We start from the raw sequence: 47,746 nt of genomic DNA on the forward strand, positions 1-47,746 counted from the left end.
CCCTCTGCTAAGAGCCTTCGGAGAACGCACACACCCTTTAGGGTGTATAAGTGCGCCCTTGTAAACAAGGGACTATTCTTCGATGTCCGTTTCTTCATCTTCTTTTCCTGTATTTTCTACTTCCATCTGTTCTCTTTGCTCTATGATTTTTAAGATTTTTTGATTGACTGCTTCTTTGATATTTGGGAATGTGATTAACTGATAAAATTCATCTTTGGTGAAATCCTTGCTTTCTGTAAAGATACTTTCAAAGACTGCTCCTTTTTCATATATTCTTTTATCTCTCTTTTTTCTTTCTTCTTGTTTCTGTTGACTGATGAGCTTTTTTCTTTTGTTTTGTAACTGCTTAATTTCTTCTTCTGCCATTAAGATTTTTTCATCTATGTTTTTCATTTTCTGTGTTCCTTTCTTTTTAATTTTGAGCAATAAAAAAACAGTAAACCATTTTTTTGATTTACTGTTTCTGAGTTAGTCTTTTTCTAAACTTTGAGTGTTTATTTCATTTATAATTGTATGATTTTATTGGCTATATCCTCTACAAATCGCTTATCGTGTTCTACAAATATGAGTGTAGGCTTTGCTTCTTTTATAATTTCCTCAATCTGTATTCTTGATATTACATCTATATAATTCAGTGGTTCGTCCCAAACAAATATATGAGCTGGCTTTGATAAACTTACAGCAATTAAAACTTTCTTTTTTTGTCCATCGCTATAGTTCTTCATATCCATTTCAAATAATTCTCTTACAAAATCTAATTTCCTAAGAATTGTTTTGCACAATGTTTCATCAACACCTTGCTTATGAATATACTCATTTAGGCTACCTGTTAAATTAGATGTATCTTGAGGAATATACGATATTTTTAAATTACTTGCCGATTTTATTTCACCAATATACTCATGATGTAACTCTAATAAAATTTTAATCAAGGTTGATTTTCCACTACCATTTTGACCATATATAGCCACTATATCGCCTTGTTTTATCTCGAAACTTACATTGCTTAATATCTGTCTCTCTCCATAGCATGATGATAAATTGCTAACCGATATTAGAGGATTTTTATGATGATGTAATGGATGCAATAATAAACTTTCCTTTGTTTCAATATCTTTTAGTAAACTCTGTTTTTCTTCTATTGCCTTGTTTTGTCTATTCTCCAAATTCTTAGATTTTTTCATCATCTTGGCTGATTGATGACCTATATGTCCTTTGTCTGGTTTTACACCTGATACTTTCACACCATTTTTAGTATTTTCAATTTTATCAGACCAAATTTGACTTTGTCTTGCAGCCTCTTTTAATCGTTTAATATCTTTTCTTAATCTCTCATTTTGACTAATTTCAAATTGGTCTTTCATCACTTTGTTTTCATACCATGATGTAAAATTTCCCGATTGGACATCAATAGAATTCCTGTTAATAGAAATAACATGATTGATACAACCATCTAAAAAATCTCTATCATGAGATATAAGCAAAAATCCTTTTTTACTTTTCAGATATTCACTTACAATTTTTCTTCCGTCCATATCTAAATGGTTTGTTGGTTCATCAATAAGTAAAAAGCCATCTTCTCTTGTAAACAAAATAGCTAAAAGGATTTTTGTTTGTTCTCCTTTAGAAAGCGTTTCAAACTCTCTGTAAACAAGGTTCTCATCTACATTTAGCAAATTAAGTTCTCTAAATAATTTCCATTCTTCCTCATCTGATATTAGTTCTTTATATAACTCAATTCCTAATTTTGAAGTATCAATTATATCTGGTGGAAATTTAATAAATTCAACATCCTTGCTTATTTTACCTTGATAAGTTTCTTGATTTAAAAGTAACTTAAATAGAGTTGATTTACCAATTCCATTTCTTCCTATCAATCCTATTTTCCAGTTTGTATCAAAGGAAAACGATACATTTTCAAATATAGGTTTTACATATCCATAATATGAGAAAGTGAGGTTTTCAATTTTAATTGCCGACATAAAAACACCCCCCTCACAATCCTATTTTGTTTAATATTATACCATTTTTAAGCCATTTTTTCTATATCAGCTTTCTGTGGTACTTGACAGTTGCCTATAAAGTTAAAGTAAACATCAACTTGTTGTTTTCTGTCTTTTCCTTTTCTTCCCCCTGTTGCTTCATGGACTACTACTTTTTCTATATATTCATTTATCATCGGTACTGTAAGTTCCTCAATGTCTGTATACTTCTCTATCATCTTTAGGAATTTATCGGTATCAACTTTTCTCTGATGGTAGCTTTCTATTTCTTGCTCAAAATGCTGTATTTGTTTTTCTAAGTCTTGTTGCTCCGTATCATATATATTAAATAATCTATCAAAGTGTTTTACAGGAATTTTCCCAAGTGCGTGGTCTTCATACAGCTTTGTAATAAGTGTTGTCAATTCTCCATTTCTTGAGGACAGTTTTTCTAATTTCTCTTTATCCTCTTGATACTTTTCTTCTCTTTTTTCGTCGGATAACTTGTTCATCACTTTTAGAAATTCTTGCTTTTCTTCTTTTGCAAAATCTGTTATTTCCTTTATTGATTTTAAGAGAATTTCATTCACTGTTTTTACTTTAATGTAGTGCATACTGCAACTGCCTTTTCTGTGTCTGTAATGTTGACATACAAAAGAGTAATCACTATCATATTTCTTTTCTTTATGTTCTGCCGGCTCTCTGTAACTTAATTTTCCTCCACAATCTGCACAGATTAAAAGTCCTGTAAGTGGATTTGATGTTGTACCGTACTTCGGACTTCTTCTTACTGTCTTTCTTAGCCTTTGAGCATTATTCCATGTTTCTTCGTCAATGATAGCTTCATGGGTGTTTTTGAAGATAATGAGTTCCTCTTCTTTTGCCTTTCTGCGTTTCTTAGTTTTGTAATCAAGGCATATTGTTTTACCAAGTACAGTGTGTCCCATATATTCTCTTTTTTCTAAGATATAGCCTACTGTGGTCGGTGTCCAAAAATACGGGTCTTCTATTCCTCTTTTCTTGGAGCTATGGTTATTTTCAGGGTAATGTATTTCTGCATAGGCTGATGGGATAAGGACTTTATCTTTGGTTAGTATATCTGCTATCTGTGTTACTCCATATCCCTCTATTACAAGATGGTAAATGCGTTTTACGACCTTTGCACTCTCTTTATCGACAAGTAGCTCCTGTTTGTTCTTAGGGTTTCTAAAATAGCCGTATGGCACACTTGGGGATACTCTTTTACCCTCTTCCATTCTTGCTCTGAAGATAGATTGTATTTTTCTTGATGTATCTCTTGCGTACCATTCGTTCATAATGTTTAGAAATGGGGTAAAGTCGCTTTCTGCTTGTTTCTCACTGTCTATTCCGTTATTGATAGCAATAAACCTTACTCCCTTTTCTTTGAACAGTATTTCGGTGTAAAAGCCTACTTTGAGGTAATCTCTGCCAAACCTACTCATATCTTTTACTATCACAGTAGATACTTTGTTTTCTTCTACTGCTTTTATCATCTTTTGAAATCCCTCTCTATCAAAGGTTGTTCCGCTTACTCCATCGTCTGTATAGTGATAAATATTTACAAAGCCGTTTCTTTTGGCATAGCTTTCAAGTAGCTGCTTTTGATTGGTGATGGAATTGCTCTCTCCTTGCATTTCATCATCACGACTTAAACGCTCATAAAGGGCTGTTTGTCCTGTTCTTTTCATATTTGACATGAGAATTACCTCCTTTCCAAGTTTTTATTATTTTCTCTGTCCTTATAAGGTTAATCCTTTAGGGTCTGTTACTACATAGGAAGAGTGCATTTGCATTAGGTTTGGCTTTACATAAAATCTTGTTTTACCTGATCCAGAACCACCTATTACTAGTACATTTTTATTTCTAGCGTACTTAGGATTTTTAGGTCTTGAATTCATTGTTAGTCTTTCGGTATTAGTTATAAGAACATTGTTTTCAAACTTCGGATCAATGTATGGAGCAATATCCTTGCTTTCTCCCCATCTTGCAGATCCATATTCTTTACCTTGCCTATATTTCTTTTTATTTTTACCTTTACTATAAACAATTAGCTTAACAAGACCAGCAACTGAAATACCTATTAACAAGTCCCTTGGATTAATACTTGGTATATAAGATAAAGTTCCTATATCAGAAATTCCCACCATTATTCTATCAATAATATCTCCTCCAACATAAGAATTGATGTGATTAGAAAAGATATTTCCAATGTAGAAAAAGGATAGATAAGGAATGTTTGATAATATAAATTTCTTTGGGTTGTCTATTTTAATTAAGTTTTTAATATCAGAAAGAATGGCTTCTAATACCTTATTCATCGTAGAAACCTTCGCTATCTAATAAAATTAGTAGGTAGTGTCTTCCCTTTGGTGTTATAAATGTTTGTATGCCTACAAGTGTACCAAGTGGATCAACCCATTCTTTTACTTCAAAATATCCCTTGTTCTTATCTGCATAAGGTAAGAGTTTCTTTTTCTTATCTCTATAAATTAATCCCTTATCCATTAGAAAACTTATAAATTGATTTTGTGGTATTCCTAACTCTTTGGCAGTATTTCTAAAGTTTGTAAGTAGATTATAATCTACTAATTTGTCATAATAATCTGCCTTTGGTCTTAATTCTTCAATTTCTTCTTCTCTTTCGGAAATAATTCTATTGGCTACCAGAATTGCATTTGCTAGTAGCTCTTCGTTAGTTTTCTTTTCTTGACCAGCTATATATCCTCCATTTTTTCTAATACTTGGTAAGACTTCTCTAGTTACCCAAGCTTTGAATATTTTTGCTTGTGGTAGTTTTGATGAGAGGATAAGTGAATACAATCCTGACTCATTAATTATTGAAATATTCTGTATTCCTCCAGGGGTGTTCCATTTCGTTACACCCTTATCTTCTTCATCTACATGATCATAAACAGCTTTTCTTGGATTGACATATCCTAACATAGCTGCTACTTCTTTAGCTATAAAGAAAAACTCACCGTCTTTTTCTATAACAGTGAGTTTCCCAAAATTCTTATTTTCAAATGTTTCTAAATTACTTATCATAAGCTTTGCTCCTTATGTTTATTTTTAACTTTATCTTTACTAATTGTGTCCTTAGCCATATCTTTAAACTTATTTATTGTCTTCGTTATTGAATCTTTCCTATCGGCTTTTCTTTCAGAAGCCTTAACCGCTTTTTTAAAGGCATGTTCCATTACCTTTATATCCTTAGATTGAAAAAACACAGAGTGGTTACCAGTTTCCTTATCTTTCATAACAGAAAACTTCACTCCGTGTTTATTTAAAATTTTCTTTAATTCTTTTAACTCAGGATCTTTTAGGTTGATTTCTTCTAACTGTCCTTTTTTAACCATATCTTTTAGCTTTACTTCTTCTCCGTTATTTTTTATTACATTTTTCAAGCCTCCTTGTTCCTCTATTTGCTTGTGAACTTTCTTTAAGGCATCAAGAATTGCTTTACTTGTTGCTTTTGCAAGTCTTACTTCAAGATTAAGACTTGACCTAGATACTTCTTCATTAATCATCTATTCCACCTCCATATAAAAGTAACTCTTTGTATTTTCTTAACTTCTCTTGATGGATTTTTCTTCTAAAATCTTCTCCCGTAACTTTAACTGGTATTGTCATTTCAAGTATTCTTGAATATATCCTCTGATACTCAAGGTCTATATTAGGATTTTGAATAATTTCCAATGATAAGTTTGTAGTAAAAATTGTCGGCCTGCCTTTTAAGTATCTTGAGTTTATAATGTTATATACCTGTTCTCTTGCATAAGATGTATCCCTTTCAATTCCAAGATCATCTAAAATTAACAACGGAATGTTTGATAGGTTATCTATAATTTCATTTGAATCTAGCTTAAATGCTGATTTTTGTATTTGGTTTATAACCTGAGATAAATTCATAATCTTAACTTTAACTTGTTCTCTTTCAATTAATTCATTTGCAATAGAACAAGCAAGATAAGTCTTTCCACTGCCAACATCTCCATAAAATAAAAGTCCAACATTGTCCTCCTTCATTTGCTCAAAACTTTTGGCATAATTGTAAGCAACCTTGTAATCTTGTCCCTTTTCATTTAGGAATTTCTCAAAAGTATATTGGTGTTGGAGCGGCGATGAGAAGCAATCTCTTTTCAATGACGATATTTTCATCAGTCTTTCTCTTTCTTCATTTTCCTTATCTCTCTTTATTTCACATTCACATTTAATTCTGGGAATAAACTTTGTAAAGCCAAAGTCAAGTAATTCTCCATCGACTCTTTTACCACATACCTTGCAATAGATATGTCCATTTCTTTCAATATCATTTTCTCTTAATACAAAATCTTTTAAGTTCTTCATAAACTCTCTCCTATATCGTAATTCATTTTCCTTGTTGTATTATCATTAATGTTTTTTGCCTGATCATTAAGATACCAATTAATTATCGTTGCCTTGTGATCTTGATACACTCTGTTATTTGCTTTCATATATGACGACAACCTATCAATATACTCACTAATCCTGCTTCCTAACTCATTTGTTAAGTCCTTATATTCTTCATCAGTCAAAAATATGTTTTTATATATTCCATAAGGTTTTTGCCCTTTGCTAAAATCATTCTTTCTTAACTCATTATTATTAATATTGTTATAGTTACCTTCCGATTTTCGAAAATCTTGACTTTCGATATTCGAATCTCTTGAATTTCGATTATCGAACTTCTGGAATTTTGTTTTTCGAACTTCTTGATTTTTTAATTCCATATTATTAAATATGCTCATAAAGTCTTTAACATAAATTCTGTTAGGCTTTCCAAGTCCTTGTCTTTTCTTTTCAATCAGTCCTATTCCTGATTTAATATCAAGTTCAGATATTAATTTATTTGCTTTTTCACTTGCACAATTAAATTGATCTTTTATACTTTCTATTGTGTAGTAAATAAAGACTTTTCCATCTTCATCTATCCAGCCATTTTTATATGAAAGCCCCATTCGATTAAGCATATATGAATACAAAACTTTAGCTTCAATAGAAATGCTCTCAAAAATCTCATCTTCCATTAATACCATAGGTAACCTAATGAAGTTATACATCTCAGATTGCCTATTATAAAAATAATCAAAATTCATTCTTACCTCCTTTCTTTGAAATAACAAAAAGACGACAGAATTATTGCTTTCTATCGTCTACGGTTGTCTTATATTTATTTTTCTTCAAATTGATTTTATTGTATAGTTTAATAATTCTAATAATCCAATAACATATATACCTAATTTAGGTAATCCAAATGGACTAAATAAAAATGCTAATATTAGTGCTTCAATTACAATTTGCTTGTCTCCTTGAAAAATGCTAGCTATTCCAATTATAAAAATCAAAGTAGAAACTACGCTTAACAACGCAGTACTCAAACTTAATATGAAGGTTAAAAAAGCTATGAGCAAACTCAACACTAATCTTATCGGTAATAAAATTATTCTAATTATCCATCTCATACATACTCCTAAAAATTAAACTGGGATTCATAACAAACCCCAGTTTCATAATTAGCGTGTCCTTTAATATAATTTTGATCCTGCTGGAATATTATCATCCAGCATTATTAAGTTAAGTTTTTCTTCACCGTCATACTCACAAATTGCAGATATAATCATACCTTCTGAGTCGATTCCCATCATCTTACGAGGAGGAAGATTACAAATTGCAAGTAGTGTCTTTCCAATTAAGCTCTCTGCGCTGTAATATTCCTTAATACCAGATAAAATAACTCTTTCTTTTTCAGAACCATCATCTAATGTAAATTTCAAAAGTTTTTTTGACTTAGGAACTTCTTCGCAGTTTTTAACCTTTACAACTCTAAAATCAGATTTTGAGAAAGTTTCAAAGTCTACCATATCTTCAAATAATGGTTCAACTTTCACTTTTGAAAGGTCAATTTCTTCTGTCGTAAGTTTGTCGTAAGTTTCGTAAGTTTCTTTTGACAAACCCCCATTTTCTGCCTTTTCTAAGCCTATTGGCTTCATTGTTGGGAATATAAAACTTTAGATTTTTGCAAAGTTTTTAAGAAAATATAAGCTACACTTCCTCCAATAATTGTTGCAATTGTAAAAGAAGGCAGGTAAAAATACCAAGTTATATCGCCTGTTCCATAAAATAATTTCATAACTGGATAAGAAACAATAGCTCCAATTATTCCTGTTCCAATTATTTCCCCAACTACAGCTGCAAATAAATTTCCTTTCGATTTTCTATAAAAAATTCCAGAAAGCATAGCTCCAAAAATTTGTCCAGTTATGGCAAGAGGAGGAATTCCTAGAAAACTCATTCTCAAAAATGCAGTTATTAATCCATTTAATAGTGAATACCAAGGGCCCAAAAAAACTGAGCAAACAATATTTACAAAATGAGCCGTTGGAGCAAAACCTTCAAATCTTAAAATTGGAGAAATAACAACTCCAATAGTTACAAACATACAAAGAGTTAGCATAATAAGCAAAGAATTATTTTTTTTCATAATCTCTCCTAAACATTTATATAATCAGTAAAAACTGGAGTCATGTCAATTGCTTTTAAATCTTTTATTGCATCATCACATGACCTATTATCTGCAATTTCAAATTGCTCATCTCCCGTATCTTGAGAATTTTTTGATCTATGACCAATTGACGTATCAACTGATGCAGAAATTTTTGTTGCTGCATATTTTACTGCCAAATTTCTAAAATCACGGTCTTCTCTTGTTGAAAGAGTTATTGATGCAAATGGCAAAAATATTCTAAGAGCAAGCATGATTTGGAAAAATTTCTTATCATTTACTTCAAAAAATTTAAGCTTATCTGCCCCGTGGGTTGGTCTTATTCTTGGAAGAGAAATTGCAATTTCTGCGTGAGGATATTTTTTTTGAATTTTTTGAGCGTGAAGACCTAATTTAAATGCTTCTTCAATTGGATCATTAAGTCCAAAAAGCGTTCCAAAACCTACTCCCCTAAAGCCTGCCATCATTGCTCTTTCTTGAGTATCAATCCTATAAACCCAAGATCTTTTGTGACCGTAAGGATGGTAAAAATCATAAGTTTTTGGATTGTAAGATTCTTGAAAAACTGTAACAAAATCTGCCCCTGCTTCTTTTAATTTTTTATAATCATCTACATTTGCAGGGTAGACTTCAATTCCTATTGTTTTAAAATATTTTTTGGCTATCTCGCATGCTTTTGCAATATATTCTACTGATGAAAATTTTTGACTTTCTCCTGTTAAAATCAAAACATCTTCAATTCCAGTATCTGAAAGAGCCTTCATTTCTTCTTCAATTTCTTCAAAATTTAATTTTGCCCTTTTTATATCAGACTTTGCCCTAAAACCACAATACCTGCAAGAATTTTCACAATAATTTGCTATATAAATCGGAGAAAAAAGACAAACATTATTTCCAAAATATCTCACTCTCTTATCTTTTGCAAGCTCTCCCATTTTTTCCAAATGATTTAAAGCTTTGTCTGATAAAAGATTGTAGAAATCTTCTTCATCAAGTCTTTCTTTTTCTAAACTTCTTAGAATATCAGAATCACTTACATTTTTATTTTTTATTTTTTCGTAATTATCTAAAACTTCGGTTTTTATATGAGAATCGATTATATCCATTTCTGGAAAATAATCTGTAACTTTTTTAATATTCATCTTAATCAAAAAAATCTCTTAGTGGAGATGATGGATCAGCTCCAGATTCTAAAACTCTGCCCGGCTTTGAAAGATAAGCAAGACGACCTGCTTCAATTCCAAGTTTAAAAGCTCTTGCCATCATTGTAATATCAGAAGCACTTGCGATTCCTGTATTTGCCATAATTGCACAAGTTCCCATTTCCATTGCCTCTGCGGCTTGACTTGGAAGACCAATTCCTGCATCAACAATTACTGGAAGGTCAACTTCATCAATAATTATTTTTATAAATTCTTTTGTGACAAGTCCCTTGTTAGATCCAATTGGAGCAGCAAGTGGCATTATAGCAGTGGCTCCCGCATCTTTTAAATCTCTTGCATAATTTAAATCTGGATACATATAAGGTAGAACAACAAAACCTTCATAAGCCAAAACTTTTGTAGCCTTCAAAGTCTCTTCGTTATCTGGCAAAAGATATTTTGTATCTCTCATAATTTCAATTTTTACAAAATTTCCACAACCCATTTCCCTTGCAAGTCTTGCAATTCTAATTGCCTCATCAGCATTTCTTGCTCCAGAAGTATTTGGAATAATTGTAACGTGTTTTGGTATATAATTTAAAATATTTGCCACATCTTTTGTATTAGCTCGCCTTAGAGCGACTGTAATCATTTCACATTCTGCATTTTTTACAGCAGCATCAATTAGTTCCACAGAATATTTCCCGCTACCAAGAATAAATCTTGAATTAAATTCCTTGCCACCTAGTATAAATTTATCTTCCATAATAATCCTTCCTTATTTTTTTCAAACACTCAAGAGCCTCAAGGCTTGCCATGATTGATACATAGGCAAGATAAAGCCCATCTTTTTTTGCGTCTGATTTGAAATCACCAACCATAGTGATGTTATTTATTTTTTTTACCTTAATATCTGAAATATCTCCAAGTCCTGCCATGCCCGATGCGGTAAAAAGAAATTTATTTTCTTTTTTTGAAAAATAATCAAAGACCATAACCTTGGACTCTTTCTTGTCAAAAGCTTCAATAAAATAATCGGTTTTTTCAATAATTTCATCCATATTTTTTTCATCCAAGAACATATTTTTTGCATGAATTTTTGTAAAGGGAATAGTTTCTTCGATTATTTTTTTTGTTGCAAGGACTTTTTCTTTGTCAATATCAGAAATTTTATAATTTTGCCTGTTTAAATTCGAATATTCAACCTTATCAAAATCATACAAAAAAATTTCTCCAATGCCCGCTCTTGCCAAAATCATTGCAACATTTGAGCCAAGTCCTCCACAACCTAAAATCGAAACTTTTGCTTTTTCAAATATTTCATTGTCATTTTTATTTTGTCTTTTTAAAATTTTATCTCTTAAATCCATCAACCCCCTCCAACAAAGGAAAAAACTTCCACCTTATAGCCATCTTTTACAAGAAAATTTTTGAAATTTTCTCTTTTTACAAGTTCTTGATTGACTTCAACAGCCACAAAGTGAGGATCAAATTTATTTTCTTTTAAAAATTCATACAAAGAAATTTCATTTTCAATTTTCACTTCCTTGTAATTTATTAAAACCATATTCACCTCCTAAAAAAAGAACACAAATAGAAACCATACCCGAGGTGGTATGCCCCATTTGTGTTTTGCACATAGATTATTTGACTAACTACTATAAATTAATTTTTTATTAGGATCAAAAAAAAGACCCTAACTAGGGTCTTTAAACTTTTTTATAATCATCGCTTTCTTACGCAGGTTTTAACCTAATCAAGTTTAAAGGGTTGATGAAAATTCATCTCTCAGCTAAAAGCACCCCTAGCTATTTTTATTATAGGACAAATTTATTTAATTTGCAAAATTTTTTAACTTTCCTTATTTTTTTGAATAGCCTTACAGTATTTGAATAAATAAATAGGCGAAATTAAAGTTGCAAGACTATTATAAAATCCAAAATTTGGAATCCATGAACTTAGCTTATTTTCATTTTCTCTCATTTGAATAGTTTTACAAGGTAGGGTTGTAAAAAAAGCAAGACTTGCATAAATTAAGATTAGGTATTTTACAAAAATATTAAGATTGTACCTATCTAATAAATAATAAAGTCCCCAAGAAAAAAATCCTGCAATTAAAAAAGATAATATTCTAACAAGGATAAAAGCCTTGGAAGAATTTTTAGAATCAACATCTTGTTTTAATATAAATTTAAAATAATTTTTTAAAATATTCATCTTCCCTCCCCTTTTAGAATATCATCTTTCAAGATTTGGGACAAATCACCTTTCATCCATTGATAAATATTTTTTTGTTTGACTTAAAGACTTGTAGGCTGGTCTTATTATTTTTGAATCTTCGATTTGTTCAAGTCTGTGAGCAGCCCATCCAACTGTTCTTGCTATGGCAAAGATTGGTATATATAAATCTTTTGGAATATCTAGCATTTCATAGCAAAATCCTGAATATAAATCTACATTTGCACAAATCGGATATGGTTTTTTTAATTTTTCCATCAAAAGCCTTCCACCAATTTTTTCGATTTTTTCTATAAATTCAAAATCTTTTTGTCTATTTTTAATTTTTGAAAGCTCTCTTGCCTTTTCTTTTAATAAAACTGCCCTTGGATCTGAGATGGTATAAACCGCATGTCCCAAACCATAAATTAAACCTTTTTTATCAAAGGCCTTTTTGTCCAAAATTTTTTCCAAATATTTTTCTATTTCTTTTTCATCTTCTATATTTTTTAAATTTTCCCTAATATTTTCAAGCATTTGACTTACTTTTAAATTTGCTCCCCCATGCCTTGGCCCTTTGAGCGAACCAAGTCCTGTGGCAATGGCTGAATAGGTGTCTGTTCCTGATGATGAAACCACGTGAGTTGCAAAGGCTGAATTGTTACCTCCTCCGTGTTCTGCATGAATTATTAGCAATAAATCCAAAATTTCTGCTTCTTCTTTTTTATATTTTTGGTCGATTCTAAGCATAGAAAGTATATTTTCTGCAATTGATTTGTTTTCATCTTGATTGTGAATTACCAAAGATTTTCCATCAAAATTGTGAATTTTAACTTGGTAGGAATAAATTGCAATTATTGGCATTTTTGAAATTAAAGAAAGTGATTGTGATAGTACGTTCAAAGTATCTGTATCATCAGCCATTTCGTCATAAGAATAAAGGGCAAGCACTGACCTCATCATTATATTTACGATATTATTGCCTGGAAGATTTAGGATTGTATCTTCAAAAAATTTATTTGGCAAATTTCTTTCTTCTACTAGAATTTTTTTGAAACTTTCTAGGTCATTTTTATTTGCTAATTTATTAAAAAGCAAAAGATAAATAATTTCTTCAAAGCCAAGTCTTTTTGTATTTTTAAAATCATTTACCATACTTGTGAGGGGATAACCCCTATAATATAGTTCGCCTTTGCTTAGAATTTTTTCCCCATTTTCGATTTTATAACCGCAAACATCGCCGACTTTTGTTACTCCAACCAAAACTCCAGTCCCATTTTGATTTCTAAGTCCTCTTTTTATGGAAAATTTATCGTAGAGATTTTTATCTATTGTATTTTCTATTTTTATTTTTTTGAAAGGTCTACAAGTTTATCTTTATTCATTTTCTCCTCCCAAATTTTTGATTATTTCTTGGGTGATTTTTTCCAAACTTGCATCTCCTCCCAAATCTTTTGTATGATTTTTCTTATCTTCCATTGTTTTTTCAATAGACTTTCTTAATTTTTCGGACAAATTTCCTTCCCCAATGTCATCAAGCATAAGAGATGCTGTAAGTAAAATTGCAATTGGATTTGCCAAATTTTTTCCAGCAATATCAGGAGCAGAACCATGAACTGATTCATAAATTGCAATATTCTCTCCCTTGTTTACTCCAGGAATTAAGCCAAGTCCACCAACAAGGCCTGCTGCCAAGTCTGATAAAATATCCCCGTACAAATTTTCAGTTACTATAACGTCAAATTTGTTTGGATTTAAAACCATTTGCATGGCAGTATTATCAACCAAAAGCTCTTCAAATTCTATATCTGGGAAAGAATTTGCAATTTCACGCCCAACATTTAAAAACAAACCATCAGTAAATTTCATTATATTTGCCTTGGTAACTATGGTAACTTTTTTCCTATTAAATTTTTTTGCATATTCAAAGGCTGCCCTTATAATTCTTTCAGATTTTTTTCGTGTTATCACCTTTATTGAATGAAATTTATCATCAGAAATTTTTTCCTCAAGTCCCATATACAAATCTTCAGTATTTTCCCTAAAAATTACCATATCGACATTTTCATATTTTGTTTTTATATTTTTAATTGATTTTATTGGCCTAATATTTGCAAAAAGATCGTATTTTTTTCTAAGCTCAACATTAATTGACCTAAAACCATGTCCAATTGGGGTTGTGATTGGACCCTTAATAGCAATTTTGTTTTTTTCAATTGATTTAAAAACTTCATCTGGAATAAAGGTATTTTCTTTTTCAAAAACGCTCGCTCCAGCATTCACTTCTTCAAATTCAACCTTTGATCCCAAGGCCTTTAAAACTTTTTTCATAGAATCACAAATTTCTGGACCGATTCCATCTCCCTTTATCAAAGTTACTTTCATAATTACTCCAATTCTAAATTTTTGGCATAATTTAAATAGCCACCCATTTTTAATATTTCAATTTCTCTTTTTGAAAATTCTCCCCTAACTTTTATTTCTATATCCTTATCCAAATCTTTTAAAATAAATTCCCCGCTTTCTAAGGAATTTTCTATATTTTTTATTTGAATATTATCAAATTCAGATAATTTTTCATAGTCACTTTCACTTTCAAATTCTAATGGAAAGATTGCATTATTTATCAAATTTGACCTGTGGATTCTTGCAAAAGATTTGGCAATAACCGCTTTTACATTAAGATGCAAAGGAATTAAAGCAGCGTGCTCTCTTGATGATCCTTGACCATAATTTACACCAGCAACAATAAGACCACCAGAGTTTTTTTCGGCTCTTTTTTTGAAATCATCGATTTTTGTTGTAAAGGCAAATTCTGATAAATATTCTATATTTGACCTAAATGGCAAAAGTCTAGCGTTTGATGGACAAATATCATCAGTTGTAATTCCATCGCCCGCCTTATAAATTATTTTTGAATTTATTTCAGAAACAGGACTTGCCTTTGGAAAAGGCTTGATATTTTTTCCCTTTACAGTTTCTTTAATTCTTTTTGCTAAATCTTCTTCTCTTTTTATAAAATAAGCATCAGTATGGTCAAAAATAATATTTTCGTCAAAATCTTTTTTAAATTCAGCATCTTTTGGATTGGATATATAACCATTAAGAGCAGAAATCGCACAAGTTTCTGGACTTGCAAGATAAATTTTAGCATCAATTGTCCCAGATCTTCCCTTAAAATTTCTATTAAAAGACCTTAGAGAAATTCCACCAGCTTTTGGTGCTTGGCCCATGCCTATACAAGGCCCACAACCCGATTCCAAAATCCTCGCCCCAGCCTTAATCATTTTTGCAAGGGCCCCGTTTTCTGATAATTTTTCCAAAATTGTGGCAGAACCTGGAGAAATTACAAGAGAAACATCAGGATGAACTTTTTTTCCATCAAGAATTGATGCAACTTTCATCATATCCATATAAGATGAATTTGTACAAGATCCGATTGCAACTTGGTCGATTTTTATTTTCTCCATTTCAGAAATTTTTTGGTATTGGTCTGGAAAATGAGGTCTTGCTACAGCAGATTCAATTTCACTTAAATCAATTTCCATAACCTCATCATAAAAAGCGTCCTCGTCTGCCTCTAATTTTTTGTAATCTTCTTTCCTATTTTGGCTTTTTAAATATTTTAAAGTATTTTCATCAGATGGAAAAATTGAAGTCGTCGCCCCAAGTTCTGCTCCCATATTACAAATTGTCGCCCTGTCAGTCACTGACAAAGATTTTACACCTTCTCCAGAATATTCCATAATATATCCCGTTCCGCCTTTGACAGACAATTTTCCCAAAATATATAAAATTAAATCCTTGGCATTTACATAATCTTTCAAAGAATTTTTGAGTTTTATATTGAAAATTTTTGGCACTTTTATAAAATAAAAACCTCTTGCCATAGCAACAGCAACATCAAGTCCCCCTGCCCCAATTGCAATTTGTGCCAAAGCACCGCCCGTTGGAGTATGAGAATCAGAACCTAAAAGAGTATTGCCAACTTTTCCAAATTGTTCCAATTGAACTTGGTGGCAAATTCCACAACCAGCTTTTGAAAAAGTTATACCAAATTTATTGGCAGCAGATTTTATAAATTCATGATCGTCAGCATTTTCAAATCCTTGTTGGAGAATATTATGATCAATATATGCAAGAGAATTTTCAGTTTTTACATCCTCAATGTCCATAGCCTCAAGTTGCAAATAAGCCATAGTCCCAGTAGAATCTTGAGTTAAAGTTTGATCGATTTTAATACAAATCTCCTCGCCAGTTTTAATCTCTCCTTGTAAAAGATGGTTTTCTAAAATTTTTATAGCTAATGATTTTTTCATTTTTTACCTCTTTACTTTAATATATTATTGTAATAATTATACGCCGAAGTAAAATAATTTCCAAAAAAATATCCCCACCTAAAGTGAGGACAGACTGTTGACAAAGTATACAAATCCTCATGCTAAGAATATCATACGGAAAAAATTGATTTGATTTCAAATTTTAAAATTCGTCAAAAAACGTACTGTTTGAGCGTTAGCGAGTTTGCGTTTTTAGAATTTTGGAATTTAGAAATCAACAATTTTTGAAGTCCGATATTCGTGCTTGAGGGTTTGTCTACGCTTTGTCCCCACCTAAAGTGAGGATTTATTTATTTTATTAAATCAAAAAATTTTTTATTCGTGCTTTAGCAATTAATTCAATAAAAAATTTAACACATCTATAGCGTGGCAAAAAACTCTAAGTTTAATTTTTCTTTTATACTTGCTTTTACCTTGAGATCTCTTGTATTATTATTGCTAATAAAAAAATAAATTCATAGGAAATTTTATTTAAAAAATCCCCCATGAATTTAACTACATATTCTTAGTCTTATTAAAAGAGGCCTCAACTGCCTTTATCAATCCTGCCCTAAAATTATTTTCTTCCAAGGCCTTCACTCCTTCGATTGTAGTTCCTTTTGGGCTTGTCACCTTATCTTTTAAAAGTCCTGGATGCTCTCCTGACTCTTCCATTAATTTTGCTGATCCTATTATTGTTTGGGCGATTAATTTATAGGAAATATCTCTTTTAAGTCCACAAAGGACTGCCCCATCAGACAAGCTTTCCATAAATAAATCCACAAAAGCAGGCAGACAACCATTTACAACACTTGCTGCATCAAATTGATTTTCGTCAATTTTTATAGCCTTGCCAAAAGATGAAAAAATTTCTAAAATATTTGAAAATTCCTCATCACTAACATTTGAATTTGGACAAAGAATTGACATCCCTTCCCCAACAGATGCAGGAGTATTTGGCATAGTCATAACAATTTTTTTGTCAGATCCCAATAAATTTTCAAGTTTTTCAAGAGTAAAACCTGCAGCAATTGAAATAAATACTTTATTTTCCAACAAATCTTTTATTTCATCAATCACTTCTTTATAATAATTTGGTTTTACAGCCAAAATTACATAATCAGAATTTTCCACCACTTTTCTGTTTTCCATAATAGAAACTTCTTTATCCTTAAAAAATTCTAAATTAGATCCCCTATTAGATAAAAAAAGTTCATTTTTACCCAAAAGACCTTTGGCAATTGAAGAACCCATATTCCCAATGCCGATAACACCAATTTTCATATTTCCTCCTTATAGAAAAATATATTTTTCCTATATTTTTGTTTTATGTTTGTTTTAAATTTTTTTAATGTATTAATATAATTCTTCGTATACTTAGGGCGGAAGGAACAGGGGACTTCCGATTGTCCCCTTTTTCCTTCCCCCTAAGAACTCCCATCTTTATAACCCCTTAACCGGCCCTTGCAGGGAGCAAAATCAGAAAGAAACTTGCGTTTCTTTCGTTTTTTTAATTTCTATCTAAAATTAAATAAGAAAATAAGCCCAAAATAAATAAATTCTAAGTTCATTAAAAGAGAAAAAATAACTCACTAACGTTCAAACAATTTTTTCTCTAATAATTCACTTGAATTTATAGTTATTTTTAAATGGCAATCAATCTTCAAAAATTTGAAAGAAGCGTTAGCTTCTTACAAAACCAGCTCCATGCAATGGTCGGTTGCAGGGGGGCAAAAAAGTGGGGGTCGTTAGGGGGAGGAAAAAGGGGGAGAATCGAAACTCCCCCATTTCCTCCGCCCTAACATAACGAAGTATTAAATATATATAACAATTTATTACAAGAAAAAACCTAAATTTCTAAAATAATCTTTAAAAAGATTATTCCCTAATTTGCCCTTGCCCCAAAATCACATATTTATATGTTGTAAGCTCATTCAATCCAACTGGTCCTCTGGCGTGAAGTCTTTGGGTTGATATTCCTATTTCTGCTCCAAATCCAAATTCTGATCCGTCTGTAAATCTTGTTGAAGCATTTACATAAACGCAGGCTGAGTCCACTTCTTCTACAAATTTATTTGCTTCTTCTATTTTTTCTGTAATTATTGCATCTGAATGGCCTGTGGAATATTTGTAAATGTGATCAATTGCACAATCTATATTTTCTACTTCTTTTACTGAAAATTCATAGTCCAAATATTCTTTGCCATAATCTTTCTCACTTGCAGGACTTGCCCCCTTTATTTTTCCTATTGTATTTTTACAAGCGTGAACTTTTAATTTATATTTTTCTACAATTTTATTTAGTCCATCATAAAAACTTTGGTCGATGTCCTTGTGAACGACTAAACTTTCAATGGCATTGCACACGCCTATTCTTTGAGTTTTGCCGTTTTCAAAAATTTTTATCGCCTTTTCAATATCAGCGTACTTATCAACATACAAATGGCAATTTCCCACTCCAGTTTCAAGGGTTGGCACACTTGCATTTTTTACAACTGCATTTATAAGAGATGCTGATCCTCTTGGAATTAACAAGTCTACATATCCATTTAATTTCATAAGCTCAGTTGATGAATCCCTGCTTGTATCGTCAATTATTTGGACAATATTTTCATCAAAACCTGTGTTTTTTATTCCTTCTCTGATTGCACTTGCAATGGCAAGGGAAGAATTTATGGCTTCTTTTCCACTTCTTAAGATTATAGAATTTGAAGATTTTATGGCAAGAATTGACGCATCCAAGGTTACATTTGGCCTTGCTTCATAAATCATTGCCAAAACTCCGATTGCAACAGATTTTTTCCCAATCAAAAGTCCATTTTCAAGAGTTCTCACATCAGTCATTTTTCCAATTGGGTCAGGAAGTTTTATCATTTGATCGATTGATAAAATCATTGAGTCAATTCTACTATCATCAAGTTTTAGCCTATCAAGAAGACCTTCTGCCATATTATTAGAAAGGCCCTTGTCGTAGTCTTTTTTGTTGGCATCAAGAATATTTTTCCTGTTTTTTTCCATGGAAATTTTTATATTTTCTAAAATTTTATTTTTATCTTTTGTTGAAAGCTTTACAAAATCTTTTTTTGCTTTTTTGGAAAGCTCGCCCATTTTAGTCAATTTTTCTTTTAAAGATTGTTCCAATTTCCTCTCCTTTCACTATTCTTCTTATATTTTTCAAATCTTTCGAATTTGCAATTACCGTATCAATTCCCTTTTCCATACAAAGGTTAGCTGCATTAATTTTTGTAGCCATCCCACCAGTTCCAAGATTTGAATAAGAATCCTTGCCCATTGACCTTAATTTTTCGTCAATTTCATTAACTTCTTTGATTAATTTTGCCTCCTTATTAATTCTTGGATCATCTGTATAAAGTCCATCAATATCTGACAAAAGCATAAGCAAATCAGCATCAACCAATTTTGCAACTACAGATGATAGGGTATCATTATCCCCAAAATCAATTTCGTAAGTAGAAATCGTGTCATTTTCATTTACAATTGGAACAACTCCCATTTCCAACAAATCATTTATAGTATTTTTGGCATTAAAATTCATAACTTCGTTGGTTTCAACCATTCTTGTAAGAAGAATCTGCCCAATAGAATACCCATATTCCGCAAAAGCTTTGAGGAAAGTATTCATCAAAGTAACCTGCCCAACTGCAGCTGTGGCTTGTTTTTTGCTAATATCATTTCTAGGCCTTTTAATAGAAAGCCTGTTTGCCCCAGTTGCAATCGCACCAGATGAAACCAAAATCACCTTAATGCCCTTGTTTTCCAAATTTACAATTTCCTTAGCAAGTTCTTCGATTCTTTCAATATCAACCCCACCATTTTCGTGGCTTACAGAAGAAGAACCTACTTTTATAACTATTTTTCTCAATTCATTACTAAATTCTCTCATATTTTTCACCTCTTATATTTTATAAGAAAACACAAAAATAAGCAATTTAAAACACCCTTTGGCAGGGTGGTTTAAATAAATAAATCAGAATGTGTTCCTAATCTTAGTAAAGATAGAACCATTACATCATTAAATTTTTCATATATCAGCAAAAAATCTGGCTCTATATGACATTCTCTTGTAGAATAATATTTTCCTTTTAATGGATGGTCCTTATATTTTTCATCCAATTTTTCATCATTAGCAAGTTTTTCAATTACATCCATTAACTTTTCAATATCTCTATTTTGTTTTTTTGCAAGTTTTAAATCTTTTTTAAATTTACTTGTAAATTTAATTTTATAAATCATAATTCCAAAGCCTTTTTCAAATCATCCATATTGCTGTATGAAGGATAATTTTTATCATAGGCTATTTTTCTTCCTTCTTCGATTGCATTTTGACTTTGTTTATTAAGATTATCAAGTTTTAAATCAAAGGGAATTCCATTTTCCCTTATGCTTGCCCTCAAAAACATATTAATAGCAGTTGACATATTTAAGCCAAGCTCAGCATACAATTTTTCTGCTTTTTCCTTAATATCTTTTTCTGTTCTAATATTTAGATTTGCATTTGCCATACTATCACCTCTTACTAAGATTTTAGCATTTTTATATCACTTGTCAACACAAATCTTTACACTACCTAGACAATATCATATTTTTTATTTCAAAATAAAATTAATCCTCAAGGCACATTTGGTAAATTTTTTTCACATCTTCAGGTTTAAGTTCTACAAAACCATTTATTTTGCCGTTTTTGCCACAGGCTTTTTTGCTCATTTTGTCAAAATATTCATCGTCTATATTTATTTTTCTTAAATTTGAATCAAGTCCAAGGGTATCAAAGAAAAATTCTTTTGTTTTTTCTATAGCTTTTTTTGCAACTTCCATTTTGTCAAGATTTTTATCAATATCAAAAACATTTACTCCCAAATCATAGAATTTATGAACAGTTTTTTCACTCAAAACATATTCCATCCATCTTGGTGTCAAAATTGCAAGCCCAAGACCGTGAGTTATGTCATAGAAGGCTGAAAGTTCGTGTTCTATTGGATGAACTGTCCAAGCAGCCTTTGCAGAATTTGCAATAAAATCATTGATTGCCCAAGATGATGCCCACATAAGATTTGCCCTTGCCTCATAATTTTTTGGATCTTTCATGGCAATTGGACCATATTTTATTACAGTTTTCATCAAAGATTCCATAATTCTATCAAGCATAAACATTGAATCATCAACATTAAAATATGATTCAAAAATGTGAGATAAAATATCACTAGATCCACAAGCTGTTTGGAATTTACTTACAGAATATGTGATTTCTGGATTTAAAAATGAAACTTTTGGTCTGGTATCTTCGTGACCTGATGAAAGTTTTTCTTTTGTTTCAGGGTTTGTAATAACCCCACCATTATCCATTTCAGATCCTGTTGCAGCCATGGTAAGAACTGACAAAAGTGGAATTGCAGGGCTCATTGGTTTTCCTTTTGAAATAAATTCCCAAGGATCAAAATCTGCACAAGCACCAGCTGCCATAAATTTTGATGCATCAATTGTAGATCCACCACCAACAGCAAGAATTGCACCGATATTATTTTCCTTTATAATTTTTATACCTTCTCTTACAGAATCAATCCTAGGATTTGGTTCAATTCCAGAAAGTTCAAAAATTTCAACTCCAGAATCTTTAAGCTCTTTTATAACCTTATCATAAACTCCATTTTTCTTGATAGATCCACCACCATAAGTTATAAGCACCTTATCAGAAAATTTCTTAACTTCCTCGCCCACAAAATCAAGAGCATCTTTTCCAAAATGTATTTTTGTTGGAATATTATAAGTAAAATCTAACATAAATCCTCCTTTTTTCTCTAATAAATACTTACCCAAAACTAACCAATATAAATTTAAATTTTATACAAAAAAACTGACTCTAATTTGAGAAAAACTCAAAATAAAGTCAGTTAAAACTTTTAAAATTTACAAATTAAATTTTAATTTTTATTAATTTTTTTCAATTTCTAGCGCCTTGTTTTTCTTTTTGTTGTAATAATAAGCTGCAAGAATCATAAGGATAAGACCGATAATTGTAAATCCTATCCAAGCTCTAATACCTCTTGTAAATGGAAGAGATAATTTTCTATTTTCAATCTCAATAGGTTTTGTGCTATCAATTTCTGCCATATTATTAAATTTATAGCTATGATCTACATATTCATCGCCCTTAGTTCCTATGTGGAATGTTCTGTCTTCTTTTATCTTATCACCTATAACTATATTAGATTTGATATCTAATTCGGATTTTAGATAAAGAGATGTGCTCATTGATAATACTAAAGTCTTATTAGATTTAATATCTCCATCAGTAGTTTGATTTTCTAATTCTTTTACTAAGGAGTAAAGATCAATTGTCTTTGAAGCTTTAAGATTAGTGTTATAATCTTTTGTTAAATCTAAAGTGATTGTCTTCTTAGCAAATTCTTTATCACCATCTACTAGATAAGCTGTTATACTCAAAGGTTTCTTAGCGTTAAACTTATTATCCCAAATTTCAGCCTTGAGTGGTAGATTTGATAATGTTAATGTTGATTTTCCACTTTGATATGTTATTTCTTCGTGATTTGGATTAAATCTCAAAGTCATGTTAGTAGCATATGATTTTTGGAATACATCATTAGCCATGCTAAATCCAGTAGTCTTCTTAACATCCATTGAAGTTAAGTATTTTTCTTCTTGAACCTTGCCATCTTTTACAACAAATTCTTTGACATAGCCTTTTGGTGTTAAATAACCATCTGGTGCTTTTGTTTCTTTAAGAGCATAGTAGCCATTGGATTTTACTTTGAATTTGACTAAACCATCTTTTCCACTTGTAAGTTTATCTAATTTTGTATATCCAGTAGGTGGAGCTTCGTCAGCTTTAAAGGCATATATTGTTCCATCATTATTCTTGTATAATTTTATGCTATCATTTTTATATTGAGCATCTTTGTCTTGCTTATACAATACTTGGAATTCTGCACCTTCAAGAACACTCTTGTCAGCTGCATCAACTTTCTTAAACACAATTTCATGTTCTTTCTCGTTTACCAATTCTATTGGTACTACACCTGGTTCTTCAACATATTTTTCTTGTGTTTGTCCATTTTTATCTTTGTAGTATTCTTTTCTGAAAATATTTCCACTTTCATCTACTTTGAATTCTGCAAGTGGGCCCTCTGGTTTTACATATCCTTCAGGTGCTGTTGTTTCTTTTAATTGATATTCACCTTTTGGAAGTTTTGAATATTCAATCAATCCATCTTCACCAGTTGTAATTGGTTGACCGTAAGCATCTGGCTTTCCTTCATAATTATTTTTGTAAAGTTGGAATATTGCACCTTTTAGCGCTTCATTAGAATTGTTTATCTTCTTGAACTTAATTATATTTGAAGGGTTAACTGCTTGGATAGAAAGTTTAGCATTTCCAGTTGCTTCATTTTTGAATCCATAGACACCATCAAATCTGTCAACAAATAATTTGTCTTCATAATAAACATATCTTTGAAGAACACTTTCTGCTTGGTAAGATGATTTATCTTTACCTGAAACTCTACCTGTTACTTTAACAATGTAAGAGTCTCTAGAAGAAGTACCATTTTCAAATGGAAGCTCTAATAGTTCTCCTTTAGCCATACTTTGTCTTGATACACCATAACCTGATTTCATTATGTTGGAACTATTTTCATTAACTCCAAATGATTCTGGCATATCTTTCTTAACATCAGTATTATCGACTAATTTGTACTTAGTAATTACTACATTTTCTACATCAAGACTTGGAATATAGTAGAAGTAATTAGTACGTGCATTTTCTTTATCCCTATTGATGTAGAAGTAGTGAAGAAATTCTCCTGTTTCTTGATTATACTTAACTATTTTCGAAGTCATATTTAGATAATCATAGCCATTATTATGTTTTTCCATTTTTAGTTCATAAACGACCTTGATGTCTTTATACTGACTTGTATCCTCTCCAATTCCAAAGCCAACTTTTTGACCGCCTAAAGCTGTATCTGATTTTTTTACTTCATATAGATCTATAAAAGCAGTAAGCTTATTTGAAAAATCAATTAAAGTATAAGTGTCAGCATATTTAGTAAATGTGTAGATTATCTTTCCAGCTTCTCTGTCGTAATCGGCCTTAGCTATAGTACCTACTCCATCAGCAACTATATCCAAATTTGATACACTGTTTTCAAAAATTCCGTGTAGGTCTATATTGTCACTTGTTTTCAGTTCAAAATAATCACCAGGATTAATCTTTGTGTTTTCTGCAAGTTTGAACTTATTAGTAAATTCCATACTTTCACCATTGTGAGGATATATTTCCCCATCTTTTGTTGGTGTCTCGTATTTTGGATTTAATACCTTCATTTCAGTGGTTTCAAGAGTAATCTTATCTGATAAATTTTTTCCAGTTCTTGCAATTTCGCCAGAATATGGATCTAGACCTTCACCACCTACTGTAAAGTGCCATACTTGCTTAGTATTGATGTGTCCATCAGGAGATTCAATTTCTTCTAGTTTATAGTTACCTATCTTTAATCCTTCAAATGATAATTTACCATCTTCTCCTACTGTTTTTTCAACAGGTGTTAAACCATCTGTTAGGTTTGTAAGTCTAAACTTAGCACCTGCTGTTAATTCACCTTTGTCATTTGCAGTACCCTTTAAGGCATTTCCTTTTTCATCAACTTTATTTATCGTTACACTACCCTTACCTGGTTTTTCGTTTACGATTTTACCCATGTTCTTGGCAGTAGCACTTGTTACATAGTCTACCAACAATCCATCTTTTTCAGTGGTTGAGTCTTCTTTGATATATTGGTAAACACCATTTGCCTTGTCATATTCTAGAGAAATATATCCATTAGAAGTAGGTGTAATTTGGATTTCACTTATTTTGTAAGTGTCCTTAATAGTTTCCCCTTCTTTATTTTTTATTTCTCCTGGGAATTTGATACTTAATTCTTTCAAAGGAACTTCTATTGTATTATCTTGTGGATTTATTATCTTAGTTGTATCAAGATCCACATTCTTAGCATCTTTGAACTTTATAACTTCATTAGTTACTGGATCGTGGACTTCTAAGTTTTCAAATTTGTAAGGAGTAGTATTGCCTGGGAAATAGAATTCTACTGTATTTACATCAATAGCTTCCCCAGTTCTTGGATCTACGATTTTTTGTGATACCAAGCTTACTGTCTCAACTGAGAAGTATAGAAGTGGTCCATTTATTGGTTTATAACCCTTTGGTGCTTGAACTTCAACTAGCCTATAACGACCTGGTTCAAGTCCCCTAAATCCAAAGTAACCGTTGAAGGCTGATGATACGTAAGAGCCTTCTAATTCTTCGTAAATTCCTTCTCTTACTCTCTTTTCAAGTTTAAATACTGCTCCTTCAAGTCTTTTCTTAGTAATATCTTCTAATTTAGAAGTATCAGTTTCTTTACCGTGTTTAGAGAAAGTTATATTATACCTTTCAGCATCATTTTCTATCTCTAGTCCTTCTTGAGGAACTGTATTTTCTTTATTTGATGAATATAGAGACCTAATATTCATGCTTGTACTTATGGTACTAGATGGAGTAGCTGTTGCTATAGGAGGTACTATTCTACCAGAATTGTAAGGAATTTGTCCTATATATACCTTTTTACTTATATAATTTGCATACTTTTGACCAGCTGGTTTCTTCTTTGCCCAGTTGTTAGCTGTATCTTTATCATACTTAGCTTCTAAATACTGTCTAAGAGATTCTACACCATTTTGATAAGATGCTTTGTCTTTACCATTTTCATCATCTTTAATAGCTTTGTAACCTATTGTATCATTTTCGACATATAATTGTTGGAACTCTCTTGCACCATCGAAGAATTTAATGTCAATGTCAATCTTACCTAAATCTTCATTTGGTATATCATTTGCTGTTAATTTATAAGGATCTTTTAGGACTGGTTTATCAGTTACAGCTCCAGTTTTATCTATGAAGTTGTAATTATTGTTTATCCTTACTTCATTAGTAACATTCCTATCTATAATAGAAGTATCATAAAATCCTTCAATGTCTATATAATATACACCTGGTTCAAGATTTAGTTGGTCTTCGTCAAATCCCCAATCAAATGGTCTCCATCTTGCTGTGTTTACAACAGTTACGTTTGGAGTAGCTACGTCATAGTCATTCAAGATTTTAATCATTTGAGCTTCGTTAGGATCGCCATTTATTCCACTTATCTTATAAGTTGATCTGTAAGCAGTCTTTACACCTTCTTTGATTGTAACTGGTGGAAGTTCGGCTCTATCGATTTCTTCTCTCTTGTGTTTTGGTTTTATTTGAACGTTGACAGTTCCTTGTTTTCCTCTTGTATCAATATATACTCTTTGTATAAATGATCTAGATTCTGTATCAATGTGAGTGATTTTTGTTGCATATTTTACACCATCTTTTTCTTTTATAGAAATGTCATCAGTATTATTTTTTTCTATAAAGCTTTGTGGTGTGTCTTCTGGTCCTATATAGTTTGCAACCAATTTACCATCTTTTTCAACAACTTGGACTTTCCAAGGAGCGTTTGGCTTTCTATAACCTAATGGTGCAGCTGTTTCTTCTATTAGATAGTATCCAACTGGTAATCTAAGTGGGTTGCCATCTTTGTCCTTAAATTCTACAAGTCCATCAGCGTTTGATTTGCCTTTTACAGTTCCAAAAACTGTATCTGGATTTTGGAAATTTTCATCTGTTTTCTTGATTGTGAACAAAGCACCTTCAAGCCTATTACCACTATTTGAAGCTTTCTTGTAAATCTTTAAATCAAGACCTGTTTGCTTGTTAGTAATTTGAGCAAAACCATCAGAAGGAATTTCAATTTCGCCTTCACTAGGTCCTTCTTCTTTTTGCTTGAATGTTGCAGAAACTGTAGCGTTTGATGCTGGCATTTTGAATTTATATTTACCATCAGTATCAGCTGTCAAAGTTTGCCCATTCATTGTTACACTTTCGATTTCATATCCTTTATTTGGTTTAACAGTCAAGTTGATTTGTGTACCAGCTGTTGCAGAAGTTGGTTCAGCAGTAATTGTTCCACCTTCTTGTGGGTTTTGAACTATTACATTATAAGTTTCTGGCTCTTTTTCTTTCCAAATAGCTTTTATTGTTACATTAGCATTGATTTGTATAACATCGCCTGGTTGTTTTTCTTGTCCACTTACATTCCACGCTTTAAATTCTTTTCCAGTTGGTGCATTAAATCCATTAGCTGGCAATATATAGTTAGAACCAACATTTACTTTTTCATCTGCCATTGTGCCAGAACCTTCTCCTGGGCTAAATGAAACAGTTGCTTGTTCTGGAGCTTTGTTTCTCCATTGAGCTTGAATTGTTAAATCACTTGTTACAGTAATTCTATCTCCAGGATTTTTCTTTTCTCCATTTACTAGCCAACCATCGAATTCTTTTCCATCTGGTGCTATAAATGATGATCCTGGTAAGTCATATTGGCTACCCTCTTCAACTGTTACTGGATCCATGTGCCATTTTCCACCATTTCCATCAAATGTTATTGTGTGGTTAACAGTTGTTTTTACTACTGGAACACCAGCTTCGTTAGCATAGGATTTTTCTAACCAGCATTTGTTTTTCCATGTTCCTCTAGTATTAAAGTTATAATTTGAACCTAAACCTATTGGATAGTTTTCATTATAATTTGTTTCAACTTCTATTAAGATAGTTCCTTGGTATCTAGTGTTAATATCTGTAGTTTGAATCTTCTTGGTACCTTCTGCTGTAAATCTAACATTATTACTTATATCAGTTTTTCCAGCTATAGCATCTATATCCGAACTTTGATTTATATTAGCTAGACTTGTACCATCAGGTACTTGGAAAACTCTTGTCGTAACTTCGCTTGGACTTATATTATATTTATCATAAGCTCTATGGAATTTGATATTACGGTTTTTATTGGCATAACCTTCTTTATAGATGAATACTTGTTTATATCTATTATTAACCTTATCTATTTCAATGATTCTTGTCTCAATTAATTGACCAAATTCAGAATCAGAGACATCTTGACGCATTTCTGGTTGAGGTTGACTTGCATTGTCAACTACTTCAAATCCATTTCCAGCTCTTAATGGATTTAGTGTATCTACTAAATTTCCACTGATTTCAAGGTCGGTGTTTGCTCCTGCCATTTGTAATCTTCTCATTAGATTATTTCTGGCTGTATTTGCATTTGAGGAGACTGTTACACTTGGATTTTCTGGATTCGCAGTTTGACTATTATCTTTTATATATACTTTTCCATCACTTGCTACTCTTACTGTCCAAGTTGTATTAGGGTTTTCGTAACCTGGTGCTGGTTTTTCTTCTTCTAGTTTATATTTTCCTGGTTTTAAACCATTGAAAGAAATCATACCGTCTTTTCCAGTAGTCATAAATCTTTCGTCTTTTAATGGCTCTGGACCTGTTAGTTTGAAGACTGCTCCTGGAATTACTGTGGTTTTATCTTCTTTTAATTTTTTAAGCTTAAATCCATAAGTTTTGATGTCGTTTGTTACATCAAGTGAGTCTTCTCCTACATAAGAACCTAAGATTGTGCCCGTTGTTCCTGTTGTTGGACCTGTTGTCTTGATGGTGGATACTCTTTCATAGAAATCTGCTTTCCAATAAATTTGATTTCCATTAATCCAGTCCAAACCTGTTCCTACTCCGCCATTTTCATCTTTGTATGGAACTTTGATGTCGATTACTATTGGCTTATCTGTAGCTGGAATCCCTAATTTTAATCTATTAGGTTCGCCAACTCTGCCAGCTTCTGGTGTTTTTGTTACACTAGCTGAAATGTCTTCTGCTTTGTAGTTTGCAAGTCTTATATCAGAGATAAGTCCTTTGACTGGTTTGTCTAGCTTGAATATTTTGATGTCATTATTTTTATCAAAATTATTTTCATTAAACCAATCCATATTAGGATCATTTAGTGCTTGTCTGTGGATAGATGCAATTGTTTTATCTGCAATATTTCTTGCTTCTGGATTTATTACATATCTTTGGATAACGTAATTATCTTTTTTATTTATACCAACAATTCTTGTACCTAAGAATTGAGCGTTTTGGTTGTTGCCTGCCCAACCTGTCCATCTGTTGTCATAATTTGACCAGCCTGCTGTGTTTCTGTTTTTAACGTCAACCCATTCCACGCCTTCTTCTCCTAGGATTGATTGAACTTGTTGTCCACCTTCTGCGTTTTCAGAATAGTTGTAGATTTTTGTCTTGCCATTTTCTACTCTTAGAACCCATTTTTTGTTAAGTTTGTTGTAGCCTGTTGGTGCTTCAACTTCTTCAAGGACATAGTTTTTGTTTTCTTGTGGATCTCCATTAAATTCTACAATACCATTTTGATCTGATGTTGCTTCAAGTAAGAAATTTGGATCTTGTGGATCTGTAATTTTGAATTTTGCTCCAGGAAGTGGTCTGCCATCTCCGTCTTTTTTGTATACTCTAAAATTTTGTCCAACTGGCTTATTGGAAACTTGGATATTAATATTATTACCAGTATATAGCTGACCAGCACCTGTAATAGAGGTTTCTCTAATTCTAACGCTACCGTCATTTAAGATTGTAACTTGCCATTTTTTATTAGTAAGCCTGTAGCCTTCTGGCGCTCTGGTTTCTTCTAATGAGTACCTACCTGGTGCAATATTTTCAAAGTTTACAACTCCGTTTGCATCTGATGTTCTATAGATTACTTTTCCATTTTCATCTTTTAATGCGAAGGTTGCGTTTGGAAGTTTCTTTCCTTGATTTGCTTCGTCGTATTTTGTAAGTTTAAAAGATCCTGGAGTGTATTTGTTGTTTATTAAACCAATTACTTCTTTATAATATTTTGGTATTTCTCCGCCAGATTGATCTCCTATGGCTGTGTTGACATTAGCTTTAGATGCAAAGGCTGATGTAAGATTACCATCATTCATTAAGAAAGCTCTCCATTTTTTGTTGAACTGTTCGATGTCTGTAATCTTAAATGTTTGTTCTACTACATAACCACCCTTATCTTTTGGTTTTGGTGTTTGTATTGTTAATGGAGCCTTAGCATTTAATTTATCACTAGTTGTGATTTGATTTGGATCATATTTTATTGTTATGTCGTTTTCTCTTCTATTTAATCCTTGAGCTGGATTTATAGATTGATGAGCTAGTAAGTGGTAGATATTAGGTTCTTGTTCTGGTCTTATACCCATTGATAAAGGCATATACCTATTTAAAGGAATATCTCCTAATCTATATGTTCCATAATCTGTTCCATATACTTTTACATCATTAAGTTCATATAGAGGTTTATAACCCTTACCAGACCATTCAGCTATACGATTTGATTGAAAATCAGTTGTAATCCAGTTATATTTGACTGTTTTTGCACTATAATCAAGTCCAAGTGGGTTTAGATATGTTAGAACTGTTACATACCATTTGCCATCTTCTTTTTGATATACATCTCTAAAGTAATATGATTGGTTAGAGTCGCCTGTCTTTGAGTGGTGGCGTCCATAGTCAGCGTTTATTGTTTTGTTTAATACTGGGTTTCCACCAACATTTGCAACTCCAGGAGCTACCTTTATTGTAAATGGATATTGTCCTGTTTCTTTAGCATAGTATTTATCTGGAATTATACCTCTGAGGTTAATAGAAGCTGTAGCTGTACCTCCCTTTGAGTTTTCATTAAATACATATGTCAATAAGTTAGTATTGTAATCGAAATAAGGATCAGCAACTTCTACACCGTCTATTACTACCTTAGGAAATTCACTAAAGTATTGAGTAAAGTCGAAGTTTCTATCAAATTGAATTTCAAATCTTGTACCTGGTGCTGAATTATCTAGAGTAACATCAGCGTGGTATTTTAATGATTCATAGGAATAAGCTTCCCATACTCCTGTTTTTACACCAATATCTCCTGGTTCGTTTTCTAGATATTCAAGTCTTTGACTAACATTTGTAACAGTAGCCTTGTTTGTAGTTTCAGTTTCTTCGCCTTTTTCTATATAGTAATCACGTCCTGTTTCTGGTGTTCCATTTCCATCTTCAAACCTTGCATTGTATTTTACTTGGCCTTGTTCGTCAACTACAACTTCAAAATATACGCCATTTTTTTGGTGTCCATCTGGAGCTTGAGCTTCTTCTAGTCTATATGTTCCTGGTGGATATTTTCCGAAATCAGCTGTACCTTTATCGTCAGTAAATTTGTTGGCAAGTGTCCTTCCAGTGCTGTCTTTTAAAACAAATTCTGCACCTTGAAGTCTGTTTCTTTTACCTTCGTTATCAAATGTATCTCCAAATTTTGTAATAGTAATTGGACTTTTTGTGAATTCTTCGTTTGTTACTATTAATTGGTTAGGTTCATCTGCTCCAGTGTTTTTGCTTAATGCTACCTTTTGAGTAAGGTTTGTTTGGTTTGCTGTATCATCATTTGTCAACCAATCATAGTCTAAACTTACAGATTGTTTAGCTCCTATATTAGCTTTTACTTTTACCAAGAATCCCCAGTCATTTGCAAATCTTTCTTGTGGGAAGTAGATTTGGTAGCCAGTTTTTCCTGTGTAAGGATCTTGTTTATTTGGAGTTCCTGTAATCTTGTGATTGTTCGCAGTATTTATTACGTTATTTCCAAGCAAAGGAATATATCCATCAGCATTTTGTTCTTCCATGCTGTATTTAACGTTATTTCTAAAGCCTGGAGATACGTCATATGCTGTTACATCTGTAATATTTACACCTGGAATAGAAATATTAAGTCTTGTATTTCTATTAGTTCCGCCACCACCATTATTGCTTTCTGGTTTTAGATAAAGGTAGAATTCCAAATCGCCATTGTCAGAAATTTTTCCATAATGCATAGCATTCATATAGTCTGGCCAGTTAGGATAACCGTCGTGTTGAACAAGTTTTGTCTGATTTTTTCCTCCACCTAGTTGGATATTGTTACCATCAACGCTTATATCTCCATCTTTTGATATATTGATAGTTTTTTGTGATTGGTCTAGTTTATATCCTGCCGGAGCTTTTTCTTCTACTAAAGTGTATCTTCCAGGAATAACATTATTAAAAGTTGCCTTTCCTTGGGAGTCAGTAATTATTGATGGTTGGTTGTCGCCTAGTAATTTAAATTTTGCTCCTTCAAGTTTTTTACTTGGATCATTGCTATCAACTTTTACTACTGTAAAGGTCACAGGATTTGGTTTTGTTATATCAATAGCAGAGTTTTGGATATATTGACTCTTTGTATCGATTTGGTAGTAGTTTGCATTTTCGTTGTATTTGTAAGTTTTTCCACCTACTTCAACATTTTCTTTGTCGAATTCTTGTTCGATTTTATTTTCTCTTTTAGAAGCTTCGTGAGTTGTTCCATCAATATCCCAATATCTTGCGTTTGGAATTGTGGCAAATCTTGTGGTTTGTCCAGCAGTTCCTGCGTCTACATGAACTTCGCCTAGAGTATTATCGTTTTTATCTTTTGCGATAAATTTTTGTCCCGGCATAGTCATGCCATCCACTGGGAAGTTCCATACTTGGTCGATGTATAAATCTCTAAATTTAGAAATTCTTACACCTGATATATTGTAGTTACTTGGTTTATTTGAATTAGTTAGTTGTGTGTCTAATTTATAAACTGCAATGTTTCCTACTGCTTGTGTGCCAGCAGGGTCAGTTTCTTTTGTTGGAATAGAATCAATGTCTTTTTCATTTGCTTTTACAACCATGTTACCATTTTCGTCTAATCCATAAACAGCACTTTTACCACTTTTTACACTTTGATCGCCGTCAAGTGTTCTGTTTGCTAGTGGCATTCCACCATTTTCTTCATCTCCTGATGAGATGGCATCTGTGATTGTCCACTGAGCTTTATCATTTGCCAAAAACTTACCTTGAATTGTAGTTCTGTTATTTATTCCAACTCTTGTAGGGGTTGCTTCTTCTATTTTTTCTTTTGGATAGCCTTGGTCAAGTACAAATCTTACAGCACCAGCTTTTCCTTTTTGTTTTAGGAAAACCGATATGTCTATCATATATTTTTCTTGTTTGTTAGTAACTTTTGTGTAGAAACTGTAAGAAGCCTCTTGGGTATTATCTGTTACTTTGTGGTGCTTTGAATCAACTATTCCCAAAGCTTTTTCAAGTTGGTCAGTAGCATCAACTTTTTTGCCATTTAATAATACATTTTCAATTTCTCCAAGTCCTGATCCTTCTACTGTTGTAAAGTTTGCCACAAAGCCAAGAGCACTTAAAGATTGGTCTGCGTGAACTTTCATATTCCAATTTATTCCAACCATTTCTCCATTTTCTACAACTGGTTCTCCCGTTATATCAATTGGGACTTGATAATTTCCATGTTCATCGTCAATGATTTTGATTACATCATCTCTGTCTGGTTCTATGATAGATCCTGCTGGGTTTCCATTTTTGTCGATTTTTTGTGGGACAAGATTTTTTGGAGATTTTACTCCAAGGCCTGAAACTTTATTTGTTACTGTAAAAGTTCCCTCTTCGCCAATTGTTATCTTGTCTGTATTGTAGTCAACTTCGATGCTTAATGGTTCTTGGATATTATCATTAATATCTTTTATAATTTTATATTTTATAGAATTTGTTTTTTCTTCGTATTCTGGCTCAGCTATAATTTGTCCGTTATGCTTAACTGGTTTTAAGGTTGATGGATCATTTACTTTTAGTTTTTCATCTAAATGAATTATAAAGAATTGACCTGCTTCTATTGGACCTTGTCTATTTGATGTATCAAAACGGGTATTTATTGTGAACTTTTTATCGGCTAAGGCATTTGCGTTTGCTTTCGCTAGCTTTGGTTTTGCTGGTTCGTCTTGACCTAAAAATAACATTCTAAGTTTTGGCAACAAGCCTTTTTTCTCTGTAGTATTCTTTTCTTTTTTATCTTCACTTTTTTCTTGTGTTTGAGTTTTTTGTGAAGATTTTTCTTTTTGTTCTTCTTTTTTTGGTTCTTTTGTAGAATCTTTATTATCTTTATTTTCTGTGTTCTCTTTTGTATTTTCCTTTGATTCTACTTGGACTTCTGTATTGCTTTCCTTGTTTTCTTTTGTATCTTCTTTGTTTTTTTGTTCTTTTTTATCTTGTGAAAGATTTTCTTTATTAGAAGAAGATTTTTCATCTTGTACTTTTTCTTCTTGGCTTTGGCTTGGAGCATTTTCTTGCTCTTTTTCATCCTTAGCCTTTTGTTGTTCGGTTTGTTTTTCTTCTTTGTAAGCTTTTAATTTATTGTAATCTTCTTCTAAGGAGTTTGTATTATATAATTTTATTTTATCTTCACGAATTAGGGCAAAAAGATCCCCTTGGTTTTTGATTTTTAAATTTCCCTTTTCGTCTTTTTCGTATAATTCAAAATCAGGATCTAGGCTTGTGTATTTGATAAATTCTAAGTTAAATAATAATTTATCTTCATCAAATAATTTTTGAATTCCTTTTTCATTAAAATCAAAATCATCCATTATTTTTAAATCTATGTAGGAATAATTTTGACCGTAAATATTCTTATTTTCGTCTTCTTCAAGCTTTTCTAATTGGTCTTTTGTTACAATTTTATAGCCTTCATCTTCTTTTATGATTTCCAAATCAAGGTCAAGACCTTGGGAATTTAGCATATCTTTTACTCGCCAATATTCCTTGCTTGCCTTTTCGTTTGTATCAAAATATCCATCTTCATACAATTTTAGGTCATTTCTTTTTATAAGCCTAAATTGCGAAGTTGTATCGGGCATAGAAATTGCTATAGAAAATTTATTTTCGTCCTTTTTCTTTTTGCTTTTGTCATAAATTTCCTGTGATTTTAGGATTGAAAAATATACATCGGTATCATCTTTCATCTCCTCTAATCCCTTTATAGAATTTGGTTTTTCTTCTTCAGCTTTTGATGTGGTTGAAAAAGCTGGCAACATCACTTGTAAAACCATAAAAACAGCCATAACAAATGACATCATTTTTCTTAAAATCTTTTTCATAATAACTCCTTTTTGAAAATTCGATTTTTATTTATAATTAATATTTTTTCTTCTTTAATTAGCTTTGAAATCTAATTTTTTCAGTATAATCAATTAAAGAAATTAGTTATAATTTTTTTAAATTAAAAGTTGAAATTTCCTAATTTTTACACACTTCTAATTATAATTAATTATATAACTTTATAGTTTTTTAGTCAATCTTTTTTAGATATATTATTTAAATAAATGATTAATATAAATTTAAAATTTTGATGATTTTATTTTTTATGAAAAATTATTTTAAAAAATTTTTCAAACAAAAAAATCCTCTTAATTTTTTCAAATCAAGAGAATTTTTCAAAATTTATTTATTAAATTTTTCCAAAACCCACATATAAGATTCTTCTGTAATTTTATTCCAATAATCCCAATCGTGGTCGAATTCTTTGCCGTCTTTTTTGAATTGTGTATTTATTTCAGATTTTTCTAAGTCTTTGTTGAATTTTTCTACATCTTCAATGTTTATTTTTGAATCGCCTTCGCTTGCTCTAATATAAAAATTAATATCTTTTGTATTTTCATTTATAAAATTTGAAGGAAATTTTTCTTTATAAATTTCATCAGACCACATTTGCTTTCCATCTGAAAACGCCATATAATTTCTCCTAATAAGGCTATCTTCATCAAGTTTATCCCAAAGTGTTGGAGAAATCAAAAGAGCTTTTGAAAACAAATCTGGATTTCTTAGCGAAAGACTTGCTGCCCCGTAGCCACCTACAGAAAATCCTCCGATTGCTCTTTTTGTTTTGTTTGCATCTGTTTTATATTTTCCATCAATTTCTTTTATAAGTTCCTCTTTTATAGCTGATTCCATTTTTTTATCATAGTCGCTATCAACGAAAAATGAAGAAAATCCATCAGCAAAGACAACAATCATTTTGTTTTCTTTATCTTTCATAATTTTATCTAGCATATCTTTTGTATTTGATTTTTCAAGAATTGAAGAAGAATTTCCGCCAAAACCGTGGAGCATATATAAAACTGGATATTTTTCATCGCTTTTTTCATCATAACCATTTGGCAAATAAACTTTGTATTTCCAATTTTGTTTTAAAATTTCAGAATTTATTGACCCATCAACAACTTTTCCTTGGTCTTTTTTGTCAACATCAGATTTTTTATTTTTTCTTCGTTTGATTTATTTGAATTCTTATTAGAATATGCAATTGTAGGATCTGATGAAGGATTTTCTTTACTATTTTCATTTTTACATCCCCCAAAAATCAATCCCAAAGAAAGAATTCCTACTATTATTTTCACTTTATTTTTCATCATTAATCTCCTCAAAATAATATTGGTTTTATTATACAATATGGAAAAAAATTCTTCAATCCACAAATTTTTTCACAAATAAATGCCATATTTTTACAAGTTTAATTTAATTTGAATAAATATTTAACTTTTTAATTTATAATTTCAAAAATAAAATCTCATTATGATATAATATTTTGCCTATTAATTAATAGGCGAAAAGAGGTGATTTGATTGATCACATCCGTAATGGAAAATTTTATTTTTCCCTTGTTGGTTGGTTTGATTTTATTTTTTGTAAAAAAATATTATTCCAAAAACAAGTAAATAAAAAGACAGTAGTTGCGACCTACTGTCTTTTTTTTGTGGTGATTCCACATTTCTCACATCCGTATTCCTTGAAATTAATCAAGGGTTTTTTGACAAGAGTTTTCTTCTCTTATCTAAATTATATCACAAAGGACTTGTTTTTCAAGGTTGATGATTTTCATTTATTTATTATGATATAATATTTTTGCCTATTACTTAATAGGTGAAAGGCGGTGATAAGTTTGTTCGCCATAATATTGGAAAATTTTATTTTCCCCTTGTTGGTTGGTTTGATTTTATTTTTTGTAAAAAAATATTATTCCAAAAACAAGTGAAAGAAAAAGACAGTAGTTCGCACCTACTGTCTTTTTTTGGCGGTTGCCATGTTTGTTCACCATAATACCTTGAATAAATCAAGGATTTGTAAGAGTTTTTCTCTTAATTAGATTATATCACAAAAGCCTATTTTTTCAAGATTTTAAAATATATTTGATTGAGAATAGGGACTTTTTTGACTACAAATCTTGCAATCTCAAAACTTATATAATTTCCCAAGTAAGATTATATTATAATTATATTAATAAAAAGTAGGTATATAGAATTATTATATAACTAATTATCTTATAATAAGAAATTTTAAAATCAATGAATCGAATCAAATTTCTTACCGCTTCTTACCATTTATTGAAATCTCAACATTATATAACAATAAAAAAGTAAAAAATACAATAATTTTTTTAATTTCAAAACTTTTTCTTAACTTTTCTTACCACTTATTTAATTGTAGATTTCTCTTTTTAATTATTTTATATCATAAATGTCAATATCGTTTTGCTCTTCATATTCATAAGAACGTCCAATCCCTTTCATATAAACATCTCTATTTTCTGTATCTTCTGTCAGAGCATTTTTAATTAAACGCTTTAATTCTAAAGAATTTACAGGGGATCTTTCCATAGCCTGTAAATAAGGCATTTTATCTATTTTTTGCCAATCTACACACTTTTTAAGATTTTTTTTAAGTATTAAATCTAACCAAATCCTTGTCACTCTGCCATTTCCATCTCTAAACGGATGCGCAACATTCATTTCCACATATTTCTCAACAATTTCGTCAAATTCATTTTCTGGCATTTTCTCTATTGTTTTTAGATTGTCTTCCAAAAATAACAAAGGAGCAAATCTAAAATTGCCTTTTGCCAAATTAACGCTTCTTATTTTTCCAGCAAAGCTAAACACGTCTTGGAAAATATATTTGTGTATTTGCTGCAAACCTTTAAAAGTCCCTACTTCAAATTCATTTATAATACCTTTATCCCAAAGCTCTACAGCTCTTTTTTTACTTAAATATTCTTCTTTTTTTCTCCCCATTTTCCCTACTTTTCTGTATAGTACCCTATCATCAAAATACCAATAACTAATTTTCTCCCTCAAAATTAGCAAATGCTACTAAATGTTTCAAAATATCTATAGGTTTAATTCTTGCACTTTTTCTATCAAAAAATTGTTTTCTCCTTGTAAGCAATAACACTCAGCAGTATTAATATTTTTTATTTTCATATTTACCACATATAATTGAGATCCTAATATTTTAAATTTATTATAATTACTATACGCTTATTAAAATTATTTTTCCTTTGAATTTAAAATATTTACCTGACAAGATTTCATTGCTTCAATGGCTATTTTGTGATTTTTTTCGTTTGTTGCCTTGCACAAATCTTCTATTACTGTTACTTCTGTATTTAATAGGGCGTTTTTTATGAGTATGGCATTTGAAAGTACACAAATATCTGTGCAAATTCCTACCATATAGATATTTTCAATTTTTTCTTTTTCATTTAATTTCTTTAAATATTCTACAAGCTCATAAGATCCAAATGATGGTTTGTCAATTATTTTGTGATTTTTTGTATCAATTTTTATTTGCCAACCTTTTGAATTTTTTATGCAATGTTTTACTGGCAAATGACTTCCTTCTAGGCTTTCTAAATAATTTTCATCGTGTGTATCTCTTGTAAAAATTACTTCTCCATCAAAATTTTCTACTAAATTTTCTATAGGTTTTACAATCTTATCATTGTCTTTGTTTCCTAGCGCTCCATCTACAAAATCATTTTGCAAATCAATTACTAATAATACGTCCATATTTTCTCCTTTTTGGTATTTTTATTAGTATATAACTTATATTTTTTTAAATCAACTTAGAAAAGTCCAAAAAATAAACCTAGGTTTTATCCTAAGTTTATCTTTCTTTATATAATTTTTCTATTCCCAATAAGTCTTTTATTTTTTCTACTGAAACTTGATCTAGTGATTTTTCTTTCCAATTTGCACTTTCTTTGTCTATTATTAATGACCTTATTCCTTCTTTCATTGTTCCAGTTTTTCTTGCGTATTTTAAAATTTTTAGGTCAAGGTCAAAAACTTGGTCTTTAGTTAGGTTTTTGCAAATAAAATATTTTTCAAATTGTAAAAAAAGCATAAAAAGATTTCTTTCTTTTAAATTTTCCAATGTTTTTTTGGCAAAATCATCATCTTTATTTTCTTCTAAACTTTTTAAAATTTCTTCTATGCTTGAATGGGAAAAGTATTTTTCTATTTTTTCTTTATTTCTTGAAATTTTTGAATTACTATCTTGGGCCTTATATTTTTGTGTTTGTTTTTTTAATTCTTCTATTAATTTTTCTCCATCATATTTTTTTGATAGGGAAAATAAAATATTTAAAACTTTATCGTAATTTTTTGATTTTATATAAATATCTGCCAAATCATATTTTATTAAATCTGATGATGATAAACTTTCGCCACAAAGACCTAGATATTGTCCAAGGGCTTGAGGGAGTTTTGAAATATGTTTGCAAACCCCAACGTCTGGCACAAAACCTAATCTTGTTTCTGGCATCGCCCAATTTACGTTTTCGTCTGCAATTATAAAATCTGAATTTACGGTAAGTCCTATTCCTCCACCCATAACTATGCCAAAATAGTGGCTTATAATTGGTTTTTTGTAATCTTTTACGTACCTATCCAAAACAAATTCTTCTTCATAAAATTCGTCTTTGTTTTGGCACTTATCATTTAAAAGGTAATCGTAATAAATTGCTTTTAAATCTCCGCCTGCACAAAATCCTTTTTGGCAAATTGAATCAAATAAAATTACCTTTATTTTCTTGTTATCTTCCCATTTTTTCAAAATCTTTTCTATATCTTTTACCATTTCCATATTCAAGGAATTGATTATTTCTGGTCTGTCGAGGTAAATAATACCTACATTTTCTATAATTTTTTCTCTTATCATTTTAATCTCCTATATTTAGGATATTTTTAAAATGAAAAATGTCAAGAAATTTATACGTTAAATATTTTACAAATTATTCAGTCCCTAAGGCTTTTAATGTGTCCCCGTGAAGTTTTTCTTTTATATTTTTATCTTCTTTTACAAAATATGAATATAAAATATCAACCATAATAGAAATTGGAAATTGTGGACTTATTGCATTTCCATAGTTTAAATGTTGTAATGATGGAACAAGGATTACTTCATCGCAATAATCTTTATACAAATCTCTAACTTGTGAAGTTATAAGAACTGTTTTTGCATTTTTGTTGTGTGCTTGTGACAAAAAAAGCAAAACTTCGCTTGTATTTCCACTAATGCTAAGTCCAAAAATTAGAGAATCTTCATCGTGAAAAGCTCCTCTCATTTTCATTTGATCAGAATCTGTTATGGAATCTATATTTACTCCAATTCTCATAAATCTAAGTTCCATTTCGTTTGCTGCAAGTCCTGATGAGCCTTTTCCGCAAGCTACAACTCTGTGAGCCTTGCTTATATATTTTATTACTTTTTTAATTTGATTTTCATCGATTAGGCTGTAGGTTTTGTTCAATAATTCTTGGTAAGTATTTAAAACTTGGCTTACATTTCCATTTATATCTTCATTTTTTTCTACAAAATCTTCTCCATATTGGTAAACAAATTCTCTGTATCCCCTAAATCCACATTTTTGTGCAAATCTTGAAAGGGAGGCTTGAGATACAAATAATTTTTCTGCTATGGTTTTGCTAGAAAAATCTTCTCTTTTGTTATTGTGAATGAAAAAATCTGCTATATTTTTTTCAACTTCTGTAAAATTTTCGTAATTTGATTCTATTATTTCTACAACGGATTTATTATAATAGTCCAAAATATTCTCCTATTTTTCTTCTTCCAAATCTCTAAAATTATAATAAGCTCCCAAGATTCCTGCTTGGTTTTGGTGTTTGGCAAATTTTAAGGTCATATTGTCGAAAAACCTTTTTTCCAAATATAGGGAAATTTTTTCTTCAATTCTTTTTTTCAAATATTTTTCTTGTGCCATAATTCCACCGCCTAGTACGACTGTATCAGGATTTAACATATAAGATAAATTTGCAATTCCAAGTCCCAAAACATCACACATTTCATCAATTGCTTTTATGCAAATTTCATCGCCTTTTTTTGCATTTTCAAAAACTTTTTTTCCATCCCAAGATGATATATCTTCATTTTTTTCTTTAGCAACTTTTTCAACCAAAGTTTTTGCCGAACCTAGATTTTCAAATTTATCATTTCTAATATTAATATATCCAACTTCAAAAGCCGAACCATTTGCCCCGTGGATTATTTTTCCATCAATTATTCCACATCCTCCAATTCCTGTTCCAATTGTAAGAGTAAGACAAACTGAGCTGTCCTTTGATGCTCCAGACTTGTATTCTGCATATCCTGCACAATTCACATCATTTTCAACCTGACAAGAAAGATCAAATTTTTCTTTGATTGCCTTTTTAAAATTTATTCCTATATAATTAGGAATTAAGTCTGATGCGTGATAAATTGAGCCGTTTTTTGTATCAACTACGCCTGCTGTTGAAATACAAACTCCCATTATTTGGTCATTTTGATTTTTCTTTACAAAATTTTCTACGATTTTTATAACTTCATTTAGGATATGGTCTCCGCCTTTTTGGGCATTTGTTTCGATTTCATAATTTTCTAAAATATTTGCCTTATCATCAATTAGTCCATATTTTATAGCTGTTCCGCCAATATCTATGCTTATATATTTTTTCATAATATCTCCTTTTAAAAAATAAGAGGCAAATGCTCATCACACTGCCTCTATTATATCCTATATTTTGATTTTAAAAATTGCTTTTTTAATTTTTTGCGGATTTTTAACTTTTATGGCTGTCATATGACCATCATTAGGATAACAAATTAGAAAATCTCCCTCAGTTAAAATTACTGATGAATTTTTTTCGCCTTCCATTGCTTGATAATCATCTTCTTTTTTATAAGAACCCAAGTCCATATTATCGATAAAATTCAAATCAATTTGTTCACTTCCATCAAGCATAAGATGAAGATCGAGATAATCTTTGTGAGCTTCCCAAAATCTATTTTCAGAATTAGTTGTTTCATATTCTACGATATTTACAAAAAGTTCTTCGCCTTTTATAGGATGAGTCCCTTTTTCCATTTTTTTCATATCGTTATTTTTATAAAAATCAAAACATTCCTTAATTTTTTCACTTAAATATGAAAATTCATCTAAATTTTTTATATTTCCAAATATCATTTCAAACTCCAAATCTTAATTATAAATTGTTGTATTTTTTGGTAGTGTAATTTCTTTTCCCTTTACTTTATTGTAAATTGCTGATGCAACAAGTCCTACTACCAAAGATACTACTATTGATATAATTGAATATGACCAGAAAGAAATTTTTGCTGGATCTACGAAATATTTTACATAAATCATAACTCCACTTGCTGCAATAAAGGCTAGTGTTGCTCCAAATTTATTTGCAGTTTTTGTAAATGCTCCAAGGATAAATGTTCCTACAAGTATTCCCAAAACAAGTCCCATAAATCCATTAAACCATTCGTAAGCTGATTTTATATCTCCATTTGCCAAAATCATTGAAACGATTATTGCAAAAATTCCTACTATTAATGAAACTCTTTGACCGATTTTTGTTTGTTTTTCAAAACTCAAATCTTTATTTAAGCTTGCTTGAATATCCAAAGCCCAGCTTGATGCAACTGAATTTAATCCTGTTGAAAGTGTTGATTGGCTTGCCGCATAAATTGCTGCAAGTAAAATTCCTGTAAATCCTACTGGTAGCTCAAAAGCAATCCAAGATGCAAAAATTTGATCTTGTTGAGCTGCTGGTGGCAATGGATTTGCTTGAACTTTATAAAATACGAAAAGTCCTGTTCCTATAAGATAGAATACTGTCGCAATAAAAATTGATAGACAACCATTTGTTATCATCATTTTGTTTAATTTTTTTGTATCAGTTGTTGTTGTAAATCTTTGTACAATATCTTGACTTGAAACATAAGAGCCAATTGTGTTTAAACCTGCTCCAAATATTAGTAAAAATATTGAATCCTTAAATATATTTGCATCAAATATTGGTTCGTTTACTGCTAAAAATTTGTGATTTGTGAAAAGTTCGTTTGCAACTGCCCCAAATCCGCCGTTAATATTTGCCATTAGGTAAAATAGTCCAAAAGTTACTCCAAGAAGTAAAACTGATCCTTGGATAAAGTCTGTCCACAAAACTGATTTTAGTCCACCAGTATATGAGTAAATTATTGCTATAACTCCCATGATTATAATCAAAATATTTACATTTATTCCCATAAGTTTTGATAAAACCATACATGGAAGATACATTATAATTGACATACGACCAACTTGGTAAATTATAAACATAATAGCACCAAGAATTCTTAAACCTTTACTATCAAATCTTAATTCAAGATAGTGATAAGCTGTGTCTATATCAAGTTTACTATAAATTGGCAAGAAAAATTTTATAGTAAAAGGAATTGCTACAAGCATTCCAAGTTGTGCAAACCACATAATCCAAGTTCCTGCGTATGAATTTCCTGCAAGAGAAAGAAAGGAAATCGGACTTAAAAGTGTTGCGAAAATAGAAACTGATGTTACCCACCAAGGCACTGTTCCATCGCCTTTAAAATATTCTTTGCCCTTCATTTCTTTTTTAGAAAAATGAAGACCTGCAAACAATACTGCTGCCAAATATACAATTAATATTGCTAAATCAATTTTTGTAAATCCCTGCATTTTATTTCTCCTTAGCCTAAATATTTATTTTTTGCATCATTTATCATTTTAGCTGCTTCATTTACAACTTCCATATCAGAATCAACCAAGTTTTCAAGAGGTTTTCTAACTCCGCCTATATCTAGATCTTCATTAATTCTTAATATTTCTTTAATTACTGCATACATATTTCCACGAGCTGAGCACATTTTATAAATTATAGAATCTACAGCATATTGAATTTCTCTTGCCTTTTCTAAATCTTTATTTTTTAGACACTCATCCATTTTCAAAATTAATTCTGGCATTACACCATATGTTCCACCGATTGCTCCTTCAGCCCCAATAAGTCTTCCAGAAATAAATTGTTCATCTGGACCGTTGAAAATTATGTAATCATCTCCAGCAGCTTGTTTGAACATTTGAATATCTTGAACTGGCATTGAAGAATTTTTAACACCAATTACATTAGGATTTTTTCTCATTTCAGCAAATAATGAACCTGTCAAAGCAACTCCAGCAAGTTGTGGAATATTGTAGATTACAAAATCAGTATTTGGTGCAGCAGAAGAAATATCATTCCAGTATGACGCAATAGAATATTCTGGAAGTCTAAAATAAATTGGAGGAATAGCTGCAATAGCATCAACACCCAAACTTTCTGCGTGAGCTGCAAGCTCCATAGAATCTTTTGTATTGTTGCAAGCCACGTGAGCTATAACAGTAAGCTTACCTTTAGCCTCTTTCATTACATTTTCAAGAACAATTTTTTTATCCTCAACACTTTGGTAAATACATTCTCCAGAAGAACCATTTACATAAACACCCTTCACACCTTTTTTAATGTGATATTTTGTAAGCTCTCTTACTTTTTCTGGACTAATTTCTCCATTTTCATCATAGCAAGCATAAAATGCTGGAATAACTCCCTTATATTTGTCTAAATTTCTCATAATTTTTCCCTTCCTTTATATTTTTATTTTTTATTTTTCTAATTCATTAATTTTTTCAGCAAAATTTTTAGTTATAACTTGTGGTCTTGTAATAATTGAACCAACAACTACGCTGTAAGCACCAAGCTCAAGAACTCTCTTAGCTTTTTCAGGTGTATTAATATTTCCCTCAGCAATAACTTTGTTATTTACATTTTTTAAAATATCTCTAAGAATTTTGAAATCATTTTCTTCGATTTTATCATTTTTAGATTGGGCAGTATATCCAACCAAAGTTGTTCCAATAAAATCAAACCCAAGTTTGTCAGCATTTATAGCCTCATCAACAGTAGAACAATCAGCCATAAATAATTGATTAGGATATTTTTCCTTAACTTCCTTAAAAAATTCATCAATCCCAATTCCACCAGGTCTTAAATCTTTTGTAGCATCCATAGCAATTATTTCTGCCTTAGATGAAATCAAATCATCAACTTCTTTCATAGTTGGTGTAATATAAACTTTAGAATTTTCATAATCTTTTTTTACAATACCAATAACTGGCAAATCAACTTCATTTTTTATTTCTTTAATATCTTCGCACGTATTAGCTCTGATACCCTTTGCTCCACCTTGCTTAGCAGCTTTTGCCATCTTTCCCATTATAAATGATGAATGTAAAGGCTCATCTGGCAAGGCTTGACATGACACTATTAATTTCCCTTTAATAGAACTTATTTCCTCTATATCAACCATATCTACCTCCTTGATGGTTACAGTATATTACATCGTAAATATAATTTCAATATTTTAATTTATTTTGAAATAACTTTCACAAAATAAATCCACAAAATTCGTTTTCCCGTTTTCCAATATATGATTTTTGAATTTTACGAAATTAATTTCAGAAAAAATAATATTTTTAAAATCATTTGCTAAAAGCTGATTAAAAATTTACTCTGGTTTAAAATATTTTTTAGAAAAAAAATAAAAATTTAATATGATTTTACAAACTAATTTTTCGCAATAAAAAAACGAGATAAAATAATTATCTCGTCAGATTGTTGACAAACTAAAAAATTACTCATTTCGACCAGATAAACAACCGTTGATTTCGGTTGTTTATCCCAATTTATCGTGTGCAACGAGCGGAGAAATCTCATGGGAGCTCTCCATGCGTTCGTTTCACTCACACTAAAACACGTTTGTTTTACAAACTTTTTCGTGTTATCACACTAGTTTTATGGATGATTGTGCCAAAAGGATTAGCCTTATAAGGACAGAGAAAATAATAAAAACTTGGAAAGGAGGTAATTCTCATGTCAAATACGAAAAGAACAGGACAAACAGCCCTTTACGAGCGTTTAAGTCGAGATGATGAAATGCAAGGAGAAAGCAATTCCATCACCAATCAAAAGCAGCTGCTTGAAAGCTATGCGAAAAGAAACGGCTTTGTAAATATCTATCACTATACCGATGATACGGAGCAACAAGACTTAGAAAAGCAAATACAGTATTTTGAAAATGAAATAGAAAGCTATCATCAGAGAAAAATTGATACCGATAAATTCCTAAAAATGATAGAGAAATATATAGATATTGAGGAACTGACAGTACAAATGATAAATGAGTATATAGAAAAAGTTGTAGTCCATGAAGCCACAGGGGGAAGAAAAGGCAAAGACAGAAAACAACAAGTTGATGTGTATTTTAACTTTATAGGTAACTGTCAAGTACCACAGAAAGAGGAGATAGAAGAACTGGCTTAAAAATGTTATAATATATAACAAATTCAGTGAGATATATTAGTTAGGAGGACGAAACTATGTCAAATATATATGAGAATGTTCCTAAATTTGAAAGTGAAAAATTTTCACTTCGATTTGTAGATAAAGCTGATGTAGATGATTTACTTGAAGTTTATAGTGACAAAAATTCATTGCCATTTTTTAATAGTGATAATTGTGATGGTGATAATTTTTACTATCCAACAAAAGATAAGATGAAACAGGCTATTGATTTTTGGCTAAAATCATATCAGACAAAATGGTTCGTTCGTTGGGTTATCATTGATAAGATTTCATTAAAAGCGATTGGAACTATTGAACTGTTTAATAGAACATCAGAAGATAAGTTTAATGGAATGGGCGTACTTAGACTGGATTTGAAAAGCGAATATGAAAAAGAAGAAGTTATTAAAGAAATTTTAGAGCTTATAGTTTCGCCAACCTATGAACTATTTGATTGCGAAGAAGTTATCACTAAAGTTCCTAATTATGCCATTGAAAGAATGTCAGCTGCATCTGGAATTGGTTTTACAAAATCGGATAATTTTTTAGTAGGAACGCATGATGGATATTCATATAAAGATTATTGGACAATTCATAAATAAAAAATAGTAGATTAGCAAAAAATATAGTTAAAATTCAAGGAAACAGTAAATCAAATGGTTTACTGTTTTTTCTTTGCCCCAAAACAGAAAGAGAGGTAAGCAGAAAATGAAAAATATAGATGAAAAAATTTTAATGGCGGAAGAAGGAATTAAGCAGTTACAAAACAAAAGAAAAAAGCTCATCAGTCAGCAGAAACAGGAAGAACGAAAGAAAAGAGATATACGGCTTTATGAAAAAGGAGGAGTGTTTGAAAGTATCTTTATTGAAAGCAAGGATTTCACCAAAGATGAATTTTATCAGCTAATCACATTCCAAAATATCAAAGAAATAATCAATCAAAAAATCTTAAAAATCATAGAAAAGCGAAAAGAAAATCAAAATCAAAACACAGAAAACCAAGAGGAAGAAACGGACATAGAGGAATAATCCCTTGTTTACAAGGGCGCACTTATACACCCTAAAGGGTGTGTGCGTTCTCCAAAGGCTCTTAGCAGAGAG

38 protein-coding genes, 2 pseudogenes and 1 riboswitch are annotated in these 47,746 nt (G+C 30.9%); of the genes and pseudogenes, 3 read left to right on the plus strand and 37 right to left on the minus strand.

Translation table 11 applies throughout. From position 1 onward, the window contains the following. Window positions 1-72: 72 nt before the first annotated feature. The 37 genes and pseudogenes from HGAG_RS07590 to HGAG_RS07775 all read right to left on the minus strand — a co-directional run bounded on the left by HGAG_RS07590 (window position 73) and on the right by HGAG_RS07775 (window position 45,611). Window positions 73-393 carry a DUF3847 domain-containing protein gene (locus tag HGAG_RS07590; RefSeq protein ID WP_019118575.1) on the minus strand — a complete coding sequence of 107 codons (321 nt, stop codon included), beginning with the start codon at window positions 391-393 and terminating at the stop codon, window positions 73-75. 110 nt (window positions 394-503) lie between these two features. After that, on the minus strand, window positions 504-1,982 hold the full coding sequence (locus HGAG_RS07595; protein ID WP_019118576.1) for an Lsa family ABC-F type ribosomal protection protein: 1,479 nt from the start codon (window positions 1,980-1,982) through the stop codon (window positions 504-506). 47 nt (window positions 1,983-2,029) lie between these two features. Further along, window positions 2,030-3,700 carry a recombinase family protein gene (locus HGAG_RS07600; RefSeq protein ID WP_019118577.1) on the minus strand — a complete coding sequence of 557 codons (1,671 nt, stop codon included), beginning with the start codon at window positions 3,698-3,700 and terminating at the stop codon, window positions 2,030-2,032. Between the two features lie 54 nt (window positions 3,701-3,754). Next, a pseudogene (locus HGAG_RS07605) lies at window positions 3,755-4,321 on the minus strand (type IV secretory system conjugative DNA transfer family protein); the annotation flags it as partial. After that, window positions 4,314-5,048, minus strand: coding sequence for a phage antirepressor Ant (locus HGAG_RS07610; protein WP_019118579.1), 735 nt, complete (start codon window positions 5,046-5,048; stop codon window positions 4,314-4,316). The pseudogene HGAG_RS07605 and the gene HGAG_RS07610, both read right to left, overlap by 8 nt. Further along, window positions 5,045-5,530: a PcfB family protein gene (locus tag HGAG_RS07615; protein ID WP_000606600.1), complete on the minus strand. Its 486-nt coding sequence runs from the start codon at window positions 5,528-5,530 to the stop codon at window positions 5,045-5,047. The genes HGAG_RS07610 and HGAG_RS07615 overlap by 4 nt, the downstream gene beginning before the upstream one ends. Beyond that, entirely contained in the window at window positions 5,523-6,350 is an 828-nt protein-coding gene (locus HGAG_RS07620) for an ATP-binding protein (RefSeq protein ID WP_019118580.1), read from the minus strand. The genes HGAG_RS07615 and HGAG_RS07620 overlap by 8 nt, the downstream gene beginning before the upstream one ends. Beyond that, on the minus strand, window positions 6,347-7,120 hold the full coding sequence (locus HGAG_RS07625) for a replication initiator protein A (RefSeq protein WP_019118581.1): 774 nt from the start codon (window positions 7,118-7,120) through the stop codon (window positions 6,347-6,349). Before HGAG_RS07625 ends, HGAG_RS07620 begins: the two co-directional genes overlap by 4 nt. A gap of 84 nt (window positions 7,121-7,204) precedes the next feature. After that, window positions 7,205-7,486, minus strand: a complete 282-nt coding sequence (locus tag HGAG_RS07630; RefSeq protein WP_001267200.1) for a CD1845 family protein — start codon at window positions 7,484-7,486, stop codon at window positions 7,205-7,207. Window positions 7,487-7,549: 63 nt separating this feature from the next. After that, window positions 7,550-8,026, minus strand: a pseudogene (gene metG / locus HGAG_RS07635) (methionine--tRNA ligase subunit beta); the annotation flags it as partial. Next, complete coding sequence (gene thiW, locus HGAG_RS10880; protein ID WP_019118582.1) at window positions 8,011-8,505, minus strand: energy coupling factor transporter S component ThiW; 495 nt, start codon at window positions 8,503-8,505, stop codon at window positions 8,011-8,013. The pseudogene metG and the gene thiW, both read right to left, overlap by 16 nt. An 8-nt stretch (window positions 8,506-8,513) precedes the next feature. Continuing rightward, complete coding sequence (gene thiH, locus HGAG_RS07645; RefSeq protein WP_026074077.1) at window positions 8,514-9,668, minus strand: 2-iminoacetate synthase ThiH; 1,155 nt, start codon at window positions 9,666-9,668, stop codon at window positions 8,514-8,516. Window position 9,669: 1 nt separating this feature from the next. Continuing rightward, window positions 9,670-10,434, minus strand: coding sequence for a thiazole synthase (locus HGAG_RS07650; RefSeq protein WP_019118584.1), 765 nt, complete (start codon window positions 10,432-10,434; stop codon window positions 9,670-9,672). Beyond that, window positions 10,424-11,038, minus strand: coding sequence for a sulfur carrier protein ThiS adenylyltransferase ThiF (thiF, locus tag HGAG_RS07655; RefSeq protein ID WP_019118585.1), 615 nt, complete (start codon window positions 11,036-11,038; stop codon window positions 10,424-10,426). The genes HGAG_RS07650 and thiF overlap by 11 nt, the downstream gene beginning before the upstream one ends. After that, window positions 11,038-11,235 carry a sulfur carrier protein ThiS gene (gene thiS / locus HGAG_RS07660; RefSeq protein WP_019118586.1) on the minus strand — a complete coding sequence of 66 codons (198 nt, stop codon included), beginning with the start codon at window positions 11,233-11,235 and terminating at the stop codon, window positions 11,038-11,040. The genes thiF and thiS overlap by 1 nt, the downstream gene beginning before the upstream one ends. A gap of 149 nt (window positions 11,236-11,384) precedes the next feature. Further along, window positions 11,385-11,484: riboswitch (TPP riboswitch) on the minus strand. 35 nt (window positions 11,485-11,519) lie between these two features. Next, window positions 11,520-11,885, minus strand: coding sequence for a hypothetical protein (locus HGAG_RS07665; RefSeq protein ID WP_019118587.1), 366 nt, complete (start codon window positions 11,883-11,885; stop codon window positions 11,520-11,522). Between the two features lie 45 nt (window positions 11,886-11,930). Further along, window positions 11,931-13,235 (minus strand): citrate synthase, encoded by a 1,305-nt coding sequence (locus HGAG_RS07670; RefSeq protein WP_083857220.1) that lies wholly within the window; start codon window positions 13,233-13,235, stop codon window positions 11,931-11,933. A 27-nt stretch (window positions 13,236-13,262) separates the two neighbouring features. Further along, a complete protein-coding gene (locus tag HGAG_RS07675) occupies window positions 13,263-14,270 on the minus strand; it encodes an isocitrate/isopropylmalate dehydrogenase family protein (RefSeq protein ID WP_019118589.1) in 1,008 nt (335 codons plus the stop codon). A gap of 2 nt (window positions 14,271-14,272) precedes the next feature. Beyond that, complete coding sequence (locus tag HGAG_RS07680) at window positions 14,273-16,204, minus strand: aconitate hydratase (protein WP_019118590.1); 1,932 nt, start codon at window positions 16,202-16,204, stop codon at window positions 14,273-14,275. A gap of 516 nt (window positions 16,205-16,720) precedes the next feature. Next, window positions 16,721-17,488, minus strand: coding sequence for a pyrroline-5-carboxylate reductase (proC, locus tag HGAG_RS07685; RefSeq protein WP_019118591.1), 768 nt, complete (start codon window positions 17,486-17,488; stop codon window positions 16,721-16,723). 594 nt (window positions 17,489-18,082) lie between these two features. Next, window positions 18,083-19,345 (minus strand): glutamate-5-semialdehyde dehydrogenase, encoded by a 1,263-nt coding sequence (locus tag HGAG_RS07690; RefSeq protein ID WP_019118592.1) that lies wholly within the window; start codon window positions 19,343-19,345, stop codon window positions 18,083-18,085. Beyond that, on the minus strand, window positions 19,314-20,108 hold the full coding sequence (gene proB / locus HGAG_RS07695) for a glutamate 5-kinase (RefSeq protein WP_019118593.1): 795 nt from the start codon (window positions 20,106-20,108) through the stop codon (window positions 19,314-19,316). The genes HGAG_RS07690 and proB overlap by 32 nt, the downstream gene beginning before the upstream one ends. Window positions 20,109-20,179: 71 nt before the next feature. Next, window positions 20,180-20,458, minus strand: a complete 279-nt coding sequence (locus tag HGAG_RS07700) for a type II toxin-antitoxin system YafQ family toxin (RefSeq protein WP_019118594.1) — start codon at window positions 20,456-20,458, stop codon at window positions 20,180-20,182. Continuing rightward, complete coding sequence (locus tag HGAG_RS07705; RefSeq protein WP_019118595.1) at window positions 20,455-20,727, minus strand: type II toxin-antitoxin system RelB/DinJ family antitoxin; 273 nt, start codon at window positions 20,725-20,727, stop codon at window positions 20,455-20,457. Before HGAG_RS07705 ends, HGAG_RS07700 begins: the two co-directional genes overlap by 4 nt. A 100-nt stretch (window positions 20,728-20,827) precedes the next feature. Next, window positions 20,828-22,003 (minus strand): iron-containing alcohol dehydrogenase, encoded by a 1,176-nt coding sequence (locus HGAG_RS07710; protein ID WP_019118596.1) that lies wholly within the window; start codon window positions 22,001-22,003, stop codon window positions 20,828-20,830. A gap of 150 nt (window positions 22,004-22,153) precedes the next feature. Next, window positions 22,154-35,218: a SpaA isopeptide-forming pilin-related protein gene (locus HGAG_RS07715; RefSeq protein ID WP_019118597.1), complete on the minus strand. Its 13,065-nt coding sequence runs from the start codon at window positions 35,216-35,218 to the stop codon at window positions 22,154-22,156. Between the two features lie 343 nt (window positions 35,219-35,561). Next, window positions 35,562-36,281, minus strand: a complete 720-nt coding sequence (locus HGAG_RS07720) for an alpha/beta hydrolase (RefSeq protein WP_019118598.1) — start codon at window positions 36,279-36,281, stop codon at window positions 35,562-35,564. 41 nt (window positions 36,282-36,322) lie between these two features. Then, window positions 36,323-36,529: a hypothetical protein gene (locus HGAG_RS12150; RefSeq protein ID WP_019118599.1), complete on the minus strand. Its 207-nt coding sequence runs from the start codon at window positions 36,527-36,529 to the stop codon at window positions 36,323-36,325. 1,089 nt (window positions 36,530-37,618) lie between these two features. Continuing rightward, entirely contained in the window at window positions 37,619-38,188 is a 570-nt protein-coding gene (fic, locus tag HGAG_RS07730; protein ID WP_019118600.1) for a protein adenylyltransferase Fic, read from the minus strand. Between the two features lie 255 nt (window positions 38,189-38,443). After that, entirely contained in the window at window positions 38,444-38,965 is a 522-nt protein-coding gene (locus HGAG_RS07740) for a cysteine hydrolase family protein (protein WP_019118602.1), read from the minus strand. 97 nt (window positions 38,966-39,062) lie between these two features. Next, window positions 39,063-40,118, minus strand: coding sequence for an enoyl-CoA hydratase/isomerase family protein (locus tag HGAG_RS07745; RefSeq protein WP_019118603.1), 1,056 nt, complete (start codon window positions 40,116-40,118; stop codon window positions 39,063-39,065). 73 nt (window positions 40,119-40,191) lie between these two features. Further along, on the minus strand, window positions 40,192-41,007 hold the full coding sequence (locus tag HGAG_RS07750; protein ID WP_019118604.1) for a MurR/RpiR family transcriptional regulator: 816 nt from the start codon (window positions 41,005-41,007) through the stop codon (window positions 40,192-40,194). A 9-nt stretch (window positions 41,008-41,016) separates the two neighbouring features. Continuing rightward, window positions 41,017-41,916: an ROK family protein gene (locus HGAG_RS07755; RefSeq protein ID WP_019118605.1), complete on the minus strand. Its 900-nt coding sequence runs from the start codon at window positions 41,914-41,916 to the stop codon at window positions 41,017-41,019. Between the two features lie 57 nt (window positions 41,917-41,973). Beyond that, entirely contained in the window at window positions 41,974-42,423 is a 450-nt protein-coding gene (locus HGAG_RS07760) for a NanQ anomerase/TabA/YiaL family protein (protein WP_019118606.1), read from the minus strand. Window positions 42,424-42,438: 15 nt separating this feature from the next. Next, entirely contained in the window at window positions 42,439-43,944 is a 1,506-nt protein-coding gene (locus HGAG_RS07765) for a sodium:solute symporter family protein (protein WP_019118607.1), read from the minus strand. Between the two features lie 11 nt (window positions 43,945-43,955). After that, window positions 43,956-44,876: a dihydrodipicolinate synthase family protein gene (locus tag HGAG_RS07770; protein ID WP_019118608.1), complete on the minus strand. Its 921-nt coding sequence runs from the start codon at window positions 44,874-44,876 to the stop codon at window positions 43,956-43,958. 30 nt (window positions 44,877-44,906) lie between these two features. Further along, complete coding sequence (locus HGAG_RS07775) at window positions 44,907-45,611, minus strand: N-acetylmannosamine-6-phosphate 2-epimerase (protein WP_019118609.1); 705 nt, start codon at window positions 45,609-45,611, stop codon at window positions 44,907-44,909. A gap of 563 nt (window positions 45,612-46,174) precedes the next feature. On the opposite strand from HGAG_RS07775, the gene HGAG_RS12155 reads away from it, so the two are divergent. The 3 genes from HGAG_RS12155 (at window position 46,175) to HGAG_RS07795 (ending at window position 47,674) form a co-directional block, all read left to right on the plus strand. Next, window positions 46,175-46,624, plus strand: coding sequence for a DUF4368 domain-containing protein (locus HGAG_RS12155; protein ID WP_019118611.1), 450 nt, complete (start codon window positions 46,175-46,177; stop codon window positions 46,622-46,624). 56 nt (window positions 46,625-46,680) lie between these two features. Next, complete coding sequence (locus HGAG_RS07790) at window positions 46,681-47,247, plus strand: GNAT family N-acetyltransferase (protein WP_019118612.1); 567 nt, start codon at window positions 46,681-46,683, stop codon at window positions 47,245-47,247. A gap of 106 nt (window positions 47,248-47,353) precedes the next feature. Continuing rightward, complete coding sequence (locus HGAG_RS07795; RefSeq protein WP_019118613.1) at window positions 47,354-47,674, plus strand: DUF3847 domain-containing protein; 321 nt, start codon at window positions 47,354-47,356, stop codon at window positions 47,672-47,674. The last annotated feature ends 72 nt before the right edge of the window (window positions 47,675-47,746 follow it).

Source organism: Anaerococcus obesiensis ph10 (assembly GCF_000311745.1).
Taxonomy (GTDB): domain Bacteria; phylum Bacillota; class Clostridia; order Tissierellales; family Peptoniphilaceae; genus Anaerococcus; species Anaerococcus vaginalis.

Bases quoted from the DNA above. Each gene is read 5' to 3' on its own strand.
- HGAG_RS07600 (WP_019118577.1), bottom strand. From the start codon at position 3,700: ATGTCAAATATGAAAAGAACAGGACAAACAGCCCTTTATGAGCGTTTA.
- HGAG_RS07790 (WP_019118612.1), top strand. From the start codon at position 46,681: ATGTCAAATATATATGAGAATGTTCCTAAATTTGAAAGTGAAAAATTT.
- HGAG_RS07680 (WP_019118590.1), bottom strand. From the start codon at position 16,204: ATGAAAAAATCATTAGCTATAAAAATTTTAGAAAACCATCTTTTACAA.
- HGAG_RS07620 (WP_019118580.1), bottom strand. From the start codon at position 6,350: ATGAAGAACTTAAAAGATTTTGTATTAAGAGAAAATGATATTGAAAGA.
- thiF (WP_019118585.1), bottom strand. From the start codon at position 11,038: ATGGATTTAAGAGATAAAATTTTAAAAAGACAAAATAAAAATGACAAT.
- proC (WP_019118591.1), bottom strand. From the start codon at position 17,488: ATGAAAATTGGTGTTATCGGCATTGGGAATATGGGTTCTTCAATTGCC.
- HGAG_RS07740 (WP_019118602.1), bottom strand. From the start codon at position 38,965: ATGGACGTATTATTAGTAATTGATTTGCAAAATGATTTTGTAGATGGA.
- HGAG_RS07650 (WP_019118584.1), bottom strand. From the start codon at position 10,434: ATGGAAGATAAATTTATACTAGGTGGCAAGGAATTTAATTCAAGATTT.
- HGAG_RS07715 (WP_019118597.1), bottom strand. From the start codon at position 35,218: ATGAAAAAGATTTTAAGAAAAATGATGTCATTTGTTATGGCTGTTTTT.
- HGAG_RS07760 (WP_019118606.1), bottom strand. From the start codon at position 42,423: ATGATATTTGGAAATATAAAAAATTTAGATGAATTTTCATATTTAAGT.
- HGAG_RS12155 (WP_019118611.1), top strand. From the start codon at position 46,175: ATGTCAAATACGAAAAGAACAGGACAAACAGCCCTTTACGAGCGTTTA.
- proB (WP_019118593.1), bottom strand. From the start codon at position 20,108: ATGAGAGAATTTAGTAATGAATTGAGAAAAATAGTTATAAAAGTAGGT.
- HGAG_RS07595 (WP_019118576.1), bottom strand. From the start codon at position 1,982: ATGTCGGCAATTAAAATTGAAAACCTCACTTTCTCATATTATGGATAT.
- HGAG_RS07745 (WP_019118603.1), bottom strand. From the start codon at position 40,118: ATGATAAGAGAAAAAATTATAGAAAATGTAGGTATTATTTACCTCGAC.
- HGAG_RS07590 (WP_019118575.1), bottom strand. From the start codon at position 393: ATGAAAAACATAGATGAAAAAATCTTAATGGCAGAAGAAGAAATTAAG.
- HGAG_RS07630 (WP_001267200.1), bottom strand. From the start codon at position 7,486: ATGAGATGGATAATTAGAATAATTTTATTACCGATAAGATTAGTGTTG.
- HGAG_RS07770 (WP_019118608.1), bottom strand. From the start codon at position 44,876: ATGAGAAATTTAGACAAATATAAGGGAGTTATTCCAGCATTTTATGCT.
- HGAG_RS07775 (WP_019118609.1), bottom strand. From the start codon at position 45,611: ATGGTTGATATAGAGGAAATAAGTTCTATTAAAGGGAAATTAATAGTG.
- HGAG_RS07625 (WP_019118581.1), bottom strand. From the start codon at position 7,120: ATGAATTTTGATTATTTTTATAATAGGCAATCTGAGATGTATAACTTC.
- HGAG_RS07765 (WP_019118607.1), bottom strand. From the start codon at position 43,944: ATGCAGGGATTTACAAAAATTGATTTAGCAATATTAATTGTATATTTG.
- fic (WP_019118600.1), bottom strand. From the start codon at position 38,188: ATGGGGAGAAAAAAAGAAGAATATTTAAGTAAAAAAAGAGCTGTAGAG.
- HGAG_RS07615 (WP_000606600.1), bottom strand. From the start codon at position 5,530: ATGATTAATGAAGAAGTATCTAGGTCAAGTCTTAATCTTGAAGTAAGA.
- HGAG_RS07795 (WP_019118613.1), top strand. From the start codon at position 47,354: ATGAAAAATATAGATGAAAAAATTTTAATGGCGGAAGAAGGAATTAAG.
- HGAG_RS07675 (WP_019118589.1), bottom strand. From the start codon at position 14,270: ATGAAAGTAACTTTGATAAAGGGAGATGGAATCGGTCCAGAAATTTGT.
- HGAG_RS07755 (WP_019118605.1), bottom strand. From the start codon at position 41,916: ATGAAAAAATATATAAGCATAGATATTGGCGGAACAGCTATAAAATAT.
- HGAG_RS07710 (WP_019118596.1), bottom strand. From the start codon at position 22,003: ATGTTAGATTTTACTTATAATATTCCAACAAAAATACATTTTGGAAAA.
- HGAG_RS07665 (WP_019118587.1), bottom strand. From the start codon at position 11,885: ATGAATATTTTAAAAAATTATTTTAAATTTATATTAAAACAAGATGTT.
- HGAG_RS07610 (WP_019118579.1), bottom strand. From the start codon at position 5,048: ATGATAAGTAATTTAGAAACATTTGAAAATAAGAATTTTGGGAAACTC.
- thiS (WP_019118586.1), bottom strand. From the start codon at position 11,235: ATGGTTTTAATAAATTACAAGGAAGTGAAAATTGAAAATGAAATTTCT.
- HGAG_RS07700 (WP_019118594.1), bottom strand. From the start codon at position 20,458: ATGATTTATAAAATTAAATTTACAAGTAAATTTAAAAAAGATTTAAAA.
- thiH (WP_026074077.1), bottom strand. From the start codon at position 9,668: ATGAATATTAAAAAAGTTACAGATTATTTTCCAGAAATGGATATAATC.
- HGAG_RS12150 (WP_019118599.1), bottom strand. From the start codon at position 36,529: ATGAAAAATAAAGTGAAAATAATAGTAGGAATTCTTTCTTTGGGATTG.
- thiW (WP_019118582.1), bottom strand. From the start codon at position 8,505: ATGAAAAAAAATAATTCTTTGCTTATTATGCTAACTCTTTGTATGTTT.
- HGAG_RS07705 (WP_019118595.1), bottom strand. From the start codon at position 20,727: ATGGCAAATGCAAATCTAAATATTAGAACAGAAAAAGATATTAAGGAA.